Genomic DNA, 54,640 nt, shown 5'->3' on the forward strand with positions numbered 1-54,640 from the left:
GCGCCCAAGGCGCTGGTGGACAAGGTCGAGCAGGTGGCTCGGCTGATCCGGTCCAAGGGTGTGGGCGTCTATTTCGTCACGCAAAACCCGGCGGACGTGCCGGAGGACGTGCTGGGTCAATTGGGCAACCGTATCCAGCACGCCCTGCGCGCCTTCACGGCCAAGGATCGCAAGGACCTGCGGCAGGCGGCGGAAACCTATCGCGACAACCCCCGCTTTTCGACCGAGGACGCGATCCGCGAGGTTGGCGTGGGCGAGGCGGTGACATCCTTCCTCGAAGCCAAGGGCGCGCCGGGGGTGGTGGAGCGCACGCTGATCCGCCCGCCGTCCTCGTATCTGGGCGCGATCGACCCGGCCTTGCGCAAGTCGGTGATCGACACCTCACCCATCGCGGGCAAATACGAAGCCCTGATCGACCGGGAATCCGCGGCGGAAATCCTCGCCGCCCGCGCCGAAGCGGCAGCGAAAGAGGCCGAAGCGGCAGAAACCGCCGTTGCCGAACCCGAGGACACCGCAGGCCCGCGCGAATTCAACAACGCCCGCCGCTATGACGGGGGCCGCAGCCCAAGCCGGACCACCCGCAAGACCACGAAGAAAGACGACCGCTCGTTCGGCAGTCAGGTCGGCGAAGAGGTGACCAAGGTCATCATCAAGGAGCTGAAGGGCACCACGGGCCGCCGGATCGTGCGCGGCATCTTCGGAACCATCTTCAAGGCGCGTTGAGCCCCGGCGACGAGCTTCCCCGGCAGACGACCGGATAGGTGATCTTGTCGGCAGGGGCGGTCTGACCCAGGAAACAGGTGACACGTCCCGGTCCGTCGACCCAGTTTCCGTTTGGGTCCTCCTGCACCATGCCCTGCCACCAGTTGTTGCCGGATCTGACCCGCGCGCCCGGTTCGACCTCGCGGTGATACTCGAAATGCAGATGGGGATAGGACGACAGAAGCCCGGTCTCCCCGAGCGTGCCTATGGGGGCACCCCGCGCGACGCGCTGCCCGACCTCGGCCTGACGCGCGGCAAGGTGGAAATACAGCGTCTGGACGCGCCGCCCGGTCGAGTCCTTCCCGTGGTCAATGACGATCCGGTTGCCGTATGCCGGTTCATACAGGCTGATCGTCACGACACCCGGCGCGGCGGCGATCACCGGCGTTCCCGTCGCGTCGGCCACGTCGATGCCCATATGGCCGGGTTGGCCGGTGGGGGTCAGGGGAATGAACTGCTGCGCGATGGCCGGGGCCGTCGCGGGCATCGTCACGGGGATCGCGGCGACATGGGGCGGATAGGGCACCGCCGTTCCCGGACCGCGCGCAAGACACCCCGTCAGCAACGCGGACATCGCCACGAAACACAAAACACGCCGCATCCGCATCCCTGCCCAATTAGATCCGCTGCGATCTTAGCGGCACGTGCCGCCGGACCGGAAGTCTCAGCTATACTTTCGCTCGTGGCGGGCGAGTTTCTTCTCGGCACCCGCCAAGGCGTCGCGCATCGCGTCCGACAGGTTCGTGGTGCCAAGCCGCTTGGGGGTCAGCACGCCCGAATGGGCCGCGCAGAGCCGCTCGGCCCCGTTCCAGCGCGTGACGATCCCGGCGCCCCAGTCGCGAAAGGCGCTGGCCGCCCCGGCACGTTTTTCCAGCGCCATCGACAGGGTCGGATGCACGCCCAGCTTGCCGGATTTGCCTTCGGCGCGGGGCGGGCGATAGTTGAACGTGTCGTCCACATGGATCGTGCCGCTCGCCGGATGATAGGCGAGGACCGAGCCGCAATGGATTTTCTCGTTCGCCGGGATCAGTTCGACCCCGTCCGGCGTCGTGAACTCGAGATCGGGGGCGAACGTCGCCCAGAGCGCCGGGTCGTTCGACGTGAGGTTGCCCCATTTCAGCTTGGGAAACAGGCGCACATGGCGCGGCGTGGCGTAATGCGTGGCATCGGGAAAGTCGCGTTGCATCGCCTCGCTGTGAAGCGTGTGGAACGGATGCAGGTTCACCACCGCGACCACGTTCGCTCGGCCCCCGGTGAGGGTGTCGACCTCGGCAAGCAGGTCGGGCGACAGGGTGTAGCTGTCCAGCATGACGAACCGACCGTCCGACAGGCGAACGAGCGAGGCCTGCGTGCCGATTTCGATCAACCCGCCCAGCTTGAAGCTGCCCCGGATGTTCCAGAACCCGTTTCCGCAGTCGATGATCCGTTCGCGCATGACCCCTCCGTTTTGCGAAACCTATGAACCGGGCGGTTCGCCGGAAAGACCGGACCTTGCGTCAGGCGCCGAGTTTGCGGATTTTCAGGCGCGCGATCCGGTTGTCGACGCGCTTGGTCACCTCGAACCGGAACCCGTGGAAGGAAAACACCTGACCCTCGTTCGGGATCGTCTGCGCCTCGTGAATGACGAGGCCCGCGATGGTGTTGGCCTCTTCATCCGGCAGCGCCCAGTCGTTCGCGCGGTTGAGGTCGCGGATCGTCATGCCGCCATCCACCGAATAGCTGCCATCGGACAACAGCCGGTTGTCGCCGGCGTCGTTGGTGTCGAATTCGTCGGTGATCTCGCCCACGATCTCTTCGAGAATATCCTCGAGCGTGATGAGGCCCTGAAGCGCGCCATATTCGTCCACGACGAGGGCGAAGTGGGTCTGACGCTTCAGGAACTCGCGCATCTGGTCGTCGAGCGTCGTCGTTTCGGGGATGAAATAGGGCTTCATCGCCACGCTGAGGATGTCGAAGGTTTCGAACGCCTCGGTCCGGCCCGTCTCGCCCGCGGCCTGACCAGCGGCATACATGGCGCGGCTCAGGTCTTTGGCGTGGATCACGCCCACGATGTTCTCCTGCTCCTCGCTGTAGATCGGCAGGCGGGTGTGGGGCGACGACAGCGCCTGTTCGAGGATCTCGGTCGGCGATTTCGAGGCGTCGATCATCTCGATCTGGCTGCGGTGAAGCATGATCTCCTCCACCGTCCGGTCGCCCAGATCGAGCGCGCCCAAAAGGCGGTCGCGGTCCTCTTTCTCAACCGCGCCTTCGTGGTGGCCCAGCGTGATCGCACCCGCGATCTCCTCGCGCACGGCAAGGATCTGGCTGTCGGGGTCGGTCTGAACGCCGAAGGCGCGCAGGATCAGCCGGACAAGGCCCCGCACGATGCTCACGATCGGGGCGAGGACGAAGATGACGATACGGATCGGGGCCGACACCCAGCCCGCCGCGCTTTCCGGGCGGGTGATGGCATAGGTCTTCGGCAGCACCTCGGCGAAGATCAGGACCAGCAGCGTCATGATGATCGTCGCGTAGGCGACGCCGCTGTCGCCGAAGAGCCGGGTGAACAGCGCGGTCGCCAGTGCCGAGGCGAGGATGTTGACGAAGTTGTTGCCCAGAAGGACGGACCCGATCAGGCGCTCGTTGTCTTCGGTGATGACCAGCGCCCGCTCGGCCTTCTTGTCGCCCTTGTCGGCCTTGGCGCGCAGTTTCCCGCGCGAGGCGGCGGTCAGTGCCGTCTCGGACCCGGAAAAGAACCCGGACAGGATCAGGAGGAGGAGGATGGCGCCGACACTCGTCCAGAAGGCGGTGTCGAGCAGCGTGCCGGTGTCGGCTGGGGTCATTGTGATTGCGTCTCTTTGGAATGATCGTGTTATGGTTCTCCGAAGCGCCCGTTTCAAGTGGGCGTGTCTGGGAGGACACCATGAAAATCACCGATCTGGGCCGCCTCGAAGGCCCGGTGGTGCTGTGGGGCGGGGCGCTTGGCAACCTGTCCGCGCTTCTGGCGCTGCGCGACGTCACGCGGGACGAGGGGATCGCGGGCGCGAACATCCTGTTCACCGGCGATCTCGCGGGCTACTGCGCCGAGGGCGAGGTCTGTGCGGACATGGTGCGCCGACTGGGCTGGCGCGGCATCGCGGGCAATATCGAAAAGCAACTGGCGGACGGGGGCGCGGATTGCGGCTGCGGCTTCGTGGCCGGGTCGGTCTGCGACACGCTGTCGGTCAAGTGGTGGGCACATACCAATGCGACGCTGTCGACCGCGAGCCGCTACTGGTTCGCAGGCCTGCCCGATCTCGCGGTCTTCGAACATGCCGACCGCCGCTATGCCTTGATCCACGGCGGTGTCACCGATGTCTCGCGCTTCCTGTGGCCCGTGTCGCGCCAGCCGGAGTTCGCCGAGGAAATCGGTGCGATCGAGGCCGAGGTCGGTCCGGTGGACGGCGTGGTGGCGGGCCATTGCGGGTTCGGGTTCCAGCGCGTCGTGGCGGGGCGGCGCTGGATCAACGCGGGCGTCATCGGGATGCCGCCCAACAACGGGGTGCCGGGCGGGCAATACGTGCGGCTCGACCGGAAGGGCGCCCATATCCGACGCCTGTCCTACGATCCCGCGCCTTCGGTCGCAGCCATGCGGCGGGCCGGTCTGACGCAAGGTTACGACGATGCCCTCACCACGGGCCGATGGCCGTCGGAAGAGATCCTGCCGGACGAGATGCGGCGAAAGGTGATGGCGAAATAGGCGCCCGCCCGCGAACGTTACGTCACCCGGCGCGGCGCGCCCCGCCTCGTATACCGATCACATTGCGCAGGTGTGCAGCGGCTGCTACCCACCAAGCAACCAAGTTGGAGGACAGCATGCAGATTTCCAAAGAGACCCCCGTCGTCGTCACCGGAGGCGCCTCGGGCCTCGGTGCCGCCGTGATCCGTGCCATGGCCGAAGCGGGCGCGCCCGTCGGCATCTTCGATCTGAACGAAGAGGCGGGCACGAAACTCGCCGAAGAACTGGGCGGGGCCTTCGCCAAGGTCGACGTGTCGGATGCCGACAGCGTCGCCGCCGGGTTCGAAACCGTCCGCGCCAAGAACGGTCAGGAGCGGATCATGGTGAACTGCGCCGGGATCGGCACCATCGGCAAGGCGGTCAGCAAAGGGGTCGTCCACGACCCGAACGCCTTCGCCAAGACCCTGATGGTCAACACTGCAGGCACGTTCTATTGCGCGTCGCAATCCGCGCTCGGCATGATGCAGGCCGAACCGCTGACCGATGACGGCGAGCGTGGCGTGATCGTCAACACCGCGTCGGTCGCGGCCTTCGACGGCCAGATCGGTCAGGTGGCCTATTCCGCGTCCAAAGGTGCGGTCGCGGGCCTGACCCTGCCGCTCGCGCGCGAACTGTCCCGCGACGGCATCCGCGTCTGCACCATCGCGCCGGGCCTGTTCCTGACCCCGATGATGGAAGGCCTGCCGGAAGAGGCGCAGAAAAGCCTCGGCACGCAGGTTCCGTTCCCGTCGCGCCTTGGCAAGCCGTCCGAATATGCCGCCATGGCCCGCCATATCGTCGAGAACTCGATGCTGAACGGCGAAGTGATCCGTCTGGACGGCGCGATCCGGATGGCCCCGAAATAAGCCGGTTCAGGCGGGTCTCCGCCCGCTTTCGACGCTGATACGAGCCGGCCCGCGTGCATCCGTCACGCGGGCCGATTTCATTCTTGCATCGGGCAGGAAAAATAACTCCAGTGCCCATGAACACGGGCGCGCGTCCATGCGTTTCCCCCGGACGTTCGGATTGGATCAGGGCAATCATGACCTCATTCCTCGGAGTCGACCCGGCCATCGTCGCCTTGGGCCTTCTGCTCCTCCTCTTCATCGCGTTCACGATCGAGAAATACCCGCCCGAGGTCACGGCGGCGGGGGGTGCCGCGCTGTTCATCGTGCTGGGGCTGACCCCGACCGACGAGGTGATGAGCGTGTTTTCCAGCTCCGCCCCCATCACCATCGCCGCGATGTTCGTCGTGTCGGGCGCGCTGGTGCGCACGGGTGTTCTGGACAGCCTAGCCGGGCTGGTGATCGGGCGGGCGCAGACGCGGCCCGTGCTCGCGGTCCTGATCTTCGTCTTCGCCACCATCGTCGCCTCGGCCTTCATGAACAACACGCCGGTGGTTCTGGTCCTGATCCCGGTCGTGATCCGGCTGGCGGCGAGCCTGAACCTCGCCTCGACCCGGCTGCTGATCCCGCTGTCCTATGCCGCGATCCTCGGCGGCACCTGCACGCTCATCGGCACCTCTACCAACATCCTCGTCGACGGGGTGGCCCGCGACGCGGGGCTGGAGCCGTTCTCGATCTTCGAAATCGCGCCCGTCGGCATCGTCGTGGCCGTGGTCGGCGGTCTGTCCATGCTGATCCTCGGGCGTTTCCTGCTGCCGGACCGGGCATCCGACTTGCCGGACGATAGCGAAGAAACGGCGTTCCTGTCGGAAATCACCATTCGCGCCGACTATCCCCAGATCGGCGAGGCTCTGGGCAAGGTCGCGGATTTTCAGCGGGCCGGCATCCGCATCACCGGGGTCCGGCGCGGGCCGCAGATCGAACGGCGCGACCTGTCGGACATCGTGCTGCAAAAGGGCGACGCGGTCATCCTGTTCGCTCCGACCTCGGAGCTTCTGACACTGGCCCAGCAATCCGGTCTGCGCGTCGGTCTGCGCCGGTCCATAGAACTGGACGCAAGCGCCAAGGTCCGCGTGGCCGAGGCCATCGTGACACCTTCGCGCCGGTCCTCCGGCGTGCGGATCGCCGACCTCGCGCTCGGGCGCCGGGCCGGGATGCGCGTGCTGGGCGCCTATCGCCCGAACCACATCGCCGGTGCCGATCTGTCGAGCGTGCGCCTGCGCCCCGCCGACAAGCTGCTGCTCGAGGGCACGGCGGAGGGTTTCGAGGAACTCACCCGTTCCGGCGACGTGATCTCGGTCACCGAACCCGGCGGGCGCGCCTTTCGCCGCCGTCAGGCCCCCATCGCCGTGCTGACGCTGGTGGGGATCGTGGGCCTCGCCGCCTTCGACGTTCTGCCCATCGGCATCCTCGCACTGCTGGGTGTCGCGCTGATCCTCGTTCTGCGCTGTATCGACAACGACGAGGCGTGGTCCTCCATCGACGCCTCGATCCTCGTCCTGATCTTTTCCATGCTCATCATCGGCCTCGGATTGGAGGCGACCGGCGCGGTCGAACGGATCGTTCAGATGCTGGTCCCGTGGCTCGACGGGCTGTCGCCGTTCATGGCGCTGCTCGCGGTCTACGTGGTCGGGTCGATCCTGACCGAGGTGGTGACGAACAACGCCGTGGCGGTGATCTTCACCCCCATCGCCATCGGGCTCGCGACCCAGATGGGCGTCGACCCGCGCCCCTTCGTCGTCGCCGTTATGTTCTCGGCCAGCGCGAGCTTCGCGACCCCCATCGGCTACCAGACCAACACGCTGGTCTACGGTGCGGGCAACTACAAGTTCGCGGATTTCCTGAAGATGGGCGTGCCGATGAACCTGATCGTCGGGGTGACGGCGGTGGTGGCGATCAGCCTGTTCTTTCCGCTCTGACGGCTCACCGCGTGAGGATCAGCATGTCGTCCGCGATCTCGATCCGGTCGAAGCGGCGCAGATAGGTCATGCCCAGAAGCGACATATCCATCGCCCCCTCGTTCACGTAAACGCGCACGTCGCGTTCCGTGATATCGCCCAGCACCATCTCGTCGACCGTGGTCGGCGCGGTGCGCACCTCGCCGTTCGCGGTCATGGCGGTGCCGATGAAGGGCAGGTCGTCGGGGTTCAGCCCGACCCGGCGCGCGTCGTCCATGCTGAGCACCACCTGACTGGCTCCGGTGTCGACCACGAAGTTCACCGGCGTTCCGTCGACCTCGAGCGTCAGATAGAAATGCCCGTCGGGGCGGCGCGGCACCTCCACCACACCCTGCGAGACGACCGACTGGCGTGGCATCACATCCCGGCTGATGTCGTTCCACAGCCCATAGGCGCCGATCGCGCCCACGAAAATGAGCGCCCAGATCGCGAGCTGTTGCAGGCTCTTTCCGAGATTGGCCTTGTTCATCATGAAGAACGACCCGATCACGGCGGCGCCGAGCAGGACGAGGTAGGTGAGACGACCGATTTCGTAGCTATCCATGCCGTATCACATAGGCACGGGGCAGGGCGGTTTCCATGCGGCGGATCAGCCGAACAGCCCGGTCTGCGCCAGCCCGTCGATCATGAACTGGATCGCCAGCGCCGCCAGCAACATGCCGAGCAGGCGGGTCACCACGTTGATCCCGGTGTCCTTGAGGTATCGCCCCAGCGCCCCCGCGGCGAGGAAGAAGGCGAAGACGCAGACCAGCACCGCGACCATGACAGCGACGATGGCCAGCTTGCCCACCACCTCGTTCGCCCCGCCCATGAGCAGGATCATCGTCGCCATCGCGCCGGGCCCCGAAATCAGGGGCATGGCCAGCGGGAACACGCTGGGATCGTCGGCGGGGTCCAGCACGCTCGCCTCGGACTGGCTCTCGCGCCGCTGCTTGCGTCGCTCGAAGAGCATGTCGAGCGCGGTCAGGAACAACAGCGCGCCGCCCGCGATGCGAAAGGCCGCCATCGAGATACCGAAAAGGTCGAGCACAGCCTGACCCGCCAGCCCGAAGATCATCAGGATCACGGCGGCGACCAGAACCGCGCGCACCGCCACCACCCGGCGATGCGGGGCCGTCATATACTTGGTCAGCGCCAGAAACACCGGCGCCAGCCCGATCGGGTCGATAATCACGAACAGCGTGACGAAGGCGGGCAGGAGCGCGTCGAAACTCATGGGGTCACCCTGCGCGTCAGGCCTGCGCCCTGTCGAGCTTTTCCTGCGCCTGCATCCAAAGCGCCTCGGCCCGATCGAGCCCGTCCATCACTTCGGCATATTTCTTCTGCCAGACTTCCATCTCGCCGACCTTGGACTTGTCATAGAGGTCGGGGTTGGCCAGCTTCTTGGCCAGCTTTTCGCGCATATCCTCGAGCTTTTCGACCCGCGCCTCGCATTTGCGCACCTCGGAGCGCAACGCGAGCACCTCGTCACGGCTGGCCTTTCTGGGCTTTGGCTTCTCCTCGGCCGGCTTCTCCGGCTTGTCCGAGGTGAGAAGCAATTTGCGGTAGGCCTCGAGGTCTTCCTCGAACGGCGTCACGCGCCCGCCCTTCACCAGCCAAAGCCGGTCGGCCACGAGGCTCAGAAGGTGCATGTCGTGGCTCACCAGCACGACCGCGCCGGTGTATTCCGTCAGCGCCTCGACCAGCGCCTCGCGGCTTTCGATGTCGAGGTGGTTGGTCGGCTCGTCGAGGATGAGCAGATGCGGCGCGTCGATGGTGGCGATCAGCAGCGTGAGCCGCGCCTTCTGCCCCCCCGACAGCCGCGCCACGACCGTTTCCGCCTGCTCGGCGCCCAGCCCGAAGCCCGACAGCCGCGCGCGCAGGCGGGCCGGGGTTTCGTCCGGGCGCAGCCGCCGCAGGTGGTCGATGGGTGTTTCGTCCGGGTAAAGCTCGTCCATCTGGTGCTGGGCGAAATAGCCGATACGCAGCTTGGAGGCGGTGGTGACACGCCCGCTCATCGACGCCAGCCGCCCGGAAATCAGCTTGGACAGCGTCGATTTGCCTTCGCCGTTTTTCCCCAGAAGCGCGATCCGGTCGTCCTGATCGATGCGCAGGTCCAGCTTCGACAGCACCGCTTTGCCGTCATAGCCCACCGATCCGCTCTCGATGGCCACGATGGGCGGCGACAGCTCCTCCGGCTCCGGGAAGGTGAACTTTCGCAACGCCGCTTCCTGCGGCGTCACCGTGAACTTCAGCTTCTCGATCATCTTCAGACGGCTTTGCGCCTGCTTGGCCTTGGTCGCCTTCGCGCGGAACCGATCCACGAAGCTTTGCAGGTGATCGCGCCGCGCCGCATTCTTGCGGTTCTCGGCCTCGGCCACGGCCAGACGCGCCGCCCGCGTTTCGGCGAAGGTGTCGTAGCCGCCCTTGTAAAGCGTGATCTTCTTGGCCTCGAGATGCAGGATCGACCCGACCGCGCGGTTCAGAAGCCCCCGGTCGTGGCTGATGACCAGAACGGTGTGCGGATACTTGGCGAGGTAGCTTTCCAGCCAAAGCGCCCCTTCGAGGTCCAGATAGTTGGTCGGTTCGTCCAGAAGCAGCAGATCGGGCTCGGCAAAAAGCACGGCGGCCAGCGCCACGCGCATCCGCCAGCCGCCGGAAAAATCCGAACAGGGTCGGGCGTGGTCGGGATCATCGAACCCCAGACCCTTTAGGATCGAGGCCGCGCGCCCCTCGGCGCTCCAGGCGTCGATGTCAGTGAGCCGCGCCTGTATCTCGGCGATCCGCGCCGCATCCTCGGTCTCTTCGGCCAGAAGCGCGGCACGCTCGGTATCGGCGGCCAGCACCGTATCGAGCAATGACACGTCGCTCGCAGGCGCTTCCTGCGCGACGCCGCCGATCTTGGCCCCGCGGGGCACGGAAATCGTCCCGGTCTCCAGCGTCAGCTCGCCCCGGATCAGCCGAAAGAGCGTGGTCTTGCCGGTCCCGTTGCGCCCCACCAGCCCCACCTTGTGCCCTTCCGGGATCACGGCGGAGGCGTGGTCGATCAGCGGACGGCCCTCGACCGAGTAAGAGATATCGTCGATCCTCAACATGCCCGCCTACTGCCCGAACCCCAAAGGCGCGTCAATTCCGTCTTTCCGGTCCTGAAATATCCCGGGGGTTTTGGGGGGCTGGCCCCCCAACCTGATCGGCGTGCAGAAGCGCGTCGAAACCCCTTTCCCCCAAAACCGCCCCATGCTATCCGCCGCGCGACGATTGCAACCGGGCTTCGCCCGCGACACGAAAGAGGGACCGACATGGCCATTCAACGCACGTTCAGCATCATCAAACCGGACGCCACCAAGCGCAACCTGACCGGCGCGATCAACGCCAAACTCGAAGGCGCGGGCCTGCGCATCGTGGCGCAGAAGCGCATCAAGCTGTCGAAAGAGCAGGCCGGTGTGTTCTACGCCGTCCATAAAGAGCGCCCGTTCTACGACGAGCTGTGCGAGTTCATGTCGTCCGAGCCGATCGTGGTTCAGGTTCTCGAAGGCGAGAACGCGATCCTGAAGAACCGCGAAGTCATGGGCGCCACAAACCCGGAAGAAGCCGCCGAAGGCACCATCCGCAAGGAATTCGCCCTGTCGATCGGTGAAAACTCGGTCCACGGTTCCGACGGTGAAGACACCGCCGCCGAAGAGATCGCGTATTTCTTCTCGGGTCTCGAACTGGTCGGCTGATCCGCCCGTCCCGTGACACTTTGAAAGGCCGCGTTAACCGACGCGGCCTTTTCTTTTGGGCGGCTCGCCAGGTGTTAACCACAAATTAACCGGTCTGCTCCCACGCTGAATGCGTATCCGGGAGTCATGTACCATGCCTGAAGTCGATGCCATTTCCGTCGCCCACGCTGACCTTGTAAGCGCCCTCGCGCAGCGGTTCGACGTGCGTGAAGTCACCGACGAATTCGATGAGCCGATGGTGATCCTCGCGACCGCGCTGCCGATGGGTCAGACGCTCTTGCATCTGGAAGACATCGGGATGGAGGCGGCGGGCAGCGCGCTTGTCCCGCGCGGCGGCGACAGGGGGGCGGTCTATGCGCTTTATGCGCAGGGAATGACGCCCTGACCCTTACCGGATCGACGAGAAGAAGGACCAGACGAAGGCGGTGCCTTCGACCTCTTCCGTGCCCCGGCCAAGCACCGCGACGGGCAGGTCCGGCCCACCGCCCGGCCATTTGTGGCCCAGCCCCTCGATCGACAGGGTCCAGATCGGCACGCTGCATCCGGCGAGGCGCGTGAAATTGGCCTTGGTGTCGTCGTCGCGCCGGTCGTAGCTTTTGAGTTCGCCCGGCCCGGTACAGCCCGCCTTGCCCGCGAACATATCGATCGTGTCCTGCTGGCTGATGAGCGACAGAACCGTGTCGCTCTGCATCGGCAGGTCGCCACCCTCGGCGGGAATGACCGGGTCGTTGGTGCCGTGAATCGACAGAAGCGGCACCGCCGGGGTGCGCGCGCAATCGTCGAGCAGCGCCTTGGGCAGCGGCATCGAAACCGTCGCGATCCCCCGGATACCGCCGCGCTGACAGGCATAGGCAAAGCTCATCTGGGCACCCAGCGAAAAGCCGACCATGAAGATGCGGTCGCGGTCGATCTGGTATTGCTGCGCGGTCAGCCCGATCACCTGATCGAGATAGGCGATATCGTCGCGGCGGGGGCTGGGTTCGAAGGTGCCCGTGCCCTGACCGATGTCCCAGACCCGGTTCACCGCATTGGGGAACACGGCCACGAAGTTGTGCTTCTTGGCGAATTCCCCCCACTTGCCGCGCGTGGTTTCGATCATCCGGTTGTCGGTCTGGAACACGCCGTGAAGCACGAGGACCAGAGGCATCTCGCCCTGCGGCTCGTCCGGCGCGAAGACCTGAAACCGGCGCGGAAAGCCCTCCATCTCGAAGCGCACTTCGCTCGCGGCGAGCGAGCCGGGCAGGAGAAGAAGGATCAGCAGGAAAAGTCGGATCATGGTGGGGCCCTCACTCCGATTTCGTCGAGCATCGCTTCGATGCCGGTCAGATTGCGCGACGCACTGGCCTTGAGCGCGACGAAGCGCAGCTTCAACGCGTCTTTCTCGGCGCCCTTGCAGTCGTTCCAGGGACGACCCTGCAACCCCATGACAAGGGCGTAATATCCGATGAAATGCGCAGGTTCACCCGCCGCCAGCCATTGCGCATAGGCGGCGTCCGCCCCCAGCGCACGCAACGCTTCCGCCGAGCCGATGCCGGCTCGTTCAAACCCCTCGGCCGTCGCCGGACCGAGATTCGGAATGGAGGTTACGGGCGTCGCCATCCGCCGATCCTGCGAGGGCAGGGGCGGCAGGTCAATCCGCTACGTGTGCGAGTCTCAGATCGCGGCCCAGTCGGTGATGACCGGCTTGGGTTTGGGCGCTTCGGCTTCGGCCTTGCGCTCGGTCTGTTTCGCTTTGGTATCACGGCTCGCGGCGGGTTCGCGCTGCTCGATGCGCGGATCCTTGTAGGTTGCCATCTGCCTCTTCCTTTGTGTTGGCTTGCGCACGTCCAACGTGCGAGCCGGTGGGTTGATCCACCCTGACACCCCTCTTTTTCGGGGGTTGTCCAATGACGCTGCGCGCGCAATCGGGTCAGAGCGTGGCGGAAATACGGCGAGATCGTGACGCTCGGCAAGATGCTTAATGCACTGTGATCGCGGGATTTTGCGCATGAGCGGAAGGGCGCTCAGGGGGCGCTGGAAATCCGCCGCCCGACCTGAAAAACAAATTCATGGAACAGAATGCGTTTACTTGTGTTGTCCAGGTGAGCAACGACACAGGAGGCAGCATGAAACGCCCGATCGTCAAAAGCTTCTGGGACGAAACCACCGGAAGCTGGCAATACGTCTTTCACGACCCGGCCACCTTGAAAGGTGCGGTCGTCGACCCGGTTTTGGACTTCGACCGCCGCGCAGGAGCCGTGACGCATGGGAACGCCGACCGGATTCTGGAGTACATCGCGGAGACGGGGATCGAGGTCGTCTGGATTCTCGACACCCATCCCCATGCCGACCACTTTTCGGCCGCGCAATATCTGAAACACAAGCTCGGCGCGCCAACGGCCATCGGTGAAAAGGTGACCGGCGTTCAGGCGCTTTGGCGCGACTACTATCACCTGCCGGATCAGCCGGTCGACGGTTCGGCCTGGGACCGGCTGTTCGCCGATGGCGAGACGTTCATGGTCGGGGATCTGGAGGTTTCGGTGATGTTCACACCGGGGCATACGCTGGCCACGATCACCTATGTCGTGGGCGATGCGGCCTTCGTGAACGACACCTTCATGATGCCGGACGCGGGGACCAGCCGCGCCGATTTTCCCGGCGGCAATTCGGCCGACCTTTACGCGAGCCTCCAGCGCATTCTGGCACTACCCGACGAGACGCGCCTGTTCGTGGGGCATGACTACGGGCCGGATGGGCGCGAGCCGGCCTGTTGCGCGACGGTGGCCGAGCACAAGGCCCGCAACAAACATCTGAGCGGCGATGTGTCGGAGGCCGACTATCGCGCCACCCGCGATGCGCGGGATGCGACCCTGCCGTTGCCCGACCTGATGCTCTACGCGCTTCAGGTCAACATCCGGGGCGGTCGGCTGCCCGAGCCGGAGGCGGACGGGCGGTCCTATCTCAAGGTGCCGGTGGACCTGTTCGAGCCGCGTTGACGCGGCTTACCGCCCGGACACGAAAAAGGGCCGCGCGACACGCCGCACGGCCCTTTCCGGAGATTGGACTGACGATTACTCGTCGTCCGATTCTTCTGCCGGGGCTTCTTCGGCGACACCGGCGGCTTCCGCCAGCTCTTCGTCGTCCGAAGCGGCGGCACCCAGATCGTCGAACAGCTCGGCGATCTCGAAATCGGCGGCGGCTTCTTCTTCCGCGGCCAGTTCTTGAATCGACTTGCCCGAAGCCTGAATCTCGGCTTCTTCCGGCGAACGGGCCACGTTCAGCGTGATCGCGACCATGACCTCGGGGTGCAGGTGGATTTCCACCTCGTGCAGACCCAGCGTCTTGATCGGTTCACGGATCAGGACCTGCTTGCGGTCGACCGTGAAGCCCTCTTCGGTGGCAACGTCGGCGGCGTCACGGGTGGTGACGGAGCCGTAGAGGTTGCCGCCGTCCGAGGCGGAGCGAATCACGATGAACTGCTTGCCGTCGAGGTTCGACGCCAGCGATTCAGCTTCTTTCTTCGTTTCCAGGTTGCGTGCTTCCAGCTGCGCTTTCTGGGTTTCGAAGTGTTCGATGTTGGCTTTGGACGCGGTCAGCGCCTTGCCCTGCGGCAGAAGGTAGTTGCGCGCAAAGCCGGGCTTTACGTCGACCACTTCGCCCATCTGGCCAAGCTTGGCCACACGTTCGAGAAGGATGACTTCCATTGGACCTCTCCCTTACTTCACGGCGTAGGGAAGCAGGGCGAGGAACCGGGCGCGCTTGATGGCACGGGCGAGTTCACGCTGCTTCTTTGCCGAAACGGCGGTGATGCGGCTGGGCACGATCTTGCCACGCTCAGAGATGTAGCGTTGCAGGAGTTTCGTGTCCTTGTAGTCGATTTTCGGTGCGTTATCGCCAGAGAACGGGCACACCTTGCGACGGCGGAAAAACGGTTTCGCGGCCATGGTTTAGCTCCTTCCCGGCTTAGCGGTCACGACGCTCGCGGCGGTCGCCACGATCGCCACGTTCGTCTTTTTTCATCTGAACCGACGGGCCTTCTTCGTGGGCGTCGACCTTGATGGTCAGAACGCGCATCACGTCGTCATGCAGGCGCATCAGGCGTTCCATTTCCTGAACGGCGGTCGACGGCGCGTCCGTTTTCAGGAAGGCATAGTGGCCCTTGCGGTTCTTGTTGATCTTGTAGGCCATCGTCTTGACGCCCCAGTATTCCGAGTCGACGACTTTGCCACCGTTGTCGGAAAGGACGGTCGAGAAGTGCTCGACAAGGCCTTCGGCTTGCGCGTTGGACAGGTCCTGACGCGCAATCATCACATGCTCGTAAAGCGGCATGGGGTCTCCAGTTTTTTCAGGCGCGCTTCAAAGAACGGATAACCCTTCCGCATCCGTTCACGAGAGGCCACGCGGTTCACTCAGTCACGGAAGGAAGCGCCTACCTACACGGATCATGTCCGATTGCAAGGAAAACCGACCTGAGCGATGGGGCGGTCCGCCGCCGCGCAAAGGTATGGTTAACCTACCGATGTCCCTTATTAACAAGGGAATATGCCGCCAAAACACCCGGCACATGCCGCATTCCCGCCCCAGTTGATTAAGAAGTTTCTACTAACGGAACTGCAAATCGGGACGCGGGTAACGAACATGAACGCAATCGTTGGCCTCTCTCTGCCGGACGCAGAGATCGAAAACGAAATGTGGAAAGACGTGCGTGGGGCCAACGACGGTCTCACCACGATGACGCCCTGGGGCTACGTGATCGGCACGGGCAACACCGACGGCAGCCTGATGCTGCGGCAATCGCTGGCGCGGTTCTTCGGGATCGTCCTGTTCATGTCGGGCCTGACGCTCGGCCTGTTGCCGGACGGCGCGGCCGGGTCGGGGCTGATCGCCATGAAACTTGGCGGCATGGTGATCTTCATGCTGGTGGGCGCCGTGCTTTTCCGGGCCGGGCGGGAACGTCCGGGCATCGAAATGCACGTCGATCTCAAGCACAAGGTGATCCGTCTGGGCAACCGTAGCCTGACCGGCGACTTCCAGCTTTCGGACCTTCTGCGCTTCGACGAGGTGCAATCGGTCTTCATGCTGCGCGGGACCGACAAGACCTCGCCGTCGCGCCTTTACCTGCGGCTGGGCGAGAACATCGCCATCGAGATCGCCAAGGGCAAACGGAACGCGCTGGAGCGCGTGCGGCAGCGGCTTACCTACGATCTGACCTACGGCTCGAACCGCGCCTGACGCGCGGCGCGCGGGCGTTGCACCTGCGCACGCCCCACGTTATCCCCTCTGTTAGCACATGGACGAGGGAGGGGACATGACCCGCGCATTCGTTTTTCCAGGACAGGGGGCACAGACCATCGGCATGGGGCGTGACCTTGCCGAGGCTTATCCCGCAGCCCGCGCCGTGTTCGACGAGGTCGACGAGGCGCTGGGGATCAAGCTGTCCAACATCATCTGGAACGGCGAGCAGGACGAGCTGACGCTCACCCAGAACGCCCAGCCCGCGCTCATGGCCACGTCGCTGGCCGCGATGCGCGCGCTCGAGGCCGAGGGCGTGACGATGGACGCCGCCGGGTTCGTGGCGGGTCATTCGCTCGGGGAATATTCCGCGCTCGCGGCTGCGGGGGCGCTGACGATATCGGATACCGCGCGGCTGCTGCGCACGCGGGGCGAGGCGATGCAAAAGGCGGTCCCGGTCGGTGTCGGCGCGATGGCCGCGCTTCTGGGTCTGGATTTCGAGGCGGCCAAGGCCGTCGCCGAAGAGGCCGCGCAGGGCGAGGTCTGTCAGGCTGCGAACGACAACGATCCGGCGCAGGTGGTCGTGTCGGGCCACAAGGCCGCCGTCGAACGCGCCGTCGAGATCGCGAAAGAGAAGGGCGCGCGCCGGGCGGTGATGCTGCCCGTGTCCGCCCCGTTCCACTGCGCTCTCATGCAGCCCGCCGCCGACGTGATGGCCGAGGCGCTTGCGGGCGTCACGATCAATGCGCCCGCCGTGCCGGTCGTCGCCAACGTGCGCGCCGAAGCGGTGAGCGACCCGGATACGATCCGCGCGCTTCTGATCGAACAGGTGACCGGCTCGGTCCGCTGGCGTGAAAGCGTTGCATGGATGGCCGCGAACGGTGTGACCGAGACGTGGGAAATCGGCGCGGGCAAGGCGCTGACCGGCATGATCCGCCGCATCGACAAAAGCCTCGCGACCACCACCGTCGGCACGCCGGACGAGGTGAAAGCGGCGGCAGAGCAGGCAGCCGGATAAGCGGCACGACATTCAAAAAGGACGAGACATGTTTGATCTGACAGGAAAAACCGCGCTGGTTACTGGCGCATCCGGCGGCATCGGCGGCGCCATTGCCACGGCCCTGCACGGCGCGGGCGCGACCGTCACGCTTTCGGGCACCCGCGAAGGGCCGCTGAACGATCTTGCGGCCACGCTGGGAGACCGCGTGCATGTGATGACCTGCAACCTGTCGGACCCCGAGGCGGTCGATGCGCTGCCGAAACAGGCGGCCGAGGTCATGGGCGGGCTCGACATCCTCGTGAACAACGCCGGGATCACCAAGGACCAGATCTTCATGCGTATGTCGGACGAGGACTGGCAGAACGTCATCGACGTGAACCTGACCGCGACCATGCGCCTGTGCCGTTCCGTGATGCGCCCGATGATGAAGGCGCGTTGGGGCCGGATCATCAACATCTCGTCCATCGTCGGCGCGACCGGCAATCCGGGGCAGGTGAACTACGCCGCGTCCAAGGCCGGTATGGTCGGCATGACCAAGTCGATCGCCTATGAGGTGGCCAGCCGCGGGATCACCGCGAACTGCGTGGCGCCGGGCTTCATCGCCACGGCGATGACCGAGAAACTCACCGACGATCAGAAAGAAAAGATCAACGCCCAGATCCCCGCCGCGCGCATGGGCACGCCCGAGGAAATCGCCGCTGCGGTGCTCTATCTGGCCTCGCCCGAGGCGGGCTATGTCACCGGCGCGACCCTGCATGTGAACGGCGGTATGGCGATGCTCTGAGAGCGTCTTTGTCCGGTTGGTAAACGATACCTTGACGGCGCGTGCGGCGCGCGGGACAAATCGTTTGCCCCCGACCGGCTTTATGTTAAAGGGGGCGCAGTTTCGACCCCGGGATAAATGGGACTCCGGGGTGCGCCTCGCACCGACGGGGACAGTTCAAGCAGCTCCGCAAGGGGCAAACGAAAGGGCCAATGGCCTGAAAACTGTGAGGATATGATATGAGCGACGTCGCAGATCGCGTGAAGAAAATTGTTGTCGAGCACCTCGGCGTTGAAGAGGACAAGGTCACTGAATCGGCCTCGTTCATCGACGATCTCGGCGCCGACTCGCTCGACACCGTCGAGCTGGTCATGGCCTTCGAAGAAGAGTTCGGGATCGAGATCCCCGACGACGCCGCCGAGTCGATCCAGACCTTCGGTGATGCGGTCAAGTTCATCTCCGAAGCGGCCTGAGCCACCGGAGAGTGTTAAGCGGACGGCGCCTTCGGGCGCCGTTTTGCATTTTGGGGAGGAGATCGCGAAGTCCCGCCGTCACCGGACGAAAGGGGCGTTTCGCGCTTGCCACATGGGGGTTTGAGAGGCTATCCAGCCCCCGGCAAAGACAAACGAAAAAGGGCTGTCTACATGGACAAGCGTCGCGTCGTCGTAACCGGTCTGGGCATGGTTTCGCCCTTGGCTTGCGGGGTTGAGGAAACCTGGAAGCGTATTCTGGCAGGCAAATCGGGCGCTGCCCCGATCACCCGGTTCGACGCCTCCCGGGTCGTCACGAACTATGCCTGCGAAATTCCCTATGGCGACGGCTCCGACGGCACTTTCGACCCTGACGCTTGGATGGAAGCCCGCGACCGGCGCAAGGTCGACGATTTCATTCTCTATGGCATGACCGCCGCGACCCAGGCGGTCGAAGACGCGGGCATCGGAGAGCTCGACGAAGAAGAGGCGCTGCGCACCGGCGTCATGATCGGTTCCGGCATCGGCGGGCTGAACTCCATCGCCGAGACGGCGGTGATGATACAGGAGAAGGGGCCGCGTCGCGTGTCGCCGTTCTTCATCCCCGGCGCTCTCATCAACCTCATCTCGGGTCAGGTCTCGATCAAATACGGCTTCAAGGGCCCGAACCACGCGGTCGTCACCGCTTGTTCGACCGGCGCACATGCGATCGGCGACGCCGCACGGCTCATCATGCTGGGCGATGCCGACACGATGGTCGCCGGCGGTGCGGAAGCGGCGATTTCCGAGATCGGGATCGCGGGCTTCAACGCCTGCAAGGCCCTGTCGACGAAACGCGCCGACAACCCCGAAACCGCCTCGCGCCCCTATGATACGGACCGCGACGGTTTCGTCATGGGCGAGGGGTCGGGCGTCGTCGTGCTCGAAGAATACGAACATGCCAAGGCGCGCGGCGCCAAGATCTATGGCGAGATCCTCGGATATGGCCTGTCGGGCGATGCCTATCACATCACCGCGCCGTCCGAAGACGGCGACGGGGGTTTCCGCGCCATGACCGCCGCGCTGAAATCGGCGGGTCTGACGCCGTCCGATGTGGATTACATCAACGCGCACGGCACCTCGACGATGGCCGACGTGATCGAACTGGCCGCCGTCGAACGTCTGCTCGGGGATCATGCGGCCAAGGCCACCATGTCCTCGACCAAATCCTCCATCGGGCACCTTCTTGGGGCGGCGGGATCGGTCGAAGCGATTTTCTCGCTGCTCGCCCTGCGCGACCAGATCGCGCCGCCGACCATCAACCTCGACAATCCGGCCATCGAGCCGAAGCTGTCGCTGGCCGCGAACAAGGCCGAGGAACGCGAGATCGAGGTGGCCCTGTCCAATTCCTTCGGGTTCGGCGGGACCAATGCCTGTCTCATCATGGGTAAGGTGGCCGATTGATGTGGCGAAACATCGCCTCCAACGCGCTGTCCCTGTCCATCGTCGCCCTCATCGTCCTTGGCGGTGTGATCGGCTGGGGCAAGCGCGAATACGTGGCCGAAGGGCCGCTTGAAACCGCGATCTGTCTCAAGGTCGAGACGGGGTCGAACTTCACCCGCGTGTCCGAGGCGCTGGACGCGCAGGGCGCGATTTCCAGCCCGTCGATCTTTCGCATGGGAGCGGACTATTCCGGCAAGGCGACCGAGCTCAAGGCCGGGTCCTTCCTCGTCGAAGAACACGCCTCGATGGAAGAGATCGTCGATATCGTCACGCGCGGTGGCGCTTCAACCTGCGGGACCGAGGTCGTCTATCGCATCGGCGTGAACGCGGCCGAATATCAGGTGCGCGAACTGGACCCGGCTACGCAAAGCTTCAATCTCGTCGCCGAATTCGACCCGGATGTTGAGGCGCCCGCCGATTACACCCGCGTGCGTGGGCAACCGGACACGCGTTACCGCGTCGCCATCGCCGAAGGCGCGACCTCGTGGCAGATCGTGGATGCGCTGAACAAGGTCGAATTCCTATCGGGCGAGATCACCGAGGTGCCGCCCGAGGGGATGCTGGCCCCCGACAGCTATGAAATGCGGCCCGGCGACGACCGTGCCGACCTCATCGCCCGGATGCGGGCCTCGCAGGAAGAACGCCTCGCCGCCGCGTGGGAGGCCCGCGATCCCGACGTGCCCTACGAAAGCCCGGAAGAGGCGCTCGTCATGGCGTCGATCGTGGAAAAGGAAACCGGCGTGCCGGAAGAACGCGGTCAGGTCGCCAGCGTCTTCGTGAACCGTCTGGAACAGGGGATGCGGCTGCAAACCGACCCGACGGTGATCTACGGCATCACGCGCGGGCAGGGCGTGCTGGGCCGTGGGTTGCGTCAGTCGGAACTGCGGGCCGAAACGCCCTATAACACCTATGTCATCTCCGGCCTGCCGCCGACGCCCATCGCCAACCCCGGCATGGCCTCGATCGAGGCGGCGCTGAACCCGGACACGACCGACTATCTGTTCTTCGTGGCGGACGGCACGGGCGGCCATGCCTTTGCGCAGACGCTGGAAGAGCACAACCGCAACGTCGCGCGCTGGCGCGAGATCGAAGCGGAACGCGCGAACCAATAGCGGATGCCGTCTATCGGCGTGCGCCCCAAGGGGCGCGCGCAGATCCTGCGGGATCGAACTCAGGTTCGCCCGTGCAAGGCTCAGGGGATCGTGAATCCGGGGGGTGCGAGGGTGAAACCGTCGAACTCGAACCCGGGGCTGACGGTGCAGCCGACGAGGGTGTAGTCCCCCGTTGTGTCGGCAGACTGCCAATGGTGCGGCGGCACGGTAATCTGGGGCGCCTCGCCCAAGGCCAACGCCGGGCCAAGCTTGTGCGGGACGGCCGGCCCCGCATCGGTCGAGGCGATGGACAGGATCAGCGGCGCGCCCGCGTAGAAGTGCCACGTCTCGGCGGCATCGACGCGGTGCCAATGGCTCGTCTCGCCCGCTTTCAGCAGGAAATAGATCGCCGTGCCGGGGCTTCTGCCGCCGTCCGGTGCGTCTGCGCGGAAAGTTTCGCGAAACCATCCGCCTTCGGGATGGGGCTGGAGGTCGAGGGCGGCGATGATGTCGTCTGCGGTCATCGGATCGGCGTCTCCAGCGTGACGGGGCCGGTGCGCTGCGTCTCGACGAAGAAATCGTGAAGCGCGCGCGACCCGGCCGCCTCGCCGCTGAAATCCCCGGTCAGGTGCAGTGTCAGACCGTAATTCGTGAGTTTCTGAGAGAGTTCGCCCAGAAGGCCAGAGCGGAGGTTCCAGAACTCCGGCGCGAAATCGGTCTTGTCGCGGACAAGGCGCGGCTCGCCGCCGTAGGCCGCGTTCCCGATCAGATCCATAAGGTCGGCATGTGTGCGTATCATGGGGCAACCCTTGTCGCATTGGACGGTGAGCGCAACGAAAAAGGCCCGCCGGGCGGGCGGGCCTTGGCTCGTTCACGTGGCGTGGATCACTTCAGGATCGAACGCCCCGCATATTCCGCCGTTTCACCAAGGGCTTCCTCGATGCGGATCAGCTGGTTGTATTTCGCGAGCCGGTCGGACCGTGCCAGCGAGCCGGTCTTGATCTGACCGCAGTTCGTGGCCACGGCGAGGTCGGCGATTGTCGCATCCTCGGTTTCGCCCGAGCGGTGGCTCATCACGTTGGTGTAGCGCGCACGGTGGGCCATATCGACCGCCTTCAGCGTCTCGGAGAGCGAACCGATCTGGTTCACCTTGACCAGCATCGAGTTCGCGACGCCCTTCTTGATCCCGTCGGCCAGACGCGCCGGGTTGGTCACGAACAGGTCGTCACCCACAAGCTGCACCTTGTCGCCGATCTTGTCGGTCAGCAGCTTCCAGCCGTCCCAGTCGTCTTCCGACATGCCGTCTTCGATCGAGATGATCGGGTAGGCGTCGCAGAGCGCTGCGAGGTAATCGGCGTTTTCTTCCGAGGTCAGCGATTTGCCTTCGCCCACCATCTCGTACTTGCCGTTCTTGTAGTATTCGGTCGAGGCGCAATCGAGGGCGAGGTAGATGTCCTCACCCGGCTTGTAGCCAGCCTTTTCGATGGATTTCAGGATGAAATCGAGCGCCTCGTTGGTCGAGCCCAGCGCCGGGGCAAAGCCGCCTTCGTCGCCCAGACCGGTGGACAGGCCCGCCGCCGAGAGCTCTTTTTTCAGCGTGTGGAATACCTCGGACCCCATGCGCACGGCGTCGCGGATGTTGCCCGCGCTCACCGGCATGATCATAAATTCCTGAATGTCGATCGGGTTGTCGGCATGTTCGCCGCCGTTGATGATGTTCATCATCGGCACCGGCAGAACCCGCGCCGACGAGCCGCCCACGTAGCGGTAAAGCGGCAGCATAGAGAAATCGGCGGCGGCTTTCGCGGCGGCCAGCGACACGCCGAGGATCGCGTTTGCGCCCATGCGTGCCTTGTTCGGCGTGCCGTCGAGTTCGATCATCGCGCGGTCCAGCATCTCCTGCTCGGTCGCGTCCATACCCGCTAGTTCCTCGGCGATCTCGCCGTTCACGGCGTTCACCGCCTCCAGCACGCCCTTGCCCATGTAACGCGACTTGTCGCCGTCGCGTTTCTCCACGGCTTCGTGCGCGCCGGTCGACGCGCCCGAAGGCACGGCGGCGCGGCCCATGGTGCCGTCTTCGAGGATCACGTCCACCTCGACGGTCGGGTTGCCCCGGCTGTCGAGGATTTCGCGGGCGAAAATGTCGATGATGATGCTCATGAGGCTGTCCCCGTCTGAATGACTTGCTTGATGCGGGTTCTAACGGCCACGGAAGGCAAGGAAAAGGGCGGTTGCGCCAACGGTGCGGCGATTGAACCATTGTGGTTCGGGTTTCGCGTGCTATTCACACGGGGCTTTTTTCGGGGAGGGGACGATGGCACCACGGATATTGATCGCAGGCGGCGGGATCGGCGGGCTGGCCACCGCACTGACGCTGAATCAGATCGGTGTGGATTGCGTGGTGTTCGAGGGCGTGCGCGAGCTTCGCCCCCTTGGTGTCGGCATCAACCTGCAACCCAATGCGGTGCGCGAGCTTTACGATCTGGGGATCGGGGCCGAGGCGCTGGACGGCGTCGGTGTTCCCGCGAAGGAATGGGCGCTCGTGGGTCTGAACGGCAACGACATCTATTCCGAAGAACGCGGCACGCTTGCTGGCTACAACTGGCCGCAATACGCCGTGCATCGCGGGCAGTTCCACATGCTGCTGGCCGACACGTTCACCGCGCGGGCCGGGGCCGATGCGCTGCGCCTCGGCGCCCGTGTGACGGGGTATCGCAACAATGACGACGGGACCGTGACGGCCTTCGTCGAGACCGAGGGCGGCACGCGGGAGGAAACCGGAACGCTCCTGATCGGGGCCGACGGCATCCATTCGGCGATCCGAGCACAGATGCACCCGGATCAACCGCCGATCAATTGGGGCGGCGCGATCATGTGGCGTGGCACGACGCTGGCCGAACCGATCCGCACGGGGTCGTCCTTCGTGGGCCTCGGCACGCACAAGCACCGCATGGTGATCTATCCGATCAGCCACCCGGACCCCGAGACGGGGCTGGCGCTCATCAACTGGATCGCCGAGATGACGGTCGATCCGGCGTCCGGCTGGGAAAAGTCGGGTTGGTTCCGACCCGTCGAGATCGACGCGTTCGCCCACCATTTCCACGGGTTCAAATACGACTGGCTGGACGTGCCCGATCTGCTCGCCAAGGCCGATGTGGCCTATGAGAACCCGATGATCGACCGCGATCCGATCGACTGCTGGATCGACGGGAACGTGGCGCTCATGGGGGACGCGGCCCATGCCATGTATCCCACCGGGTCGAACGGTGCGTCGCAGGCGGTGATCGACGCGCGGGTTCTGGGGGCCATGATCGTTGCGCACGGGCCGACGCCTGCCGCGCTTGCCGCCTATGACGCGCAGATGGCCGGGCCTATCGGCGAAGTGGTCCTGCGCAACCGGGGCGCGGGGCCTTTCGGCCTGCTCAACATGGTCGACGAACGCTGCGGCGGCGAATTCGATGACATCGACGACGTGATTCCCGAAGCCGAACGGCGCGACTTCATGGCGCGCTATCAGGCGGCTGCCGGGTTTGCCCGCGATGCGCTGAACGCCGCGCCGCCGACGATCCAGCCGGGGGCCAAGGCGGCGGACCTCACGCCCGCCGAATAATCAGGTCGGGCGCACGGGCGAGGCGACGGGTTTCGCGCGGCGCGCCGCACGGCTGACGCGCGCCTCGCGCAGGAGCGTATAGACACCGGCCCCCACGATCAGGGCGGCGCCCAGAAGCGTCAGCGCGTCCGGCACCTCGGCGAAGAACACCAGCGCGAAGATCATCGCATAGACCAGACGGGTATAGCGGAACGGGGTGACGGCGGGCACGTCGCCCGTCTGCATGGCGCGCGTCAGCAGGTAATACCCGGCCATGCCAAGCGCCGTGGCGGCGATCAGAATGCCCGCATCGCCCGCAGAGGGCAGAACGGGCGGGTCGACGACCAAAAGCAGCGCGCCCGAGATCGTGCCCATGAGGAAGCCCCAGCTCGACGTCTGAAGAGTATGGATGCCCGGCGGCGTGATCCGCGTGGCCACGTCGCGCACCGCCAGCCCGATGGCCGCGCCCAGCCCCAAGAGCGCCGAGGGCTGGAAGGCGTCGAAGCCGGGGCGCAGGATGACCACGACACCGATCAGCCCCACACCGATGGCCAGCCAGCGCCGCCAGCCCACGGTCATGCCGAGAAACAGGATCGCGCCGATGTTCACGAACAGCGGATTGGCCTGAAGCAGCGCGGACAAAAGACCGAGCGGCACCTGCGTCAGGCCGATGACGAAACAAGCGGTGCCCACAAGCTCGCCCAGATTGCGGATGACGATGACCGGATGGAAGAACTGCCGGGTGAAGGCCGAATGCCCACGCATCTGAGCCATCAGTGCGAAGACGATCGCCCCCGCGCCACCCACGGCGATCAGCACGACCCCCATCGGCACGCGGTCGAGAACCATCTTGATCAGCACGTCTTCCGAGGCGAAAAGCCCCATGGCGAGCGTCATGAACAATGCGCCGCGGATGTTGTCCATGGGTGCCTCCCGGGGTGAAATGGTCCGGCCTCCTTATCGTGCGCTTGCGGCGGCGGAAAGGGGTCGCGTGGATACAGGTTTCGCGCGGCGCGGTTGGCGACAGTGAAAGAGCGGGGGCCGCATGGCAGACTTCCAGTTCCGTCCCATGCGGGCCTCCGACCACCCCGCCGTGGCCGCACTCTGGCGGGAAAGCGCCGCGCTCATGGGGCTGGGCGCGGCGTTTCTGCCGCCGGTCCTAGACCTCGAGGGGCGGCTGGCGGCCGACTTCGGCGAAGGGTGGTCGGTGACGCTGGCGTTCAAGGCGGGCACGCTCGCGGGGTTTCTCGCGTTGCATCCCGCCGACCGCGTGCTGGGGCAGATCTTCCTCGCGCCCGCCTTTATCGGGCAGGGGCTGGGGTCTGCGTTCTTTCGGATGGCCAAGGACCGGATGCCGGATGGTTTCACGCTTTACACCCCAGCCGCCAACAGGCGCGCGCGGGCGTTTTATGAGCGGGGCGGGATGCAGGTGACCCACACCAAAACGCACCCGGAGTTCGGGCACGAGATCGTCTACTACGCCTCGCCCGGCATCTGACGGGCTTCGACCATCCGGGCGAGTTTGGTCACCGTGTTGAGGTTGCGCGCGGTCGCGGGCACGCCCAGAGCCTTTTCCACCCGTTCGGCCAGTTTCGACCGTCCGATCCCGTCCGGCGCGTCGAGGAAGAACCAGCGCCCCTTGAGCGCGAAGCGTTCGGTCGCGGTGGCGTGGTCTTCGAGCCGGGCAAGGTCCGGCGCGTCGGGTGCGTTCGTGCAGAACCAGATGTTCGCGAACTTCGGGTGATCGAACCCCTCGGCAAAAGGATAGGCGTCCCGCGCGTCGATGATGTCTTGTCCCGGCAGGACGAGCGTGCGGGGGGCGTGGCCGTGCAGGGCCTCGATCCGCTCGGTCAGGGCGGTGGCGAAGGCGTCGGGGTCGATGTCACCCTCGAACACCGCATTGCCGGACTGGATGTAGGTTTCGGGGGCTTCCGCCCCCAGCGCCGCCATAAGCGTCTTGAGGTCGGCCATCGGCAGCTTGCCGGTGCCCCCCACGTTGATCCCGCGCAGAAGCAGCACCCAGACGCTCATATGACCAGCTTTCCCTCCATGACCCGGATCGCGCGCCCGCTGACGGTGACGCGGCCCGGTTCGGCCTCGACCCCGATCACGGACGGGCGCCCCATATCCTCGCCCTGATGGACCGTGAGGCTCACGGGACCGCCCGCTTCGCGGCACAGAAGCGCGCCGAGCGCGGCGGCCGCCGATCCGGTGGCCGGGTCTTCGGGCACGTTGTCGAGCGGGGCGAACATCCGCATGTGAACCCGCCCGTCCACCCGCGTATAGGCGCATTGCGCGAAATCCAGCCCCGACGGATACCGCGTCGCCCCTTCGCGAAAGGCGCTCGTGTCGGGGACGAGGTCGGACAGCGCGGCCCGATCCACCAGTTCGGTGAAGGTGAACGGCAGGCCGACGCCCGCCATGACCGGTTCGCCGAGGATCGTTGCCTCGGGCGTGCCGAGCGCGCGGGCGACCAGCGCCTTGTCCGGGGTCGCCACATGCTCCAGCGGCACGCGGTTCTCAAACGAGGCGTGGCCGTCTTCGACGCGCACCGCCATCGGCCCGACGCCCAGTTCCAGCACGAAGTCGGGGCCAAGCCCGGCCTCGCCCAGCATGACGACGGTCCCGATCACCGGATGCCCCGCGAAGGGCACTTCGGACATCGGAGTGAAGATGCGGACCTTGGCCACGCCTTCGCCTTCGGGCGGGTAAAGAAACACGGTTTCCGAGAAATTGAACTCCCGCGCGATGCGCTGAAGCCGCTCTTCGGGAAGCTCCGCCGCGTTCGGAATGATCGCCAGCGGATTGCCCCCGAACGGGCGGTCGGTGAAGACGTCGTAGACGAGATAGTCGGTCATGCGATCACACCAGTTCCGGTTCGCGGCCCAGCTTGGTCGCGACCTTCTTGATCGACAACCCCTGCACGATGATCGAGAACACGACGACGATATAGGTCGCGGCGAGGATCGTGGGCTTCCATTCGCTGTCGGGCAACGACAGGGCGAGCGCGACCGAGATGCCGCCCTTCAAACCACCCCACGTCATGATCGGGATCACACCGGGCGAGAAATCGCGGAACGGTTTCAGGATCACGACCGGGATCGCCACGGCGGCGAGCCGCGCGACCAGCGCCAGCACGATGGCCAGCAGCCCCGCGATCACCGTGTCGCCGTTGAACGGCACGATGAACACCTCGAATCCGATGAGCAGGAACAGGACCGCGTTCAGGATCTCGTCGATCAGCCGCCAGAAGGCATCGACATATTTGCGCGTCTCCTCGCTCATCCCGTGTTTCGCGCCCACGTCGCCGATGAGAAGCCCGGCGGTCACCGCCATGATCGGCCCCGACACATGCAGAGCCACGGCCAGTTCATAGCCACCGAAGGCAAGGCCCAGCGTGATGAGCACTTCGAGCGAATAGTCGTCGATCAGACGCATGAGCCGGAAGGTGAGCCATCCGAGCGCGAGCCCCAGCAGCACACCGCCGCCCGCCTCGACGAAAAAGAGCTTGGCCGCATCCGCAAGGCCGCCGGTCGCATGGCTATCCGCGCCATGGCCCGCGACCACGGGAAAGGCGAGGCCGACGAGGACGAGATAGACGACATAACCGACGCCGTCATTGAACAGCGATTCGCCCGCGATCTTGGTCTCCAGCGACTTGCGCAGGCTCGCGTCGCGCAGCACGCCCAGCACCGCCACCGGATCGGTGGGCGAAATCAGCGCGCCGAAGACCAGCGCGATCAGGAACGGCATTCCGGTGATGTAGGAAAACCCGGTGCCCACGATCAGGGTGGACAGCCCCACGCCCATGGTGGCCATGAGGAACACGACCCGCCACTGCTCCCGCAGGTCCGAGATCTTCACGTGCAACGCGCCCGCGAACAGCAAGAGCCCCAGCATCCCTTCGAGCAGCGTGTCCGAGAAATCGACGGATCTGACCACTTCCGTGACCGTTTCGGCGAAAACCGTCCGCGGCGTAATCAGTTCGATCAGCAGAATTATCATAGACGATACCAGCGACACGATCAGGATGCCGATAGCCGAAGGAAGCTTTAAAAACAGGTAGTTGATGGCCCCGAACGCGCCAGCGAGCACGATCAGGAGCGAGGCGATCTGAAGGAAATTCATGACTGTCCCACTGCGCGGTTTTGGCCGACGGTAACACGCACCCCCATGCGCGCCTAGCACACAAACGCCGCGTCATCGGTTGACTTCCGAACATGTTAAGCGTCCTGTCGCGGCCATGGAGGAGAAATCAAATCTCACGCTTCTGGGCGCCGGAATGCTGATCTGCGTTTCGCTCGTGCTGGGCTTCAACCACGTCATCGTCAAGCTGGTGAATGAGGGGTTGCAGCCAGTGTTCGCGGCGGGGCTTCGGTCGGTCGGGGCGACAATCCTCGTCTGGATGTGGATCAGGTTTCGCGGACAGAAGCTCGACTTCAAGCGCGGGACGATCCTGCCCGGCATCGCCATCGGCCTGTGTTTCACCGTCGAATTCCTCGGTCTCTTCCTCGCGCTCGATCTGACGACGGTCACGCGAACCTCGGTGATTTTCTACTCCATGCCGATCTGGCTGACGCTCGCCGCGCATTTCCTGTTGCCGGGCGAGCGGCTGACGATCCCCAAAGCGGTCGGCCTTGCGCTGGCCTTCGGCGGGGTGGCCTGGGCGATCGCGGATCAGGGCGGCGGCGGCACCGCGTCGCTCAAGGGTGACCTGCTGGCCCTGCTCGGCGCGTTCGGCTGGACGGCGCTGGCGCTCGTCGCGCGCACCACGCGCGTGCGCGAGGTGTCGTCCGAGATGCAGATGTTCTGGCAGGTGATCGTCTCCGGCCCCGTTCTGCTGATCGCGGCCAGCTTCTTCGGTCCGGCGATCCGCGACATTCAGCCGTGGCACTGGGCGGGGCTGGCGTTTCAGATCGTCTTCGTCGCGACCGCGTCTTTCCTTGCGTGGTTCTGGCTTCTCAACCGCTACAAGGCGTCGAACATCGCATCCTTCGCCTTCCTGTCGCCGGTGATCGGGGTCACGCTGGGGTGGCTGATCCTTGGCGAACAGGTGACCTGGGCGCTGCTCGCGCAACTCGGCCTCGTCGTGCTCGGGATCATCCTCATCAACCGCGTGCGGCGTTCGCCCCTGCCGCCGACGGGAGCGTCGATGCCGCCGCGTCGGTCGTCCTGACCTCGGCCCAGACCGGCAGGTGATCGGACGCGATGCGCGCCAGTTCGGTGGCGTGAACGCCGCTGCCCGTCAGTTCCAGATCGTGCGAAAAGGCGAAGCGGTCCAGATGCGCGACCGGGCGCATCGTGGGATAGGACGCGCCGGGGGCGTGAAGGTGAAAGCCGCGCGACAGCTCTTCCATCCCGTTTCGCAGGGACCATTCGTTGAAGTCGCCCATGACCACGGTGGCGAGCGCCTTGTCGCCCAGGACCCGGTGCAGTTCCCGCAACTGCTGGTGGCGATAGCGGCGCATGAGGGCCAGATGCGCGCCGGTCACGCGAAACCGCCCCTCGATCTCGACCGCGACCGCGCCGCGCGGCTCCAGCGAGGGCAGGTCGAAACGCTCGACACCGGTCACCGCCAGCCCGCGCCGCACGAGCACGGCATTGCCGTGCCAGCCGAGCGAGACCTCGTTGGTGGCGAGCGGGGCGGGGATCAGGTCGGTATGGTCCTCGATCATCCTGCGGGGCAGGGCGGTGGGCCGCTGGCCCAAGCGCCGGTCGGCCTCCTGCAACACCACCACATCCGCGGCGAGGCTGTTGATGACCTCGATCACCCGGCCCGGATCACGGCGCCGGTCCCGGCCCACGGCCTTGCGGATGTTGTAGCTTGCAAGTTTCATGTCTCATCCGATCATATGGGAGTTCAACGCGCCAATTGAACGGATGTTGCCCTGCGACTAAATGATCCGGATGCTACGCGGTCACTCCTTCATCACATACACCGTCTGGGCGATCCTCATCGTGGCCAGTGTCGCCGCATTCGTGCTGGGCGACCTGATGATCGGTGCGGTGGGTCTGGCGACCCTTGCACTGTCCTTCGCGCCCGCCTTCATGGCCGAACGCTGGCACCTCAAGATCCCGGTCTACTTCTATTCGGGCATCGTGCTGTTTCTGTTCGGCACCGTGTTTCTTGGCGAAGCCTTCAATTTCTACGAGCGATTCTGGTGGTGGGATCTGTTCCTGCACGGCACCTCGGCCATGGGGTTCGGGATCGTCGGCGTCGTCCTGACGCTGCTGATGTTCGAGGGCGATCAATACGCGGCCCCGCCCTATGCGGTCGCGGGCATCTCGTTTTCCTTCGCCGTCACCATCGGCGCGGTGTGGGAGATTTTCGAATTCGGCATGGATCAGCTGTTCGGCATGAACATGCAGAAATCCGGCCTCGTGGATACCATGACGGACCTGATGGTCGACTGTTTCGGCGCGGGGCTTGCGGCGATGTCCGGCTATGCCTTCCTCAAGTTCCGCTCGCGCTACGGGCTTTCGGCCATCATTTCCGAGTTCATCCTGCGAAATCGCCGGTTCTTCCGGCGCGCGGCGCGTGAGATCGAGACCGACGGGAAAGTCGAAACGCATCTCGACCGGCTCGAGACCCACTCGCGCACAATGGGCGTAGGCCGCAGCGACGACTAGGTGCCGCAGAAGGTCCGCATGACCCGCTCTTCGGGTCTGGGCGGCTTCGCGAAGTCAGTCGTTTCCGGTCCATCGTCGAAGGGGCGCGCCAGAACGTCGTTCAATTTGTGAAACGGCGCGAAGTCACCCGCCACACCAGCCTGAATTGCCTCTTCGATCCGGTGATTGCGCGGGATCACGGCGGGGTTCGCGGCCCGCATCACCGCGCCACCGTCCGACCCTTGCCGCTCCAGCCGCGCGCGCCAGTCAGGGGCCCAGCTGTCCCACGCGCCCGCATCGGTCAGGTGGGACGAGGCATCGCCGGTCGCCAGAGCGCGGAAGGTATTGGTGAAATCGGCCTGTGACGCGGCCATGCGCGACAACAGCCCCTGAATGAGCGCGCCATCGCCCGGCTCTTCGGTGGTCAGGCCGATCTTGGCGCGGAAACGCCGCGCCCATGCCGCGCCGAAGAGGTCGGGGAAGGCGTGCAGCCGATCTTCGGCCAGTTCGATGGCCTTGTCGTCATCCTCGTCGATCAGCGGCAGAAGCGCCGAGGCCAGTTGCGCGAGGTTCCAGACCGCCATGTTCGGCTGATTCTGAAACGCGTAACGGCCCATCTGGTCGATGGACGAGAACACCGTGTTCGGGTGGTAGGCATCCATGAAGGCGCAGGGACCATAGTCGATCGTCTCGCCCGAGATCGCCATGTTGTCCGTGTTCATGACGCCGTGGATGAAGCCCACCGACATCCACGCCGCGATCAGTTCCGCCTGCCGCTCCACCACGGCGGATAGGAGGTCGAGTGGCCCTTGGGCATCGGGATAATGCCGGGCGATGGCATGGGCGGTCAGGTCGCGCAACGCATCGGTCTGGCCGCGCGAGGCGAAGACCTGAAACGTGCCGACCCGCAGATGGCTCGCCGCCACGCGGGTCAGGACCGCGCCGGGCAGCACCCGCTCGCGGATCACGTCCTCGCCCGTGGTGACGGCAGCGAGCGCGCGGGTCGTCGGGATGCCGAGCGCGTGCATGGCTTCCGACACCACATATTCGCGCATCACCGGGCCAAGCCACGCCCGCCCGTCGCCACCGCGTGAAAACGGCGTGCGGCCCGAACCCTTAAGCTGGATGTCGCGACGATTGCCTTTGGTATCAATGACTTCGCCAAGAAGGATCGCGCGCCCGTCGCCCAATTGCGGCACGAAGTTTCCGAACTGGTGGCCGGCGTAAAGCTGCGCCAGCGGCTCGGCCCCCTCCGGCACCTCGTTGCCCGCCAGAACCTCGGCCGTCAGCGCATCGGGGTCGATCCCCAACTCGGCGGCGAGGTCACGGTTGAGCGCGACGATGCCGGGCGTCGCCACGGGCACGGGGGCCTGCCGGGCGAAGAAGCCCTCGGGCAGGCGGGCGTAAGAATTGTCGAAACTGATACTCATACCCAAAAGGTAGGGTCGTCAGGGCAGGCGGGCAAGACGTTCGGTCAGCAACGAAAAGAACCCGTCGGCGTCGATGTCGCCCATGAAGGTCGCGTTCTCGTCCCGGTTCGTCACCCGCCACCAGTCCGCAACGGTCATTCCGAGCGTGAGGTCGGACGTCGTCTCGACCTCGACATTGATGAAGCGGCCCGTGAACAGATCGGGCGCCAGCAGATAGGCGATGACGGTGGGATCGTGGAGCGGCGCGCCTTCGGAGCCGTATTTCTCCTTGTCGAAGCGTTCGAAGAATTCGGTCATCTCGGCGGTGAAGGTGCCCGTGCGGGTGCCCAAAGCGCGGAACGCATCGTTGCGGGGTTTCGTCACCAGCGCCTTGTGAGTCAAATCGAGCGGCATGATCGTGACGGGCGCGCCGGATTTGAACACGATTTCAGCGGCTTCCGGGTCGACATAGATGTTGAATTCAGCCGCGGGTGTGATGTTGCCCACCTCGAAATAGGCCCCGCCCATGCTGACGACCTCGGCCACGCACGGCACGATGTCGGGCGCACGGTGGAAAGCGGTGGCGACATTGGTGAGCGGCCCGAGCGTGGCGAGTGTCACGGTTCCCGGTGGCTCGGCGCGCAGGGTGTCGATGATGAAATCCACCGCGTGTCGGGATTGCAGCGGCATAGTCGGCTCGAACAACTCCGGCCCGTCCAGCCCGGTGCGCCCGTGGACATGCTCGGCGGTCACGAGCTTGCGCTTCATCGGCGCGTCGCAGCCCGCGAAGACCAGCACATCGGGCCGCCCCGCGACCTCGCACACGATCCGTGCGTTCTTCTGGGTCAGGCCCAGCGGCACGTTTCCGGCGACGGCGGTGATCCCCAAGACCTCCAGCTCCGGCGAGGCGAGCGCCAGAAGAATGGCCACCGCATCGTCCTGACCCGGATCGGTGTCGATGATGATTTTGCGTGGTTGCGTCATGGGTTACGCGGCAAGCTCGACCCAGATCGGCACATGGTCCGACGGCTTGTCGCGCCCGCGCACCTCCTTGTCGATCTGGCAATCCTCAAGCAGGTCCGCGCATTGCGGCGAGAGCAGGAAGTGGTCGATCCGGATGCCATCGTTGCGTTGCCACGCGCCGCGTTGAAAATCCCAGAAGGTGAACTGTTCGGCGGCCTGATTGCGCGCCCGGAACGCCTCGGTCAGCCCGAGGTTCTGAAGCCGCCAGAACGCGCCCCGGCTTTCGGGCTGAAACAGCGCGTCGTCCCGCCAGTTTTCCGGGTGCAGCGCGTCGATCCCCTGCGGGATCACGTTGTAATCGCCGGCCATGAGGAAGGGTTGCTCGAGCGCGAGAAGCTCTTTCGCGCGCTTTTCCAGCCGTTCCATCCACCGAAGCTTGTAGGCGAATTTCTCGTCGCCCACGGGATTGCCATTGGGCAGGTAAAGCCCGCAGATCCGCACCGCGCTCTGGTCGCCCACGACCGTCGCCTCGATATAACGCGCCTGTTCGTCATCCTCGCCGTCGCGCCCGGTGCCTTCCGCCCCCGGCAGGCCGCGCGCCACGTCTTCGAGCGGGAGTTTCGACAGAATAGCGACCCCGTTGAACGACTTTTGTCCATGGGTTTCAACGTTGTATCCCATGTCCTCGAAGGGCTCGCGGGGGAAGTTCTCGTCCACCGACTTGATCTCCTGAAAGATCACCACGTCCGGCTGGGCTTCGGTCAGCCAGTCGGTGACGGCGGGCAGGCGGGCCTTGATTCCGTTGATGTTGTAACTGGCGATCTTCATGGAGCACCCCCTTGGTTGGCGAAAACCTAGCGGTGCGGGCGCCGGGGCGAAAGCGGGAAATCGGCAGGAGGTTCAGCCCCGCGCCGCAATCGCCCGCCCCGCCGCTACGCCCGAGGCCCAGGCCCATTGGAAGTTGTAACCCCCGAGCCATCCGGTCACGTCGACCGCTTCACCGATCACGTACAGGCCGGGCAGGTGCGCGGATTCCATGGTCTGCGAAGACAGGCTCGCGGTCGACACGCCGCCCGCCGTCACCTCGGCTGTCCGGTAGCCTTCGGACCCTGTGGGTGTGAGCGTCCAGTGGGCGAGCGCCGCGCAGATCTCGGCGAGCCGCGCGTCGGACTGGTCGGCGAGGTTGCCGGAAAGGCCCAGATCGGGCGCCAGGAACTCCACCAACCTGGCGGGCAGGTGGCGCGACAGCTCGGTGGTCAGCGCATGGCGCCCCTGTGCCTGCCGCTGGGCCTTGAGCGTGTCCAGCAGGCCCGGCGGGCAGATGTCCAGCGTGATCGCCTCGCCCTCGCGCCAATAGCTGCTCAATTGCAGCACGGCGGGACCGGACAGACCACGGTGGGTGAAAAGCAGCGCCTCGGCAAAGGCGATCCGGTCGTTGAAGGCGCGGCACGGCGTCGCCACACCCGAAATCGGCGCGAAACGGTCACCGAAGGTGAGCGGCACCAGCGCCGGGCGCGGCGTGACGATGTCATGCCCGAATTGCCGCGCAAGGTCATAGGCCAGCCCCGTCGCCCCCATCTTGGGGATCGACTTGCCACCCGTGGCGAGCACGAGGGCCTCAGCCGTGAAGGCGCCCGCGTCCGTCTCTACCGTGAACCGCCCGTCGGCATGGCTCACCGAGGTGATCGCGACCTCCAACCGCAGATTCGCGCCCGCCGCCCGCATCTCGGCCAGCAACATCTCCACGATCTGCGTGGATTTCCCGTCGCAAAAGAGCTGCCCCAGCGTCTTTTCATGCCACGCGATGCCATGACGCGAGACGAGTTCGATGAAATCCCACTGGGTGTAGCGCGCCAGAGCCGATTTGTGGAAATGCTTGTTTTCGGACAGGAAATTTCCGGGCGTCACGTCGAGATTGGTGAAATTGCAGCGCCCGCCACCGGAAATCCGGATCTTCTCGCCCGGCTTCTTCGCGTGATCCAGCACCAGCGTGTCCGGCCCCGCATGTGCCGCGCACATCAGGCCCGCGGCGCCCGCGCCAAGGATGATCGTGCGATACCGTTCCACCCGACCTTCCTCGATCCTTTTCTCTGTTTCAAAAAAACCTCGGGGTCCGGGGGCAGAGCCCCCGGCGGGTCGTCGCGGGCGTCAGCCCGCGGCGAAACTCACCCCAAAGTCACCAGCGCATGACGCTTCTTGCCCGCCGACAGCTTGATCGGCGCGTCCAGATCGGCGGCGGTGATCATCAGCCCCGCGTCGGTCACATCCGCGTCGTTCAACTTGGCGCCTTTGTCCGCGATCAGCCGCTTGGCTTCCTTGCCGGTCTTGGCGAGGCCCGACCGCGTGATGAGCTGCGTGATCGAGATTCCGTCCCCGATCTCATCTGCGGTGAGCGTGAGTGTCGGCAGGTCGTCGCCCGCGCCGCCTTTCTCGAACACCTCGCGCGCCGTGGCTTCCGCCGCCGCAGCCGCCTCCGCCCCGTGGCACAGCGTCGTCACCTCGTTCGCGAGCACGATCTTGGCCTCGTTGATCCGGTTGCCGGGCAGGGCGGCAAGCCGCTCGCATTCCTCGACGGACAATTCGGTATAAAGCTTCAGGAACCGCCCCACGTCCGCGTCGGTCGTATTACGCCAGAACTGCCAGAACTCATACGGCGACAGCATATCGGCGTTCAGCCACATCGCGCCGCCCTGCGACTTGCCCATCTTCTTGCCGTCCGACGTGGTCAGAAGCGGCGAGGTCAGGCCATAGATCTCGTGGTCCAGCACCCGGCGCGTCAGGTCGATCCCGTTCACAATGTTGCCCCACTGGTCCGACCCGCCCATCTGGAGCGTGCAGCCATAGCGGCGATTGAGCTCCAGAAAGTCGTAGGCTTGCAGGATCATGTAGTTGAATTCGAGAAAAGACAGGCTCTGCTCGCGGTCGAGCCGCGACTTCACGCTCTCGAAGCTCAGCATCCGGTTCACGCTGAAATGCCGCCCGATGTCGCGCAGAAACTCGAGGTAGTTCAACCCGTCGAGCCATTCCGCGTTGTTCAGCATAAGCGCATCGGTCTCGCCGTCACCATAGGACAGGTACTTCGCGAACACCTGCTTCATCCCGTCGATGTTCGCATCGATCTGCTCCGGTCCCAGCAGGGGCCGCTCGTCCGACCGGAACGAAGGATCGCCCACCTTGGTCGTCCCGCCGCCCATCAGCGTGATCGGCTTGTGCCCGGTCTTTTGCAGCCAGCGCAGCATCATGATGTTCAGAAGATGCCCGACGTGCAGCGATTTCGCCGTCGCGTCGTAGCCGATATAGGCCGTCACCACGCCGTTCGTCAGGGCCTCGTCAAGCGCCTGATAATCGGTGCAGTCGGCAAGGTAGCCGCGCTCGATCATCACGCGCATGAAGTCTGATTTCGGGTGGTAGGTCATCGGTTTTCTGTCCATTGTCTGCGGGTGCTGCCTCTATATCGGGGGCATGGGCGGAGGAAAAGCCATGATGGAGGCGCGCGCGATCTGGGCGCTCGGAGCGATGTCGGGCACCTCGCTGGACGGGGTCGATGCGGCGATGGTCCTGACCGATGGCGAAACGATCTCCGCGTTCGGCCCGGCGCGCTATTCCGCCTATTCCGAGAACGAGTCCGGCGTGCTGCGTGCGGCTCTGGGCCGCTGGCCGGGCGAGCCGGGGGTGGCCGAGGCCGCCGAGGTGATCCACGCGGCCCATGTCACCGCGCTTGCGGGGTTCGACGGTGCTCAGATCGTGGGGTTCCACGGCCAGACGCTGGCCCATGATCCGCGCGGGCGGGGGCAGACGCATCAGGTGGGCGATGGCGACCGGCTGGCGCAGGCGCTCGGTCTGCCAGTGGCGTGGGATTTCCGCTCGGCGGATGTGACGCTCGGGGGCGAGGGCGCTCCGCTCGCCCCGTTCTACCATTTCGCGCTGGCCAAGTGGATCGAAGCGACGACGCCGGTCGCGTTCCTGAACCTGGGCGGGGTCGGAAACATCACATGGGTCGATCCGACCTTCGACAAGCCCGAGGCCGAGGGCGCGCTTCTGGCCTTCGACACCGGCCCCGCGAACGCCCCGATCAACGATCTGATGTGGGCGCGCCGGCGTGTGGCATTCGACGCGGGCGGGGCGCTGGCCGCCTCGGGTACGGTGGACGACGGGATCGTCGGTGCCTTTCTCGACCACCCGTATTTCTACCGGGTTCCCCCCAAGTCGCTCGACCGTGACGCCTTCGCGACGCTGGCCTCTGCCGTTGCGGACCTCACCGATGCCGATGCCGCCGCGACCCTGACCGCCTGCGCTGCTGCCGCCGTGGCACGCGGGCTTGACCATTGCCCGACCCCGCCCGACCGCCTGCTTCTCTGCGGTGGTGGACGCAAGAACGCAAAGCTCGTCTCTGAAATCGCCGCCCGCTCCGGCATTCCCGCAATCCCGGTCGAAGAGGTCGGTCTCGACGGCGACATGCTCGAAGCGCAGGCCTTCGCCTATCTCGCCGTGCGCGTGGCCCGGGGCCTCGCCACGTCCTGCCCGTCCACGACCGGCGTCGCGGCCAACGTCGGTGGCGGCCGCCTTTCCGCACCGAACGACCCGCACGCGGCCTCTTCTCTGTTTTAAAAAACCTCGGGGGTGCGGGGGCAGCGCCCCCCCTCGGATCGGATTTCGCTTCAGCGAAATTCGAAACTCATGCGCCGTCCAACGCCCGCGCCAAGGCGCAGAAATGCTCGAGGTTGATTTCCTCGGCCCGCGCGGTCGGCTTGATGTCCACGCTTTCCAGCAAGGCCTCGATCCCCGGCGCAAGGCCTTTCAAGGACGCCCTCAGCATCTTGCGGCGTTGCTGAAACGCGGTTGCCGTGACCCGCTGTAGCGTCGCCGCGTTCGCCGGATAGCGCGGCTCGGGCAGGGCCGTCAGATGGACCACCGCCGAACGGATCTTGGGCGGCGGGGTGAAGGCTTCCGGCGGCAGTTCCATGACGATGCGCGCATCGGTGCGCCATTGCGACAGGATCGCCAGCCGCCCATAGGCTTTCGATTTTGGTTTCGCCACGATACGCTCCGCCACTTCCTTCTGGAACATCAGCGTCAGCGACGACCACGCAGGCGGCCAAGTGGGCGGCGTGAGCCAGCGGGTCAAAAGCTCGGTCCCCACGTTGTAGGGCAGGTTCGCGACGATGCGGATCGGGGGCGTCAGATGCGCCAGCGGGTCGATCTCCAGCGCGTCGGCGTTCAGCACTTCGAGCCGTCCGGGATAGGCTTCCGAGATTTCCGCCAGCGCCGACATGGCGCGGGCGTCCTTCTCGACCGCGAGCACCCGCCGCGCCCCCTCGGCCAGTAGGCCACGGGTCAGGCCGCCGGGGCCGGGGCCGACCTCCAGCACGTCGCAGGCGGTCAGATCGCCCGCCTGCCGCGCGATCTTGGCGGTGAGGTTCAGGTCGAGAAGAAAGTTCTGGCCCAGCGACTTCTTCGCCACAAGCCCGTGGGTCGCGATGACCTCGCGCAGGGGCGGCAAGCCGTCGATGGCGCTCATACCGCCATCTCCCGCGCCATGCGCAGCGCGGCGATGAGCGATGTCGGGTCGGCGCGGCCCAGCCCCGCGATGTCGAAGGCTGTGCCGTGATCGGGCGAGGTACGCACGAAGGGCAGGCCCAGCGTCACGTTCACGCCGCCCGCGAAGTCGATGGTCTTGATCGGCACCAGCGCCTGATCGTGATACATGCAGACCGCCACGTCATAGCCCTTGCGCGCGCCCGCGTGGAACATGGTGTCGGCGGGCAGCGGCCCGGCCAGCGCCAGCCCTTCGGCGCGCAAATCGTTCAGCACGGGGATGATCGTCTCGATCTCTTCGCGCCCCATCGCGCCGCCTTCGCCCGCATGGGGGTTGAGCCCCGCGACCGCGATGCGCGGGTTGCCGTAGCCTTGGGCGACCAGTGCGGCGTGGGTGATGCGGATCACACGGGTAAGGTGATCGCGGGTCAGCGCGGCGGGCACATCGGCCAGCGGAATGTGGATCGTCGCGGGCACGACGCGCAGGTCGGGACAGGCGAGCATCATCACCACGTCGTCGACGCCCGCAAGGTGGGCGAGGTATTCGGTATGGCCGGGAAAGGAAAACCCCGCGCCGTCCTTCAACGCCTTCTTGTGGATCGGCGCGGTGGTCAGCGCGGCGGCTTCGCCCTGCATGACCAGCGCCACCCCGTCGCGGATCGCAGCGACCACATGCGCGGCATGGGCGGCCTGCACCTCACCCGGACGGCGCGGCGGACCGAAGTCGCGGGTCAGCACCGGCACGCCGCGATGCACCGCGCGATGCGCCTCGGACGGGTGCGAGATCGTCTCGACCGGGCCGTCGATATGGCGCGCGTCACCGATCACGAAGAAGGGCAGTTCGGCGCCCAGCCGCTCCCACGCCTTCGCTATGATTTCGGGACCGATCCCGGCAGGCTCGCCGATAGAAAGGGCAATGGGCATATCAGCGCGGGACATGGGTCACCTCGCGTGTGAACGGCAAAGCGGGGCGGGCGTGGCCGCGATCAGCGCAGATATTCGATATGCGCATTGGCGCGCAGGTCGGCGAGCAGGTCGTTGGCATAGGCCCCGATCCGCTGGTTGCGCAGAGCATCGGCGATCTGGGCGCGGCTCACGCTGTCGGGCACGTCGTTGCGACGGTTGCACAGCATCAGGAAGACCAGCGTTCCGTTGCCAGCCGTCAGGCGGGTCGAAACTTCGCCGGGGTCGAGGTTGGCCAGTTCCGCGCGGTAGCGGGCGGGCACGGCGCCGGTGGGCAGCTCTTCACGCACAAGTTGATCGGCGGGCAAGCCGCGCGCAATCGGGTAAAGGTCGTCGCAGATCTGCACCTCGGCGCGGATGCGGTTCGCCTCTTCCTGACCGCCGGGCACGAAGAAGGCGGCATATTCCAGAAGCTCGCCGACCTTTGTCGAGCGGATGGTTTCGCGGTCGCGCACGAAATAGACGGCGACGCCCACGTCCGGGATGATGACCGGGCGGCTTGCGCGGCCTTCGCGGGTCGCACGGACCGCGCTTTGTGCCTGTGGCGGCAAGGCCTGCACATCGACCCAGTCGCGTTCGCCCGCGTTCAGGCGCGAGGGGACGACGGAAAAGCGTTTGGCGGCATCGGCGAATTCTTCGGCGGTGGTGATCTTGGACAGACGGTCGGCGCGTGCGCGCGAGGCCTTGAGGCTGAGATCGGACGAGGCGGGCAGCACGATTTCCGTCAGCAGGAACTTTTCGCCCGGCTGCGGCTCGGCCTCGGCATAGGCGCGGTCGATCTCACTCTCGGTGATCGAGACCTGCGGCAGGAACTTGGCGCGCGCCACTTCGCGCCAGACGATCCCGGCGGTGACAAAATCGCGGAACGTCTCGAACGCGATCCCGGCCTGTGCGAGGAAGGCCCCGAACTGTTCGACGTCGAGATTGCCGCGCGCGGCGAACTCGGCCATGCCGTTCTGGACGGCCTCGGGATCGGCGGTGATCCCCATGCGTTCGGCTTCGGCCAGTTGGATGCGTTCGTTGATGAGCTGGTCGAGCGCAAGCTGCGTGATGTCGCCCGGCGCGTTCAGGATCCGCAGAAAGGCCATGCGCTGATTGCGCTCATAGACCGTCACGGCGGAATCGTTGACCTTGGCGACCGGGACGAACTGACCCTGTGCCGTCGCGGGCGATCCGGCCATCATCATGCCGAGGGCCGCCGAGGCACAGAGCGTGAGAATGCGTCCCGCCCAGCCGTTTCGCCGCGTCGATGCCGTGAATGTCTTCATACCGCCCAACCTTGTCGTGTCTTCGTCACGGGCCGGGGGTGTTGTCTCACCCCCCGGTTCACGCGCCACAATAGTCGGACTTGCCGCGCGGTGCGAGTGCAAATCTCGCCCCGAACCCGCGTTTTGCCTGCGAATTGCCGCCTGCATGCGGCGAGATGCGGTGGTCCAGGCGCGATCCTCCACCATATCTGGCGCGGGCGATTCCCCGTCAGGCGGACGTGGCGGACTGGTTGCACCGCCCCCGGCTTGGTGCTTACGTGGACAGAACGCGCGGCCAAGGCCCGCACCCCTACACCCCGACAGGAGACCCCATGACCGACGTCATCACCCCCGCATTTCAACCGCTCGACATCGAAACGCTCGCCGCCGCCGAGGGCCGTGTCGTCGTGCTCGCCCCGGACGATGGGAGCATGGACAAGGGCGCTCGCCGGGTGAACCGCCTGACCAAGGGCGCGCTGGAGCGGCTTTTGGGTTCTGACGGGTTCGGCAAGCTGAAGGCGGGCGAGGCGATGTCGCTGGCCTGGCCCGTGGGGATGGCCGCCGAGGCGGTCGACGTGGTGAAGATCGAAAAGCGCCTGACGCCCGAGCTTGCGCGCAAGGTCGGGGCCTCGATCGGGGCCAAGCTGAACGGCAAGAACGTTACGGTGATCGCAGGGTCGCACCGCAATCTGGATCAGTTGGCGCTTGGCGCGATGCTGCGGGCCTACGCTTTCGTCGCGCACAAGACCGGCGAGGCGGGCGAGGTCAAGGACAGCGCGCTGACCCTTCTGACCACACAGCCCGACCAGTGGACGCCGACCGTGGCCGGGATCAAGGCATTGGCCGATGGCGTCTTCCTGACCCGTGATCTGGTGAACGAGCCCTCCAACGTGCTGACCACGACCGAATTCGCCAAACGGGCCGAGGGGCTGAAGGAACTGGGTGTCGAGGTCGAGGTTCTGGAAGAGGCCGATCTCGAAAAACTCGGGATGCGCGCGCTTCTGGCCGTCGGGCAGGGGTCGGAAAGCCCGTCGAAAGTGGTCGTGATGCAATGGAAGGGCGGCAAGGACGGCGACGCGCCGGTCGCGCTCATTGGCAAGGGCGTCTGCTTCGATTCCGGCGGCATTTCGATCAAGCCCGCTGGCGGCATGGAAGACATGACGATGGACATGGGCGGCGCGGGCACCGTGACCGGCGTGATGAAGGCGCTCGCAGGTCGCAAGGCGGCGGCGAATGTCGTGGGGCTGATTGGTCTGGTCGAGAACATGCCGGACGGCAAAGCGCAGCGTCCGGGCGATATCGTCACGACCATGAAGGGCGACACGGTCGAGGTCATCAACACCGACGCCGAGGGGCGGATGGTGCTGTGCGACGTGCTCTGGTACGCGCAGGAACGGTTCAGCCCCGTGGCGATGGTGGACCTCGCCACGCTTACTGGGGCCTGCGTGATCGCGCTCGGCCATGAAAACGCGGGAGTGTTTTCCAACGACGACGATTTCTGCCGGGATTTTCTGAAGGCGGCCGAGACGGAAGAGGAGGGCGCTTGGCGTCTGCCGCTGTCGCCCGCCTACGACAAGGCGCTGGAAAGCGCCAAGGCCGATTTCAAACACGTCGGTGGCCGTCCGGCCGGCGCGACGACGGCGGCGCAGTTCCTGCAACGCTTCGTGAAGGACGGCGTGCCGTGGATTCACCTCGACATCGCGGGCGTCGCGGATGTGAAATCGCCCACGGCTCTGGCGCCGAAAGGGGCGACGGGTTGGGGCGTGCGCGCGCTGAACCGTCTGATCGCGGACAATTACGAGGGCTGAGGTGGGCGAGGCCTATTTCTACCACATGACCCGGACCCCGCTGGAAGACACGCTTCCGGTCCTGCTTGGGCGCGCGCGCGAGCAGGGCTGGCGGGTGGTGGTGCGCGGGCGCAACGAAGCGCGGCTCAGGTGGCTCGACGAAAAGCTGTGGATGGGCGACGGGTTTCTGCCGCACGGCATTTCCGGTGGTCCGCATGACGACGATCAGCCGATCCTCTTGACCACCGGCACGGCGACGGCGGACTGCGTCGTGTCGATGGACGGTGCCGAGGTCGCGCCGGACGAGGTGGGCGAGGCAGCGCGCGTCATGATCCTGTTCGACGGAAACGACGATGGGGCGGTCGAACGCGCGCGGGAGCAATGGCGGACGATGACCAGGGCCAAGGTGGTCGCGAAATACTGGTCGCAGGAAACCGGGCGCTGGCAGTTGAAGGCGGAAAGCGGCGGATAAGGATCGCGTCGGCGGGGGCCGGGGTGTTCGTGCGTCCAGGATACCAGAATACTAGGATTCTAGTATCCTAGTGCAAATATCGTCTCGTATTTTCAAAGACTTGCGGCCCACTCACCCCCTCAAAGGTTAATTTCCGCAACCTGGCCCATCCCTCCGAGCCACCCACCAAAACGTAAAACGCCGCCAGCACATTGCCGGCGGCGTTCGCATGTCTGTGCCTTGATCCGACTACGACACGGTGTCGTAGGCCCGCTCTCCATGCACCGTGATGTCGAGCCCGTTGGTCTCGGTCTCTTCGTCCACGCGCAGATGGGTGACGACGGCCACCAGCTTAATCAGCACGAAGGTCACGACGATGGTGAACACGCCCACGATGGCGAGCGAGCCGAGCTGCGCGGCCCAGGTTCCGGCACCGAAGACCGCGATCATGATGGTGCCGAAGATGCCGCCGACGCCATGCACCGCGAACACGTCGAGCGTGTCGTCGATCTTGAGCGTGTTGCGGATCAGGTTCACGGCCTCCTGACACAGGATGCCCGCGACACCGCCGATGATGAGCGCCTCGACCGGGCCGATGAAACCCGAGGCGGGCGTGACCGAGGCGAGGCCCGCGATGGTCCCCGTCACGATCCCGACGAGCGAGGCGCGGCCGAACTTGATCTTTTCCCACAGCGCCCAGGTGAGCGAGGCGGCGGCGGCCGACAGATGCGTGGCCGTCAGCGCCATCGCGGCGCCCCCGTCGGCGGCCAGTTGCGACCCGCCGTTGAAGCCGAACCAGCCGACCCAGAGCATCGAGGCGCCGATCATCACGAAGCCGGGCGAATGCGGCGGCTTCTTCTGGTCGCGACGCGGGCCGAGAAAGACCGAGATCATGATCGCGGCGAGGCCGGCGGTTTCGTGCACCACGATGCCGCCCGCGAAATCGCGCACGCCGGTGTCACCGAAGATCCCGCCGTCCGACAGGAACCCGCCGCCCCAGATCCAATGCGCGACGGGCGCGTAGCACAGAAGCATCCAGAGACCGGAAAAGGCGAGGACGAAGCCGAAGCCGATCCGCTCCACATAGGCGCCGACGATCAGCGCGGGGGTGATGATCGCGAAGGTCATCTGAAAGGCGAAGAACAGCACTTCGGGGATCGTGCCCGACAGGGTTTCCGCGTCGATGCCGGTGAGAAAGGCTTTGCCGAGCCCGCCCCAGATTGCGTTGCCGTCCCCGAAGGCGATGGAATAGCCCGCCACCAGCCAAAGCACGCTCATCAGCGCGGCGATGGCATAGACATGCATGAAGACCGAGAGCACGTTCCTGGCCCGTACCAGCCCCCCATAAAACAGCGCCAGCCCCGGCAGCGTCATGAAAAGCACCAGCGCGGTCGCTACGATGATCCAGGCGGTATCTGCCCCGTTCATTGTCCCCTCCTCTTGAATTGGTGGGCGGGGTGTTGCGGGCGCGGGAGGTAAGGGCAAGCCTCATTCCTGTGCGACGTGATTAATTTGCACGCAGTTCTCGCAATGCGCATGAAATACGCGCAGGAGTCGAAAAGATGACGCCAAAATAGGCGGAAGTGAATCTCAGGCGGCGGTGGCGCGTGCGGCGAGAAGCGCGAGCGCGTGGCGCATGGCCGCGTCGCGCACCGCACCGCGCCCGAGGGCGCCGAATTCGACCGTTTCGGCCTCGGTCGGCCCATGTCCGGTGATGGCGAAACAGACCCGGCCTTCGGGCTTGTGCTCGGAACCGCCGGGCCCCGCGATACCCGTGATCGACACGGCGAGGCTAGCGTTGGATCGCGCCAAAGCCCCCTCGGCCATTTCGCGCGCGATCTCTTCCGAAACCGCGCCGTGCGCGTCGAGCGTCTCCGCGCGGATGCCCAGCATCTCCATCTTGGCGGCGTTGGAATAGGTGATGAAGCCGCGCTCGAACACGTCCGACGATCCGGCGAAATCGGTCAGCGCGGCGCCGACCATGCCTCCGGTGCAGCTTTCGGCGGTGGCGATGGTGACGCCTTTGGACCGGCACAGGGCGAGAAGCTCGGCAGGCTCCATCGTCAGACCAGAATGATGAGATGCGACAGCGCGGCGAGGATCAGGACACCGATCCCGGCGAACACGCCTGCGATCACGTCGTCGAGCATGACACCGAGCGGGTCGCCGCGCCGGTCGGCCCAGCCGACGAGCCACGGTTTCCAGATGTCGAACAGCCGAAACAGCAGGAAGCCCGCGACCCAGCCGGGCCAGAGTTTCAGCACGTCGACCCCGACCCCCATCGCGCCGATGGACACGGGCAGGATGGCGAGCGCCTGACCGACCACTTCGTCGATGACGATTTCGGACGGGTCTTCGATGCCGAGCTCGGCGGTCATCTGCTGCGTGGCCCAGAGGCCGGCGGCGAACAGGACGACAGCGCCGATAGCGATGGCGAGCGGACCACCCAGTTGGTGCAGCGCCCAGATCAAGGGCAGGGCGAAGAGCGATCCCCAAGTGCCGGAGGCGGGCTTGAGGTAGCCGGTGAACAGAAAGGTGGCGATCACGCGGCTCATGCGCGCACCAGCGTCGCGACGGCCTGCGCCGCGATTCCCTCTTCCCGGCCCGTGAAGCCCAGACGTTCCGAGGTGGTCGCCTTGACGCTCACCCGGTCCACGTCCAGCCCCATGATCCGGGCGAGTTCGGCGCGCATGGCGCCCGCGTGCGGGCCGATCTTGGGGCGCTCGCAGATAAGCGTCACGTCGCAGTTCGAGATCGCGAAGCCTTTCGAGCCGGCCAATTCGACCGCATGGCGCAGGAAAATGTCGCTGGCGGCACCCTTCCACTGGGGATCGGAGGGCGGGAAGTGCTGGCCGATGTCGCCTTCGGCCATGGCGCCGTAGATCGCGTCGGTCAGGGCGTGCATCCCCACATCCGCGTCGGAATGGCCCTTGAGCGCCCGGTCATGCGGGACGGTGACGCCGCAGAGCGTGACGGCATCGCCGTCTTCGAAGGCATGCACGTCGAAACCGGTTCCGGTGCGTATGTCCACGCGACCTCCCAAAAGCTGTTCGGCACGGGCGAAATCGTCCGGGCCGGTGATTTTCAGGTTGGACTCGTCGCCCGCTACGATGGTCACGTCAAGTCCGGCAGACCGGGCCACCGCGACGTCATCCATCGCGTCGCCGTCATGGGCGCGGTGGGCGTCGAGGTAGGCGGCGAAGCGAAAGCCCTGCGGGGTCTGGGCGCGGAAAAGCCCGGTCCGGTCGCGGGTGCCGGTGACGTGGTCGTCCTCGCCGGTCCAGAGCGCATCGGTCACGGCAAGCGCGGGTGCGGCCCCGCCCGTCGTCTCCAGCGCGTCGATCACCCGGTCGATAAGGGCGTGGGTCGCAAGGGGGCGGGCCACGTCGTGAATGAGCACGCTGTCAGGGGGATCGCCCGCCAGCGCCTCGAGCCCCGCCGCGACGCTCGCGTGGCGGGAGGCGCCGCCCGTTGCGACGAGAACGTCGGTAAAGCCCGCCGCCTGACCCATGTCGTCCGGGTGCAGCACCATGACGATCCGCCCGATGCGGGGGTGAGTCCGAAAGGCATCGACCGTCCAGTCCGCCACGCGCCGCCCGGCGAGGCTGCGCCACTGTTTCGGCACGTCCCCGCCCGCGCGCGTTCCGCGTCCGGCGGCGACGATGATTGCGGCGATTTCCATGGTGTTCGTTTACGCTTTGCCCGATTGGAGGACAATGGCACAGGTTCCCGCAGGGCAATTTGCACAAATATCAGGCATATGCGGAATAATTCCCAAGCTGAACGCCACTAATTTGCGCTCTTTTGCTTGTCGTCCTATATCGAGTGCAAACGCACAAGGATTAAGCAGTGGCGATCTGCCTGTCCGAAAACCTGACCCTAGACCCACCCGTCTTTCTGGCCCCGATGGCCGGGATCACGGATCTGCCGTTTCGCGACCTCGTGTCGTCCTTCGGTGCGGGCCTTGTGGTGTCCGAGATGGTGGCGAGCCAGGAGATGGTTCAGGCCAAGCCGGGCACGCGCGAACGGGCCGAACTGGGCATCGAGATCGCCAATACGGCCGTCCAGCTTGCCGGCCGCGATCCCTATTGGATCGGCGAGGCGGCGCGGATGGTGGAAGCGAACGGGGCACGGATGATCGACATCAACATGGGATGCCCGGCGAAAAAGGTGGTCGGCGGCCTGTCGGGGTCGGCGCTTCTGCGCGACCTGCCGCTGGCGCTCCGCCTGATCGAGGCGGTGGTCGAGGCGGTCGAGGTGCCCGTGACGCTCAAGACCCGGCTCGGCTGGGACGACGATCTCATGAACGCGCCGACGCTCGCCGCGCAGGCCGAGGCGGCGGGGATTCGGATGATTACCATCCACGGTCGCACCCGCTGCCAGTTCTACAAGGGGCGGGCCGACTGGGGCGCGATCCGGGCGGTGAAGGACGCGGTGGACATCCCGGTGATCGCGAACGGCGACATCTGTTCCACGCCGGACGCGCGATCCGCCCTGAATGCTTCGGGCGCCGATGGCGTGATGGTCGGGCGCGGGACGGGCGGGCGGCCATGGCTGATCGCCGAAATCGCAGCCGAGCTTTTCGACGCGCCCGCACCGGACGTGCCCCAGGGTGCGGCACTTATCGACATGGTGCAGGGCCATTACGAGGCGTCGCTCAGGTTCTATGGCGACGCGCTCGGCAAACGGGTCATCCGCAAGCACCTTGGCTGGTACATGGACGAGGCGGGAACACCGCCCGATCTGCGCCGTCGCGTGTTGTCCGAGCCGGAGCCCGCGCGCGTCCTCGACCTGATCCCGACAGCCCTGAACGCCGCGAAGGAAGCTGCATGACCGACGACGAAATCCTTTGGAACTCGCTCCCGGTGCCGGGGCTCATCATCGACGGAAACGACGAGATCGTGGATGCGAATTCGGCGGCGGAGGCGTTTCTGAACAGCTCGTCCAAGAGCCTTGCGGGCAAGGCCGTGCTGGATCAGCTCGCCATCGCGACCAACATGGAAGGGGCCTTCGCACGGGTCAGGCGCGATCAGGGGGCGATGTTCATCAATTCGGTGGACGTGGGCACCGGCACCACCGCGCCGGTCGAATGCAACATCCAGATCGCGCCGATGATGCACACGAAAGACCAGCTTCTGATGCTGATGGAGCCGCGCAAACTTGCCGACCGGATGGGCAAGGCGCACGGAGTGAAATCGGCCGCCCGATCCGCCATCGGCATGGCCGAGATGCTGGCGCATGAGATCAAGAACCCGCTCGCCGGGATCACCGGGGCGGCGCAGCTTCTGTCGATGAACCTGTCGGCGGACGATCTTGAGCTCACCGATCTGATCGTGGCCGAAAGCCGCCGCATCGTGGCGCTTCTGGAGCAGGTCGAACAGTTCGGAAACCTGCGTCCGCCGGAAAAGCGCGAGGTGAACGTGCACGACCTTCTGGACCGGGCGCAGAAGTCGGCGGAGGTCGGATTCGCCGCGAAAATGTCGATCCATGAAGATTACGACCCGTCGCTGCCGCCGACCTACGTGGACCCGGACCAGTTGATGCAGGTGTTCCTGAACCTGTTGAAGAACGCCGCGCAAGTCGCGGGCGACGAAGGCGGAACGATCAAGATCCGCACGTTCTATGACCACTCGTTGCGACTCAGGCGGACCGACGGCACCGGCAACCGCCTGCCGCTTCAGGTCGAGATCATCGACAACGGGCCGGGCATTCCGCCCGAGATCGTCGATCAGATCTTCGAGCCCTTCGTGTCTGGGCGCGAAAACGGCACCGGACTGGGCCTCGCGCTCGTCTCGAAAATCATTTCGGACCACGACGGATGGGTGTCCGTCGATTCGGTCCCCGGCAAGACGGTGTTTCGGATTTCGCTACCCGTCGCACCCAAGGACAAGGAGTAATCCACGATGGACGGGACGGTACTGGTTGCGGACGACGACCGCACGATCCGCACGGTTTTGACGCAGGCCCTGACGCGGGCGGGCTGCCGGGTGCACGCCACCTCGTCGCTGGTCACGCTGAAACGCTGGGTCGAAGAGGGGCGCGGCGATCTGGTGATTTCGGACGTGATGATGCCCGACGGAAACGGGCTTGAGGCGCTGCCGGAGATCGCGCAGATGCGGCCCGATCTGCCCGTGATCGTGATTTCGGCGCAGAACACGATCATGACCGCCATTCAGGCCGCCGAGGCCGAGGCGTTCGATTACCTGCCCAAGCCCTTCGACCTGCCGGACCTGATGAAACGCGCCTCGCGGGCGCTGGAACAGAAACGGCGCGCGCCCTCGCCACGGGCCGAGGCGAAAGAGGGGGGCGACGACCTGCCGTTGGTGGGCCGCACGCCCGCGATGCAGTCGCTTTACCGGCTTGTCGCGCGGGTGATGAACACGGAACTCCCGGTGCTCATCACGGGCGAAAGCGGAACCGGCAAGAGCCTGATCGCGCGGGCGATCCACGACTTTTCCGACCGGCGCAACCTGCCGTTCGTGGTGGTGACGCCCGACGATCTGACGCCCATCGACGGGCCGGCGCGGGTGCTGTCGAAGGCCGGCCAAGGCACGATCCTGTTCGATGAGATCGGCGATCTCGATTCGGATGCGCAGGCCCGGATCACCCGGATGCTCGACAGCCTCACCGACCCCAGTCCGCGGATCATCGCCACCTCGCAGGGCGATTTGTCGGGGCGGATCAAGGAGGGCGGGTTCCGGCAGGATCTGTATTACCGTCTGGGCGGTGTCACGATCCCGGTTCCGGCGCTGCGCGAGCGGCTCGAGGATATCCCGTCGCTTGCCGAACACTTCCTCGCGCGGGCCGAGCGTGACGGCATGACACCGCGCGCTCTGTCCAAGGACGCGACCGAGGTTCTGCGCGCCTATCCGTGGCCGGGCAATGTGCGCCAGCTTGAAAATACCGTTCAACGCCTGATGGTTACGGGGTCGGAGGCCGAGATCAGCCGGGCCGAGGTCGAGGCCACCTTGGGCGCGCCGTCGGGCGGGCCGGTGCCTGCCGCGGACGAGGGCGAGAAGCTGTCGACAAGCGTGGCGCGCCACCTCAAACGCTACTTCGATCTGCACGGGGGCACGCTGCCGCCGCCGGGGCTTTATCAACGCATCCTCAAGGAAATCGAGGTGCCGCTGATCGAGATCGCGCTGGACGCCACGGGTGGCAATCAGGCGAAATGCGCCGACCTCCTCGGCATCAACCGCAATACGCTGCGCAAGAAGATCACCGAGTTGGAAATCGAGGTGACACGGCGGCGCAAGTTGATGTAAAACTGCCACAGCAGGGCCGTCGGTGGTGTCGTTTCGGGCACAGGCGGGCTGAGCGACGGGCGTGACGCGATACGAGCAGGCCCGGACCGACCTCGGAGCAGTTGAGTGATGGCGGCGCGCGGCGCAAAGCGACAATGGACACTGGAACGGCTGGCGCGGCTCAGGCGCTGGCGCCGGATGCAGTCGGTCATCACCGTCGGCATCGTCGTTCTGGGTCCGATCCTCGCGCTCGCGACCTACCTGATTCTCGGGCCGCTCGATCAGGGCGTGGCGAGCAACACGCTGCGTTTCGTTCTGCTCGGCGATTTCATCTACATCCTCGCGGTCGCGGCGCTGGTTCTGTCCGGGGTCACCCGGATGATCGCGGCGCGCCGGGCGAAATCGGCGGGGTCGCGGCTCCACCTGCGGCTGACCGGGGTGTTCGCGATCATCGCGCTGATTCCGACGGTGCTGGTCGCGGTCTTCGCCGTTCTCACCGTGAACGTGGGTCTGGAAGGCTGGTTTTCCGACCGGGTGAGCCGGGTGGTGGGCAACAGCCTCGAAGCCGCGCAGGCCTATGAGGAGGAACATCGCCAAGGGCTGGTGCAGGACGCCAACGCGCTCGCCGCCTATCTGAACCTGTCGAAAGAGGCGAACCGCTTTCTGACTGACGCGCAGCTTCGCCAGGCGTTGCAGCAGGCGCAGAACCAGATCCAGCGCGGGCTGCGCGAAGCCTTCGTGATCGACAGCAGTGGCGACATTCGCGTGCGCGGCGACCGATCCTATCTGTTCGACTACGAAGAACCCGACGCCGAGGATATCGCCCGCGCGTCCGAGGGCGAGGTCGTGGTGATCGAGGATTGGGACATCAACGAATTCCGGGCGCTGGTTCAATTGAACAGCTTCCCCGATCATTACCTTTACGTCTCGCGCAGCGTGGATGGCGAAGTTCTGAGCCTGCTGGACGAAACGCAGGAAACCGTCCTGTTCTATCAACAGCTTGAGAACCAGCGGGGCCGCGTCCTGTTCGAGTTCGGCCTGATCTACCTTGGTTTCGCGGCGATCCTCATCCTTGCCGCGACGTGGCTGGGCATGTGGTTCGCGGAACGCCTGTCGCGGCCTGTCGGGCGACTCGCAGGGGCCGCGCAACGGGTGGGCGAGGGCGATCTCGACGTTCAGGTGATCGAAGAGGACGGCGACGACGAAATCGCCACTTTGGGCCGTCAGTTCAACGCGATGACCCGGCAACTCAAGGGCCAGCGCGACACGCTGATCGCCAGCGCCGACCAGATCGAAACGCGGCGGCGTCTGTTCGACAGCGTGCTGTCGTCCGTCACGGCGGGCGTCGTGGGGCTGGACCCCGAGGGCAAGGTGACGTTCCTCAACCGCGCGGCGGCCAAACTTCTCGACCTCGCCGGGCCTGATCCATCGAATGTGCCGCTGTCGCTTTTGGTGCCGGAATTCGGGCCGCTCTTCGATCGTCTGCGCAGCGAGGCGCGCAGTCAGGTGCAAGAGGAGCTGGGGCTGACGCGCATGGGCAAGGCCGAACGCCTGCTGGTGCGCATCGCGCGGCGCTATTCCGACGAGGGCGCGCTCGAAGGCTACGTGATCGCCTTCGACGACGTGACCGACCTCGTTTCCGCCCAACGCGTCGCGGCCTGGGGCGACGTGGCGCGCCGGATCGCGCATGAAATCAAGAACCCGCTCACGCCCATCGCGCTGTCGGCCGAACGCATCAACCGCAAGTTCGGGCGGACGATGGAGGACGAGGATGCCGAGAAGCTCGAAGAGCTGACCGGGACCATCGTGCGCCAGACCGACATTCTGCGCCGGATCGTCGATGAGTTCTCGAAATTCGCGCGGATGCCGGAGCCCGAGAAGCGGCCCACCGATCTGGCGAAACTGTTGCGCGAGGCGGTGGTGTTGCAGGAAGCCGGGCAGGAGGGGGTCACCTTCGACGTGGACATCCCGCGCGGCGAACTGCCCGCCGAACTGGACGAGACGATGATCGGACAGGCGCTGACCAACCTTATCAAGAACGCGGGCGAAGCGATTGAGACGCTTCAGGAAAAAGGCGCGCCGGACGGGCATGTGCCTGAAATCCGCATCGCGCTGACCACTGACGAGATCGACGCGCGGATCACCATAGCCGACAACGGTGTCGGCCTGCCGGTCGACCGCGCCCGCCTGTTCGAACCCTACGTGACGACCCGCGACAAGGGCACCGGCCTTGGCCTGCCCATCGTGAAGAAGATTATCGAAGAACACGGCGGCACACTCGCCCTGACCGATGCACCGGATTTCGGCTCGGGTCAGATCGGTGCGATGGCCGTCATTACGCTGCCACTTCCGGCTGCCGCGGGGGCCTCCCGCGCTGCCGAATGACCGAATTGAGGGACCTATGACCGACATCCTGATCGTCGATGATGAACGCGATATCCGTGAGTTGATTTCGGATATCCTTGAGGACGAAGGATACACGACGCGCAAGGCGGGCACGTCGGACGAGGCGATGGCGGCGGTGACCAGCCAGCCGCCCGCGCTGATGATCCTCGACATCTGGCTGAAAGACAGCGCGATGGACGGGATCGACATCCTCAAGGCCGTCAAGCGCGACTATCCCGAGGTGCCGGTCGTCATCATCTCGGGCCACGGCAACATCGAGATCGCGGTGGCGGCGATCAAGCAGGGCGCATACGACTTCATCGAAAAGCCGTTCAACATCGACCAGTTGATGGTGGTGATCGCGCGGGCGATGGAAACCTCGCGCCTGCGTCGTGAGAACGTGGAACTGAAGCGCAAGGGAACCGGGCCGGTCGACATGATCGGGGCCTCGGCCGCGTTCAAGTCCCTGAAATCCAATCTGGAAAAGGTCATGCGCTCGAACGGGCGCGTGCTGCTCACCGGGCCCGCGGGATCGGGCAAGGAACTGGCTGCGCGCACGATTCACGCGGGGTCCGACCGCTCGGGCGCGCCCTTCGTCATCGTGAACTCCGCCGCGGTTGAGCCCGACCATATGGAAGAGGTTCTGTTCGGCAGGGAAAGCCCCGAGCGGGGCATCGAAGAGGGGCTGCTGGAACAGGCCAACGGTGGCGTGATCTACTTCGACGAGGTGGCCGACATGCCCCCCGGCACGCAATCCAAGATCCTGCGCGTGCTGGTCGAGCAGAGCTTCACCCGTGTCGGCGGGTCGGACAAGATACAGGTGGACGTGCGCGTGATTTCGTCCACCACCCGCAACCTTCAGGCCGAGATCGAAGCCAAGCGGTTCCGCGAGGAACTGTATCACCGGCTGAACGTGGTGCCGATCCACGTCCCGCCGCTGGCCGACCGGCGCGAGGATATCCCGGTTCTGGCCGAACATTTCATTAAGGTCTTCAACGCCACCCAAGGTCTGCCGCTGCGCGATCTGACGGATGAAAGCGTGGCCGTGCTTCAGTCGATGCCGTGGCCGGGGAACGTGCGCCAGTTGAAGAACGTGGTGGAACGGGTGTTGATCCTCGGCGACGGCACCGGCCCGATCGACGCGGGCGAACTGCCGGGCAGCGAAGGGGGCGACATGGGCGTCGCGCCGGGGGGCGGGATCATTCTGCCCACCGCGCTTGCGACTCTGCCGCTGCGCGAGGCGCGCGAGGCCTTCGAGCGGGAGTATCTGATGACCCAGATCAACCGCTTCGGCGGCAACATTTCCCGCACCGCGAACTTCGTGGGGATGGAACGATCGGCGCTGCACCGCAAGCTCAAGAGCCTCGGGATCGTGACCG

56 protein-coding genes and 1 pseudogene (2 of these 57 running past the window's edge) are annotated in these 54,640 nt (G+C 65.5%); 25 read left to right on the forward strand and 32 right to left on the reverse strand.

Going from position 1 to position 54,640, the window contains the following annotated elements; all coding sequences use genetic code 11:
* On the forward strand, window positions 1–723 hold the final stretch of the coding sequence (locus FCT00_RS11370) for a helicase HerA-like domain-containing protein (protein WP_235889001.1). It extends 855 nt beyond the left edge of the window; only the last 723 of its 1,578 coding nucleotides appear in the window; its start codon lies beyond the left edge, outside the window; its stop codon occupies window positions 721–723.
* Here the strand turns inward: FCT00_RS11370 and FCT00_RS11375 are convergent.
* From FCT00_RS11375 to FCT00_RS11385, 3 genes are all read right to left on the reverse strand, one after another.
* Window positions 710–1,363 carry a M23 family metallopeptidase gene (locus tag FCT00_RS11375; protein WP_212748007.1) on the reverse strand — a complete coding sequence of 218 codons (654 nt, stop codon included), beginning with the start codon at window positions 1,361–1,363 and terminating at the stop codon, window positions 710–712. The two genes, FCT00_RS11370 and FCT00_RS11375, sit on opposite strands and share 14 nt — an antisense overlap.
* 63 nt (window positions 1,364–1,426) lie before the next feature.
* A complete protein-coding gene (locus FCT00_RS11380) occupies window positions 1,427–2,197 on the reverse strand; it encodes a hypothetical protein (RefSeq protein ID WP_138423103.1) in 771 nt (256 codons plus the stop codon).
* 61 nt (window positions 2,198–2,258) lie between these two features.
* Window positions 2,259–3,584 carry an HlyC/CorC family transporter gene (locus tag FCT00_RS11385; protein WP_008328534.1) on the reverse strand — a complete coding sequence of 442 codons (1,326 nt, stop codon included), beginning with the start codon at window positions 3,582–3,584 and terminating at the stop codon, window positions 2,259–2,261.
* 80 nt (window positions 3,585–3,664) lie between these two features.
* On the opposite strand from FCT00_RS11385, the gene FCT00_RS11390 reads away from it, so the two are divergent.
* The 3 genes from FCT00_RS11390 to FCT00_RS11400 all read left to right on the forward strand — a co-directional run bounded on the left by FCT00_RS11390 (window position 3,665) and on the right by FCT00_RS11400 (window position 7,322).
* Complete coding sequence (locus FCT00_RS11390) at window positions 3,665–4,480, forward strand: metallophosphoesterase family protein (protein ID WP_235889003.1); 816 nt, start codon at window positions 3,665–3,667, stop codon at window positions 4,478–4,480.
* Between the two features lie 116 nt (window positions 4,481–4,596).
* On the forward strand, window positions 4,597–5,364 hold the full coding sequence (locus FCT00_RS11395; protein WP_138423104.1) for an SDR family NAD(P)-dependent oxidoreductase: 768 nt from the start codon (window positions 4,597–4,599) through the stop codon (window positions 5,362–5,364).
* A gap of 176 nt (window positions 5,365–5,540) precedes the next feature.
* Window positions 5,541–7,322 (forward strand): SLC13 family permease, encoded by a 1,782-nt coding sequence (locus FCT00_RS11400; RefSeq protein ID WP_138423105.1) that lies wholly within the window; start codon window positions 5,541–5,543, stop codon window positions 7,320–7,322.
* 4 nt (window positions 7,323–7,326) lie between these two features.
* Here the strand turns inward: FCT00_RS11400 and FCT00_RS11405 are convergent, their stop codons facing one another.
* Genes FCT00_RS11405 through FCT00_RS11415 form a run of 3 tightly spaced genes read right to left on the reverse strand, consistent with a single transcriptional unit; the run spans window position 7,327 to window position 10,435 of the window.
* A complete protein-coding gene (locus FCT00_RS11405) occupies window positions 7,327–7,905 on the reverse strand; it encodes a retropepsin-like aspartic protease family protein (RefSeq protein ID WP_008328540.1) in 579 nt (192 codons plus the stop codon).
* Window positions 7,906–7,950: 45 nt separating this feature from the next.
* A complete protein-coding gene (locus FCT00_RS11410) occupies window positions 7,951–8,577 on the reverse strand; it encodes a MarC family protein (RefSeq protein ID WP_138423106.1) in 627 nt (208 codons plus the stop codon).
* 16 nt (window positions 8,578–8,593) lie between these two features.
* Window positions 8,594–10,435, reverse strand: coding sequence for an ABC-F family ATP-binding cassette domain-containing protein (locus FCT00_RS11415; RefSeq protein ID WP_138423107.1), 1,842 nt, complete (start codon window positions 10,433–10,435; stop codon window positions 8,594–8,596).
* Window positions 10,436–10,639: 204 nt separating this feature from the next.
* Here FCT00_RS11415 and ndk point away from each other — a divergent pair, with 204 nt between their 5' ends.
* Window positions 10,640–11,062, forward strand: coding sequence for a nucleoside-diphosphate kinase (ndk, locus tag FCT00_RS11420; protein WP_008328547.1), 423 nt, complete (start codon window positions 10,640–10,642; stop codon window positions 11,060–11,062).
* Window positions 11,063–11,195: 133 nt separating this feature from the next.
* Window positions 11,196–11,447, forward strand: coding sequence for a hypothetical protein (locus FCT00_RS11425; RefSeq protein WP_138423108.1), 252 nt, complete (start codon window positions 11,196–11,198; stop codon window positions 11,445–11,447).
* Between the two features lie 3 nt (window positions 11,448–11,450).
* Here the strand turns inward: FCT00_RS11425 and FCT00_RS11430 are convergent, their stop codons facing one another.
* Genes FCT00_RS11430 through FCT00_RS21460 form a run of 3 tightly spaced genes read right to left on the reverse strand, consistent with a single transcriptional unit; the run spans window position 11,451 to window position 12,856 of the window.
* Entirely contained in the window at window positions 11,451–12,338 is an 888-nt protein-coding gene (locus FCT00_RS11430) for an alpha/beta hydrolase family esterase (RefSeq protein WP_138423109.1), read from the reverse strand.
* Entirely contained in the window at window positions 12,335–12,661 is a 327-nt protein-coding gene (locus FCT00_RS11435) for a TfoX/Sxy family DNA transformation protein (protein WP_138423110.1), read from the reverse strand. Before FCT00_RS11435 ends, FCT00_RS11430 begins: the two co-directional genes overlap by 4 nt.
* A gap of 54 nt (window positions 12,662–12,715) precedes the next feature.
* A complete protein-coding gene (locus FCT00_RS21460) occupies window positions 12,716–12,856 on the reverse strand; it encodes a hypothetical protein (protein WP_008328563.1) in 141 nt (46 codons plus the stop codon).
* A 311-nt stretch (window positions 12,857–13,167) separates the two neighbouring features.
* Here FCT00_RS21460 and FCT00_RS11440 point away from each other — a divergent pair, with 311 nt between their 5' ends.
* Window positions 13,168–14,037: an MBL fold metallo-hydrolase gene (locus FCT00_RS11440; protein WP_138423111.1), complete on the forward strand. Its 870-nt coding sequence runs from the start codon at window positions 13,168–13,170 to the stop codon at window positions 14,035–14,037.
* A gap of 75 nt (window positions 14,038–14,112) precedes the next feature.
* On the opposite strand, the gene rplI is transcribed toward FCT00_RS11440, so the two are convergent.
* Genes rplI through rpsF form a run of 3 tightly spaced genes read right to left on the reverse strand, consistent with a single transcriptional unit; the run spans window position 14,113 to window position 15,370 of the window.
* Window positions 14,113–14,745, reverse strand: coding sequence for a 50S ribosomal protein L9 (rplI, locus tag FCT00_RS11445; RefSeq protein ID WP_138423112.1), 633 nt, complete (start codon window positions 14,743–14,745; stop codon window positions 14,113–14,115).
* A 12-nt stretch (window positions 14,746–14,757) separates the two neighbouring features.
* Window positions 14,758–14,985 carry a 30S ribosomal protein S18 gene (rpsR, locus tag FCT00_RS11450; protein WP_008328567.1) on the reverse strand — a complete coding sequence of 76 codons (228 nt, stop codon included), beginning with the start codon at window positions 14,983–14,985 and terminating at the stop codon, window positions 14,758–14,760.
* A 19-nt stretch (window positions 14,986–15,004) separates the two neighbouring features.
* The gene (gene rpsF / locus FCT00_RS11455; protein WP_008328568.1) at window positions 15,005–15,370 is read right to left on the reverse strand and encodes a 30S ribosomal protein S6; all 366 of its coding nucleotides are present in this window, start codon (window positions 15,368–15,370) and stop codon (window positions 15,005–15,007) included.
* A 309-nt stretch (window positions 15,371–15,679) separates the two neighbouring features.
* Between rpsF and FCT00_RS11460 the strand changes: the two genes are divergently transcribed.
* The 6 genes from FCT00_RS11460 to mltG all read left to right on the forward strand — a co-directional run bounded on the left by FCT00_RS11460 (window position 15,680) and on the right by mltG (window position 21,100).
* Window positions 15,680–16,273: a hypothetical protein gene (locus FCT00_RS11460; protein ID WP_138423113.1), complete on the forward strand. Its 594-nt coding sequence runs from the start codon at window positions 15,680–15,682 to the stop codon at window positions 16,271–16,273.
* Between the two features lie 76 nt (window positions 16,274–16,349).
* Window positions 16,350–17,291: an ACP S-malonyltransferase gene (gene fabD / locus FCT00_RS11465; protein ID WP_138423114.1), complete on the forward strand. Its 942-nt coding sequence runs from the start codon at window positions 16,350–16,352 to the stop codon at window positions 17,289–17,291.
* 28 nt (window positions 17,292–17,319) lie between these two features.
* Window positions 17,320–18,057, forward strand: a complete 738-nt coding sequence (gene fabG / locus FCT00_RS11470; protein ID WP_008328572.1) for a 3-oxoacyl-[acyl-carrier-protein] reductase — start codon at window positions 17,320–17,322, stop codon at window positions 18,055–18,057.
* 218 nt (window positions 18,058–18,275) lie between these two features.
* Window positions 18,276–18,509: an acyl carrier protein gene (locus FCT00_RS11475; RefSeq protein WP_008328573.1), complete on the forward strand. Its 234-nt coding sequence runs from the start codon at window positions 18,276–18,278 to the stop codon at window positions 18,507–18,509.
* Window positions 18,510–18,680: 171 nt separating this feature from the next.
* A complete protein-coding gene (gene fabF, locus FCT00_RS11480; RefSeq protein WP_008328580.1) occupies window positions 18,681–19,949 on the forward strand; it encodes a beta-ketoacyl-ACP synthase II in 1,269 nt (422 codons plus the stop codon).
* The gene (gene mltG / locus FCT00_RS11485; protein WP_008328582.1) at window positions 19,949–21,100 is read left to right on the forward strand and encodes an endolytic transglycosylase MltG; all 1,152 of its coding nucleotides are present in this window, start codon (window positions 19,949–19,951) and stop codon (window positions 21,098–21,100) included. Before fabF ends, mltG begins: the two co-directional genes overlap by 1 nt.
* Before the next feature lie 80 nt (window positions 21,101–21,180).
* Here mltG and FCT00_RS11490 read toward each other — a convergent pair whose 3' ends face one another.
* The 3 genes and pseudogenes from FCT00_RS11490 to eno all read right to left on the reverse strand — a co-directional run bounded on the left by FCT00_RS11490 (window position 21,181) and on the right by eno (window position 23,239).
* Window positions 21,181–21,603, reverse strand: coding sequence for a cupin domain-containing protein (locus FCT00_RS11490; RefSeq protein ID WP_138423115.1), 423 nt, complete (start codon window positions 21,601–21,603; stop codon window positions 21,181–21,183).
* A pseudogene (locus FCT00_RS11495) lies at window positions 21,600–21,887 on the reverse strand (DUF4180 domain-containing protein); the annotation flags it as partial. The pseudogene FCT00_RS11495 and the gene FCT00_RS11490, both read right to left, overlap by 4 nt.
* 77 nt (window positions 21,888–21,964) lie before the next feature.
* The gene (gene eno / locus FCT00_RS11500) at window positions 21,965–23,239 is read right to left on the reverse strand and encodes a phosphopyruvate hydratase (protein WP_138423117.1); all 1,275 of its coding nucleotides are present in this window, start codon (window positions 23,237–23,239) and stop codon (window positions 21,965–21,967) included.
* 154 nt (window positions 23,240–23,393) lie between these two features.
* Between eno and FCT00_RS11505 the strand changes: the two genes are divergently transcribed.
* Window positions 23,394–24,689, forward strand: a complete 1,296-nt coding sequence (locus FCT00_RS11505; RefSeq protein WP_138423118.1) for a flavin-dependent oxidoreductase — start codon at window positions 23,394–23,396, stop codon at window positions 24,687–24,689.
* On the opposite strand, the gene FCT00_RS11510 is transcribed toward FCT00_RS11505, so the two are convergent.
* On the reverse strand, window positions 24,690–25,592 hold the full coding sequence (locus tag FCT00_RS11510) for a DMT family transporter (protein WP_138423119.1): 903 nt from the start codon (window positions 25,590–25,592) through the stop codon (window positions 24,690–24,692). It lies immediately after the preceding gene.
* 121 nt (window positions 25,593–25,713) lie between these two features.
* Between FCT00_RS11510 and FCT00_RS11515 the strand changes: the two genes are divergently transcribed.
* A complete protein-coding gene (locus tag FCT00_RS11515; protein ID WP_138423120.1) occupies window positions 25,714–26,166 on the forward strand; it encodes a GNAT family N-acetyltransferase in 453 nt (150 codons plus the stop codon).
* Here FCT00_RS11515 and FCT00_RS11520 read toward each other — a convergent pair.
* From FCT00_RS11520 to FCT00_RS11530, 3 genes are read right to left on the reverse strand one after another with little or no spacing between them, the layout of a single operon-like run.
* Window positions 26,145–26,699 (reverse strand): DUF1697 domain-containing protein, encoded by a 555-nt coding sequence (locus FCT00_RS11520; protein ID WP_138423121.1) that lies wholly within the window; start codon window positions 26,697–26,699, stop codon window positions 26,145–26,147. The two genes, FCT00_RS11515 and FCT00_RS11520, sit on opposite strands and share 22 nt — an antisense overlap.
* On the reverse strand, window positions 26,696–27,526 hold the full coding sequence (locus FCT00_RS11525) for a PhzF family phenazine biosynthesis protein (protein ID WP_138423122.1): 831 nt from the start codon (window positions 27,524–27,526) through the stop codon (window positions 26,696–26,698). The genes FCT00_RS11520 and FCT00_RS11525 overlap by 4 nt, the downstream gene beginning before the upstream one ends.
* 4 nt (window positions 27,527–27,530) lie before the next feature.
* Window positions 27,531–28,796 carry a cation:proton antiporter gene (locus FCT00_RS11530; protein WP_138423123.1) on the reverse strand — a complete coding sequence of 422 codons (1,266 nt, stop codon included), beginning with the start codon at window positions 28,794–28,796 and terminating at the stop codon, window positions 27,531–27,533.
* 115 nt (window positions 28,797–28,911) lie between these two features.
* On the opposite strand from FCT00_RS11530, the gene FCT00_RS11535 reads away from it, so the two are divergent.
* Window positions 28,912–29,844: a DMT family transporter gene (locus tag FCT00_RS11535; RefSeq protein WP_138423124.1), complete on the forward strand. Its 933-nt coding sequence runs from the start codon at window positions 28,912–28,914 to the stop codon at window positions 29,842–29,844.
* Here the strand turns inward: FCT00_RS11535 and FCT00_RS11540 are convergent.
* Window positions 29,777–30,505, reverse strand: a complete 729-nt coding sequence (locus FCT00_RS11540) for an endonuclease/exonuclease/phosphatase family protein (protein WP_138423125.1) — start codon at window positions 30,503–30,505, stop codon at window positions 29,777–29,779. The genes FCT00_RS11535 and FCT00_RS11540 overlap by 68 nt on opposite strands.
* Window positions 30,506–30,575: 70 nt before the next feature.
* Between FCT00_RS11540 and FCT00_RS11545 the strand changes: the two genes are divergently transcribed.
* Window positions 30,576–31,298: a hypothetical protein gene (locus tag FCT00_RS11545; RefSeq protein ID WP_235889006.1), complete on the forward strand. Its 723-nt coding sequence runs from the start codon at window positions 30,576–30,578 to the stop codon at window positions 31,296–31,298.
* Here FCT00_RS11545 and FCT00_RS11550 read toward each other — a convergent pair.
* From FCT00_RS11550 to tyrS, 5 genes are all read right to left on the reverse strand, one after another.
* A complete protein-coding gene (locus FCT00_RS11550) occupies window positions 31,295–32,713 on the reverse strand; it encodes a protein adenylyltransferase SelO (RefSeq protein ID WP_456237902.1) in 1,419 nt (472 codons plus the stop codon). The two genes, FCT00_RS11545 and FCT00_RS11550, sit on opposite strands and share 4 nt — an antisense overlap.
* 12 nt (window positions 32,714–32,725) lie before the next feature.
* Complete coding sequence (locus FCT00_RS11555) at window positions 32,726–33,670, reverse strand: nucleoside hydrolase (RefSeq protein WP_138423128.1); 945 nt, start codon at window positions 33,668–33,670, stop codon at window positions 32,726–32,728.
* Window positions 33,671–33,673: 3 nt separating this feature from the next.
* Window positions 33,674–34,477, reverse strand: coding sequence for an exodeoxyribonuclease III (gene xth / locus FCT00_RS11560; protein ID WP_138423129.1), 804 nt, complete (start codon window positions 34,475–34,477; stop codon window positions 33,674–33,676).
* A 72-nt stretch (window positions 34,478–34,549) separates the two neighbouring features.
* Window positions 34,550–35,668, reverse strand: coding sequence for a BaiN/RdsA family NAD(P)/FAD-dependent oxidoreductase (locus FCT00_RS11565; RefSeq protein ID WP_235889046.1), 1,119 nt, complete (start codon window positions 35,666–35,668; stop codon window positions 34,550–34,552).
* Between the two features lie 146 nt (window positions 35,669–35,814).
* Window positions 35,815–37,065 carry a tyrosine--tRNA ligase gene (tyrS, locus tag FCT00_RS11570; RefSeq protein WP_138423309.1) on the reverse strand — a complete coding sequence of 417 codons (1,251 nt, stop codon included), beginning with the start codon at window positions 37,063–37,065 and terminating at the stop codon, window positions 35,815–35,817.
* 64 nt (window positions 37,066–37,129) lie between these two features.
* On the opposite strand from tyrS, the gene FCT00_RS11575 reads away from it, so the two are divergent.
* Window positions 37,130–38,257, forward strand: a complete 1,128-nt coding sequence (locus tag FCT00_RS11575) for an anhydro-N-acetylmuramic acid kinase (protein WP_138423131.1) — start codon at window positions 37,130–37,132, stop codon at window positions 38,255–38,257.
* A 67-nt stretch (window positions 38,258–38,324) separates the two neighbouring features.
* Here FCT00_RS11575 and rsmA read toward each other — a convergent pair whose 3' ends face one another.
* The 3 genes from rsmA to FCT00_RS11590 are packed head-to-tail and all read right to left on the reverse strand — an operon-like array spanning window position 38,325 to window position 41,415.
* Window positions 38,325–39,167, reverse strand: a complete 843-nt coding sequence (gene rsmA / locus FCT00_RS11580) for a 16S rRNA (adenine(1518)-N(6)/adenine(1519)-N(6))-dimethyltransferase RsmA (RefSeq protein ID WP_138423132.1) — start codon at window positions 39,165–39,167, stop codon at window positions 38,325–38,327.
* Window positions 39,164–40,123 (reverse strand): 4-hydroxythreonine-4-phosphate dehydrogenase PdxA, encoded by a 960-nt coding sequence (gene pdxA, locus FCT00_RS11585; protein WP_138423133.1) that lies wholly within the window; start codon window positions 40,121–40,123, stop codon window positions 39,164–39,166. Before pdxA ends, rsmA begins: the two co-directional genes overlap by 4 nt.
* Before the next feature lie 47 nt (window positions 40,124–40,170).
* Window positions 40,171–41,415 (reverse strand): peptidylprolyl isomerase, encoded by a 1,245-nt coding sequence (locus FCT00_RS11590; RefSeq protein ID WP_008328641.1) that lies wholly within the window; start codon window positions 41,413–41,415, stop codon window positions 40,171–40,173.
* 311 nt (window positions 41,416–41,726) lie between these two features.
* On the opposite strand from FCT00_RS11590, the gene FCT00_RS11595 reads away from it, so the two are divergent.
* Entirely contained in the window at window positions 41,727–43,202 is a 1,476-nt protein-coding gene (locus FCT00_RS11595) for a leucyl aminopeptidase (protein WP_138423135.1), read from the forward strand.
* 1 nt (window position 43,203) lies between these two features.
* Complete coding sequence (locus FCT00_RS11600; RefSeq protein ID WP_138423136.1) at window positions 43,204–43,653, forward strand: DNA polymerase III subunit chi; 450 nt, start codon at window positions 43,204–43,206, stop codon at window positions 43,651–43,653.
* Window positions 43,654–43,881: 228 nt separating this feature from the next.
* Here FCT00_RS11600 and FCT00_RS11605 read toward each other — a convergent pair whose 3' ends face one another.
* The 4 genes from FCT00_RS11605 to FCT00_RS11620 form a co-directional block, all read right to left on the reverse strand.
* The gene (locus tag FCT00_RS11605; protein ID WP_138423137.1) at window positions 43,882–45,060 is read right to left on the reverse strand and encodes an ammonium transporter; all 1,179 of its coding nucleotides are present in this window, start codon (window positions 45,058–45,060) and stop codon (window positions 43,882–43,884) included.
* A gap of 162 nt (window positions 45,061–45,222) precedes the next feature.
* On the reverse strand, window positions 45,223–45,693 hold the full coding sequence (locus FCT00_RS11610; protein ID WP_138423138.1) for a CinA family protein: 471 nt from the start codon (window positions 45,691–45,693) through the stop codon (window positions 45,223–45,225).
* A 2-nt stretch (window positions 45,694–45,695) separates the two neighbouring features.
* Window positions 45,696–46,187: a phosphatidylglycerophosphatase A family protein gene (locus FCT00_RS11615; protein ID WP_008328646.1), complete on the reverse strand. Its 492-nt coding sequence runs from the start codon at window positions 46,185–46,187 to the stop codon at window positions 45,696–45,698.
* Window positions 46,184–47,314: a bifunctional 2-C-methyl-D-erythritol 4-phosphate cytidylyltransferase/2-C-methyl-D-erythritol 2,4-cyclodiphosphate synthase gene (locus tag FCT00_RS11620; RefSeq protein ID WP_138423139.1), complete on the reverse strand. Its 1,131-nt coding sequence runs from the start codon at window positions 47,312–47,314 to the stop codon at window positions 46,184–46,186. Before FCT00_RS11620 ends, FCT00_RS11615 begins: the two co-directional genes overlap by 4 nt.
* Before the next feature lie 167 nt (window positions 47,315–47,481).
* On the opposite strand from FCT00_RS11620, the gene dusB reads away from it, so the two are divergent.
* From dusB to ntrX, 5 genes are all read left to right on the forward strand, one after another.
* Complete coding sequence (gene dusB, locus FCT00_RS11625) at window positions 47,482–48,465, forward strand: tRNA dihydrouridine synthase DusB (protein WP_138423140.1); 984 nt, start codon at window positions 47,482–47,484, stop codon at window positions 48,463–48,465.
* Complete coding sequence (locus tag FCT00_RS11630; RefSeq protein WP_008328657.1) at window positions 48,462–49,529, forward strand: two-component system sensor histidine kinase NtrB; 1,068 nt, start codon at window positions 48,462–48,464, stop codon at window positions 49,527–49,529. Before dusB ends, FCT00_RS11630 begins: the two co-directional genes overlap by 4 nt.
* 6 nt (window positions 49,530–49,535) lie before the next feature.
* Window positions 49,536–50,897, forward strand: a complete 1,362-nt coding sequence (locus FCT00_RS11635; RefSeq protein ID WP_008328659.1) for a response regulator — start codon at window positions 49,536–49,538, stop codon at window positions 50,895–50,897.
* A 108-nt stretch (window positions 50,898–51,005) separates the two neighbouring features.
* Complete coding sequence (locus FCT00_RS11640; protein WP_407943656.1) at window positions 51,006–53,261, forward strand: sensor histidine kinase NtrY-like; 2,256 nt, start codon at window positions 51,006–51,008, stop codon at window positions 53,259–53,261.
* Between the two features lie 16 nt (window positions 53,262–53,277).
* On the forward strand, window positions 53,278–54,640 hold the 5' portion of the coding sequence (gene ntrX / locus FCT00_RS11645; protein ID WP_008328662.1) for a nitrogen assimilation response regulator NtrX. 74 nt of this gene lie beyond the right edge of the window; the window shows 1,363 of its 1,437 coding nt (coding positions 1–1,363); its start codon is at window positions 53,278–53,280; its stop codon lies off the right edge, out of view.

The organism is Maritimibacter alexandrii (assembly GCF_005871115.1).
Classification (GTDB): domain Bacteria; phylum Pseudomonadota; class Alphaproteobacteria; order Rhodobacterales; family Rhodobacteraceae; genus Maritimibacter; species Maritimibacter alkaliphilus.

Excerpts from the sequence above, each read along its gene's own strand:
- fabD (WP_138423114.1), top strand. The coding sequence starts at position 16,350 with ATGACCCGCGCATTCGTTTTTCCAGGACAGGGGGCACAGACCATCGGC.
- FCT00_RS11395 (WP_138423104.1), top strand. The coding sequence starts at position 4,597 with ATGCAGATTTCCAAAGAGACCCCCGTCGTCGTCACCGGAGGCGCCTCG.
- FCT00_RS11540 (WP_138423125.1), bottom strand. The coding sequence starts at position 30,505 with ATGAAACTTGCAAGCTACAACATCCGCAAGGCCGTGGGCCGGGACCGG.
- FCT00_RS11510 (WP_138423119.1), bottom strand. The coding sequence starts at position 25,592 with ATGGACAACATCCGCGGCGCATTGTTCATGACGCTCGCCATGGGGCTT.
- FCT00_RS11380 (WP_138423103.1), bottom strand. The coding sequence starts at position 2,197 with ATGCGCGAACGGATCATCGACTGCGGAAACGGGTTCTGGAACATCCGG.
- FCT00_RS11630 (WP_008328657.1), top strand. The coding sequence starts at position 48,462 with ATGACCGACGACGAAATCCTTTGGAACTCGCTCCCGGTGCCGGGGCTC.
- FCT00_RS11435 (WP_138423110.1), bottom strand. The coding sequence starts at position 12,661 with ATGGCGACGCCCGTAACCTCCATTCCGAATCTCGGTCCGGCGACGGCC.
- fabG (WP_008328572.1), top strand. The coding sequence starts at position 17,320 with ATGTTTGATCTGACAGGAAAAACCGCGCTGGTTACTGGCGCATCCGGC.
- FCT00_RS11405 (WP_008328540.1), bottom strand. The coding sequence starts at position 7,905 with ATGGATAGCTACGAAATCGGTCGTCTCACCTACCTCGTCCTGCTCGGC.
- FCT00_RS11490 (WP_138423115.1), bottom strand. The coding sequence starts at position 21,603 with ATGACCGCAGACGACATCATCGCCGCCCTCGACCTCCAGCCCCATCCC.
- FCT00_RS11460 (WP_138423113.1), top strand. The coding sequence starts at position 15,680 with ATGAACGCAATCGTTGGCCTCTCTCTGCCGGACGCAGAGATCGAAAAC.
- FCT00_RS11610 (WP_138423138.1), bottom strand. The coding sequence starts at position 45,693 with ATGGAGCCTGCCGAGCTTCTCGCCCTGTGCCGGTCCAAAGGCGTCACC.
- FCT00_RS11385 (WP_008328534.1), bottom strand. The coding sequence starts at position 3,584 with ATGACCCCAGCCGACACCGGCACGCTGCTCGACACCGCCTTCTGGACG.
- FCT00_RS11390 (WP_235889003.1), top strand. The coding sequence starts at position 3,665 with ATGAAAATCACCGATCTGGGCCGCCTCGAAGGCCCGGTGGTGCTGTGG.
- FCT00_RS11575 (WP_138423131.1), top strand. The coding sequence starts at position 37,130 with ATGATGGAGGCGCGCGCGATCTGGGCGCTCGGAGCGATGTCGGGCACC.
- FCT00_RS11515 (WP_138423120.1), top strand. The coding sequence starts at position 25,714 with ATGGCAGACTTCCAGTTCCGTCCCATGCGGGCCTCCGACCACCCCGCC.
- FCT00_RS11440 (WP_138423111.1), top strand. The coding sequence starts at position 13,168 with ATGAAACGCCCGATCGTCAAAAGCTTCTGGGACGAAACCACCGGAAGC.
- FCT00_RS11475 (WP_008328573.1), top strand. The coding sequence starts at position 18,276 with ATGAGCGACGTCGCAGATCGCGTGAAGAAAATTGTTGTCGAGCACCTC.
- FCT00_RS11520 (WP_138423121.1), bottom strand. The coding sequence starts at position 26,699 with ATGAGCGTCTGGGTGCTGCTTCTGCGCGGGATCAACGTGGGGGGCACC.
- FCT00_RS11595 (WP_138423135.1), top strand. The coding sequence starts at position 41,727 with ATGACCGACGTCATCACCCCCGCATTTCAACCGCTCGACATCGAAACG.
- FCT00_RS11590 (WP_008328641.1), bottom strand. The coding sequence starts at position 41,415 with ATGAAGACATTCACGGCATCGACGCGGCGAAACGGCTGGGCGGGACGC.
- FCT00_RS11505 (WP_138423118.1), top strand. The coding sequence starts at position 23,394 with ATGGCACCACGGATATTGATCGCAGGCGGCGGGATCGGCGGGCTGGCC.
- FCT00_RS11400 (WP_138423105.1), top strand. The coding sequence starts at position 5,541 with ATGACCTCATTCCTCGGAGTCGACCCGGCCATCGTCGCCTTGGGCCTT.
- mltG (WP_008328582.1), top strand. The coding sequence starts at position 19,949 with ATGTGGCGAAACATCGCCTCCAACGCGCTGTCCCTGTCCATCGTCGCC.
- FCT00_RS11415 (WP_138423107.1), bottom strand. The coding sequence starts at position 10,435 with ATGTTGAGGATCGACGATATCTCTTACTCGGTCGAGGGCCGTCCGCTG.
- eno (WP_138423117.1), bottom strand. The coding sequence starts at position 23,239 with ATGAGCATCATCATCGACATTTTCGCCCGCGAAATCCTCGACAGCCGG.
- FCT00_RS11535 (WP_138423124.1), top strand. The coding sequence starts at position 28,912 with ATGGAGGAGAAATCAAATCTCACGCTTCTGGGCGCCGGAATGCTGATC.
- FCT00_RS11605 (WP_138423137.1), bottom strand. The coding sequence starts at position 45,060 with ATGAACGGGGCAGATACCGCCTGGATCATCGTAGCGACCGCGCTGGTG.
- FCT00_RS11565 (WP_235889046.1), bottom strand. The coding sequence starts at position 35,668 with ATGTGCGCGGCACATGCGGGGCCGGACACGCTGGTGCTGGATCACGCG.
- FCT00_RS11525 (WP_138423122.1), bottom strand. The coding sequence starts at position 27,526 with ATGACCGACTATCTCGTCTACGACGTCTTCACCGACCGCCCGTTCGGG.
- ndk (WP_008328547.1), top strand. The coding sequence starts at position 10,640 with ATGGCCATTCAACGCACGTTCAGCATCATCAAACCGGACGCCACCAAG.
- rpsF (WP_008328568.1), bottom strand. The coding sequence starts at position 15,370 with ATGCCGCTTTACGAGCATGTGATGATTGCGCGTCAGGACCTGTCCAAC.
- FCT00_RS11555 (WP_138423128.1), bottom strand. The coding sequence starts at position 33,670 with ATGACGCAACCACGCAAAATCATCATCGACACCGATCCGGGTCAGGAC.
- fabF (WP_008328580.1), top strand. The coding sequence starts at position 18,681 with ATGGACAAGCGTCGCGTCGTCGTAACCGGTCTGGGCATGGTTTCGCCC.
- FCT00_RS11530 (WP_138423123.1), bottom strand. The coding sequence starts at position 28,796 with ATGAATTTCCTTCAGATCGCCTCGCTCCTGATCGTGCTCGCTGGCGCG.
- pdxA (WP_138423133.1), bottom strand. The coding sequence starts at position 40,123 with ATGTCCCGCGCTGATATGCCCATTGCCCTTTCTATCGGCGAGCCTGCC.
- xth (WP_138423129.1), bottom strand. The coding sequence starts at position 34,477 with ATGAAGATCGCCAGTTACAACATCAACGGAATCAAGGCCCGCCTGCCC.
- rplI (WP_138423112.1), bottom strand. The coding sequence starts at position 14,745 with ATGGAAGTCATCCTTCTCGAACGTGTGGCCAAGCTTGGCCAGATGGGC.
- rsmA (WP_138423132.1), bottom strand. The coding sequence starts at position 39,167 with ATGAGCGCCATCGACGGCTTGCCGCCCCTGCGCGAGGTCATCGCGACC.
- rpsR (WP_008328567.1), bottom strand. The coding sequence starts at position 14,985 with ATGGCCGCGAAACCGTTTTTCCGCCGTCGCAAGGTGTGCCCGTTCTCT.
- FCT00_RS11620 (WP_138423139.1), bottom strand. The coding sequence starts at position 47,314 with ATGGAAATCGCCGCAATCATCGTCGCCGCCGGACGCGGAACGCGCGCG.
- FCT00_RS11410 (WP_138423106.1), bottom strand. The coding sequence starts at position 8,577 with ATGAGTTTCGACGCGCTCCTGCCCGCCTTCGTCACGCTGTTCGTGATT.
- FCT00_RS11615 (WP_008328646.1), bottom strand. The coding sequence starts at position 46,187 with ATGAGCCGCGTGATCGCCACCTTTCTGTTCACCGGCTACCTCAAGCCC.
- FCT00_RS11425 (WP_138423108.1), top strand. The coding sequence starts at position 11,196 with ATGCCTGAAGTCGATGCCATTTCCGTCGCCCACGCTGACCTTGTAAGC.
- FCT00_RS11545 (WP_235889006.1), top strand. The coding sequence starts at position 30,576 with ATGCTACGCGGTCACTCCTTCATCACATACACCGTCTGGGCGATCCTC.
- FCT00_RS11375 (WP_212748007.1), bottom strand. The coding sequence starts at position 1,363 with ATGCGGCGTGTTTTGTGTTTCGTGGCGATGTCCGCGTTGCTGACGGGG.
- FCT00_RS11640 (WP_407943656.1), top strand. The coding sequence starts at position 51,006 with ATGGCGGCGCGCGGCGCAAAGCGACAATGGACACTGGAACGGCTGGCG.
- FCT00_RS11635 (WP_008328659.1), top strand. The coding sequence starts at position 49,536 with ATGGACGGGACGGTACTGGTTGCGGACGACGACCGCACGATCCGCACG.
- FCT00_RS21460 (WP_008328563.1), bottom strand. The coding sequence starts at position 12,856 with ATGGCAACCTACAAGGATCCGCGCATCGAGCAGCGCGAACCCGCCGCG.
- FCT00_RS11430 (WP_138423109.1), bottom strand. The coding sequence starts at position 12,338 with ATGATCCGACTTTTCCTGCTGATCCTTCTTCTCCTGCCCGGCTCGCTC.
- tyrS (WP_138423309.1), bottom strand. The coding sequence starts at position 37,065 with ATGACCTACCACCCGAAATCAGACTTCATGCGCGTGATGATCGAGCGC.